The organism is Stenotrophomonas sp. AGC87 (assembly GCF_057333975.1).
In genome coordinates this window covers 209753-254074 of sequence record NZ_JBHFHW010000010.1, presented here as the reverse complement: position 1 = coordinate 254074, position 44322 = coordinate 209753, and the positions used below count along the sequence as shown (strand labels likewise).

General features: G+C 65.8%; 58 protein-coding genes and 1 other RNA gene. 27 read left to right on the top strand and 32 right to left on the bottom strand.

All coding sequences use genetic code 11. The features are described from left to right. Positions 1 to 18: 18 nt before the first annotated feature. Positions 19 to 534, bottom strand: a complete 516-nt coding sequence (gene grpE, locus ACE026_RS05595; protein WP_121042061.1) for a nucleotide exchange factor GrpE — start codon at positions 532 to 534, stop codon at positions 19 to 21. Positions 535 to 616: 82 nt separating this feature from the next. Next, positions 617 to 1684, bottom strand: a complete 1068-nt coding sequence (gene hrcA, locus ACE026_RS05590; protein ID WP_486038279.1) for a heat-inducible transcriptional repressor HrcA — start codon at positions 1682 to 1684, stop codon at positions 617 to 619. 125 nt (positions 1685 to 1809) lie between these two features. On the opposite strand from hrcA, the gene recN reads away from it, so the two are divergent. Next, positions 1810 to 3471 (top strand): DNA repair protein RecN, encoded by a 1662-nt coding sequence (recN, locus tag ACE026_RS05585; protein ID WP_486038278.1) that lies wholly within the window; start codon positions 1810 to 1812, stop codon positions 3469 to 3471. A 143-nt stretch (positions 3472 to 3614) separates the two neighbouring features. Here recN and fur read toward each other — a convergent pair whose 3' ends face one another. Then, entirely contained in the window at positions 3615 to 4022 is a 408-nt protein-coding gene (gene fur, locus ACE026_RS05580) for a ferric iron uptake transcriptional regulator (protein WP_070470227.1), read from the bottom strand. 104 nt (positions 4023 to 4126) lie between these two features. On the opposite strand from fur, the gene ACE026_RS05575 reads away from it, so the two are divergent. After that, positions 4127 to 4519 (top strand): outer membrane protein assembly factor BamE, encoded by a 393-nt coding sequence (locus ACE026_RS05575; RefSeq protein ID WP_019183163.1) that lies wholly within the window; start codon positions 4127 to 4129, stop codon positions 4517 to 4519. 16 nt (positions 4520 to 4535) lie between these two features. Here the strand turns inward: ACE026_RS05575 and ACE026_RS05570 are convergent, their stop codons facing one another. Together ACE026_RS05570 and ACE026_RS05565 are read right to left on the bottom strand one after the other, a co-directional pair. Further along, entirely contained in the window at positions 4536 to 4796 is a 261-nt protein-coding gene (locus tag ACE026_RS05570; RefSeq protein WP_313211557.1) for an RnfH family protein, read from the bottom strand. Between the two features lie 3 nt (positions 4797 to 4799). Continuing rightward, positions 4800 to 5228, bottom strand: coding sequence for a type II toxin-antitoxin system RatA family toxin (locus ACE026_RS05565; RefSeq protein ID WP_486038277.1), 429 nt, complete (start codon positions 5226 to 5228; stop codon positions 4800 to 4802). Between the two features lie 57 nt (positions 5229 to 5285). Between ACE026_RS05565 and smpB the strand changes: the two genes are divergently transcribed. Further along, the gene (smpB, locus tag ACE026_RS05560) at positions 5286 to 5789 is read left to right on the top strand and encodes an SsrA-binding protein SmpB (RefSeq protein WP_088433158.1); all 504 of its coding nucleotides are present in this window, start codon (positions 5286 to 5288) and stop codon (positions 5787 to 5789) included. Next, complete coding sequence (locus ACE026_RS05555) at positions 5789 to 6217, top strand: GNAT family N-acetyltransferase (protein ID WP_486038276.1); 429 nt, start codon at positions 5789 to 5791, stop codon at positions 6215 to 6217. The genes smpB and ACE026_RS05555 overlap by 1 nt, the downstream gene beginning before the upstream one ends. A 9-nt stretch (positions 6218 to 6226) precedes the next feature. Here the strand turns inward: ACE026_RS05555 and ACE026_RS05550 are convergent, their stop codons facing one another. Next, on the bottom strand, positions 6227 to 6526 hold the full coding sequence (locus ACE026_RS05550) for an ArsR/SmtB family transcription factor (protein WP_486038275.1): 300 nt from the start codon (positions 6524 to 6526) through the stop codon (positions 6227 to 6229). 155 nt (positions 6527 to 6681) lie between these two features. Here ACE026_RS05550 and ACE026_RS05545 point away from each other — a divergent pair, with 155 nt between their 5' ends. Both ACE026_RS05545 and ACE026_RS05540 read left to right on the top strand, forming a co-directional pair. After that, positions 6682 to 7107 (top strand): YeeE/YedE family protein, encoded by a 426-nt coding sequence (locus ACE026_RS05545; RefSeq protein WP_486038274.1) that lies wholly within the window; start codon positions 6682 to 6684, stop codon positions 7105 to 7107. Further along, positions 7104 to 7541, top strand: a complete 438-nt coding sequence (locus ACE026_RS05540; RefSeq protein ID WP_486038273.1) for a DUF6691 family protein — start codon at positions 7104 to 7106, stop codon at positions 7539 to 7541. Before ACE026_RS05545 ends, ACE026_RS05540 begins: the two co-directional genes overlap by 4 nt. Here ACE026_RS05540 and ACE026_RS05535 read toward each other — a convergent pair. Next, a complete protein-coding gene (locus ACE026_RS05535) occupies positions 7520 to 8260 on the bottom strand; it encodes a hypothetical protein (RefSeq protein WP_486038272.1) in 741 nt (246 codons plus the stop codon). The two genes, ACE026_RS05540 and ACE026_RS05535, sit on opposite strands and share 22 nt — an antisense overlap. Positions 8261 to 8427: 167 nt before the next feature. Between ACE026_RS05535 and ACE026_RS05530 the strand changes: the two genes are divergently transcribed. Both ACE026_RS05530 and ssrA read left to right on the top strand, forming a co-directional pair. Further along, a complete protein-coding gene (locus ACE026_RS05530; protein ID WP_123729003.1) occupies positions 8428 to 8781 on the top strand; it encodes a hypothetical protein in 354 nt (117 codons plus the stop codon). Positions 8782 to 8888: 107 nt separating this feature from the next. Further along, positions 8889 to 9291: a transfer-messenger RNA gene (gene ssrA, locus ACE026_RS05525) on the top strand. A 761-nt stretch (positions 9292 to 10052) separates the two neighbouring features. Here the strand turns inward: ssrA and ACE026_RS05520 are convergent. The 3 genes from ACE026_RS05520 to ACE026_RS05510 all read right to left on the bottom strand — a co-directional run bounded on the left by ACE026_RS05520 (position 10053) and on the right by ACE026_RS05510 (position 11500). Then, the gene (locus ACE026_RS05520) at positions 10053 to 10586 is read right to left on the bottom strand and encodes a hypothetical protein (RefSeq protein WP_486038271.1); all 534 of its coding nucleotides are present in this window, start codon (positions 10584 to 10586) and stop codon (positions 10053 to 10055) included. A 159-nt stretch (positions 10587 to 10745) separates the two neighbouring features. Next, positions 10746 to 11162, bottom strand: coding sequence for a hypothetical protein (locus ACE026_RS05515; RefSeq protein WP_486038270.1), 417 nt, complete (start codon positions 11160 to 11162; stop codon positions 10746 to 10748). Between the two features lie 50 nt (positions 11163 to 11212). After that, positions 11213 to 11500, bottom strand: coding sequence for a DUF968 domain-containing protein (locus ACE026_RS05510; protein ID WP_486038269.1), 288 nt, complete (start codon positions 11498 to 11500; stop codon positions 11213 to 11215). Positions 11501 to 11532: 32 nt separating this feature from the next. On the opposite strand from ACE026_RS05510, the gene ACE026_RS05505 reads away from it, so the two are divergent. Then, the gene (locus ACE026_RS05505) at positions 11533 to 12135 is read left to right on the top strand and encodes a hypothetical protein (RefSeq protein WP_486038268.1); all 603 of its coding nucleotides are present in this window, start codon (positions 11533 to 11535) and stop codon (positions 12133 to 12135) included. Positions 12136 to 12146: 11 nt separating this feature from the next. Here the strand turns inward: ACE026_RS05505 and ACE026_RS05500 are convergent, their stop codons facing one another. Beyond that, positions 12147 to 12311 (bottom strand): hypothetical protein, encoded by a 165-nt coding sequence (locus tag ACE026_RS05500; protein ID WP_486038267.1) that lies wholly within the window; start codon positions 12309 to 12311, stop codon positions 12147 to 12149. Between the two features lie 47 nt (positions 12312 to 12358). Between ACE026_RS05500 and ACE026_RS05495 the strand changes: the two genes are divergently transcribed. Next, a complete protein-coding gene (locus ACE026_RS05495) occupies positions 12359 to 13033 on the top strand; it encodes a hypothetical protein (RefSeq protein ID WP_486038266.1) in 675 nt (224 codons plus the stop codon). Here the strand turns inward: ACE026_RS05495 and ACE026_RS05490 are convergent. Then, on the bottom strand, positions 13020 to 13601 hold the full coding sequence (locus tag ACE026_RS05490) for a hypothetical protein (protein WP_486038265.1): 582 nt from the start codon (positions 13599 to 13601) through the stop codon (positions 13020 to 13022). The two genes, ACE026_RS05495 and ACE026_RS05490, sit on opposite strands and share 14 nt — an antisense overlap. Further along, on the bottom strand, positions 13598 to 14236 hold the full coding sequence (locus tag ACE026_RS05485) for a DnaB-like helicase C-terminal domain-containing protein (protein ID WP_486038264.1): 639 nt from the start codon (positions 14234 to 14236) through the stop codon (positions 13598 to 13600). Before ACE026_RS05485 ends, ACE026_RS05490 begins: the two co-directional genes overlap by 4 nt. Before the next feature lie 11 nt (positions 14237 to 14247). Between ACE026_RS05485 and ACE026_RS05480 the strand changes: the two genes are divergently transcribed. Next, positions 14248 to 14475, top strand: a complete 228-nt coding sequence (locus tag ACE026_RS05480) for a hypothetical protein (RefSeq protein WP_486038263.1) — start codon at positions 14248 to 14250, stop codon at positions 14473 to 14475. A 43-nt stretch (positions 14476 to 14518) separates the two neighbouring features. Here ACE026_RS05480 and ACE026_RS05475 read toward each other — a convergent pair whose 3' ends face one another. Then, positions 14519 to 15043, bottom strand: a complete 525-nt coding sequence (locus ACE026_RS05475; protein WP_486038262.1) for a hypothetical protein — start codon at positions 15041 to 15043, stop codon at positions 14519 to 14521. A 35-nt stretch (positions 15044 to 15078) separates the two neighbouring features. Between ACE026_RS05475 and ACE026_RS05470 the strand changes: the two genes are divergently transcribed. From ACE026_RS05470 to ACE026_RS05455, 4 genes are all read left to right on the top strand, one after another. After that, the gene (locus tag ACE026_RS05470; RefSeq protein ID WP_486038261.1) at positions 15079 to 15216 is read left to right on the top strand and encodes a hypothetical protein; all 138 of its coding nucleotides are present in this window, start codon (positions 15079 to 15081) and stop codon (positions 15214 to 15216) included. Between the two features lie 86 nt (positions 15217 to 15302). Then, the gene (locus ACE026_RS05465) at positions 15303 to 15533 is read left to right on the top strand and encodes a hypothetical protein (RefSeq protein WP_486038260.1); all 231 of its coding nucleotides are present in this window, start codon (positions 15303 to 15305) and stop codon (positions 15531 to 15533) included. Then, entirely contained in the window at positions 15526 to 15909 is a 384-nt protein-coding gene (locus ACE026_RS05460) for a hypothetical protein (RefSeq protein ID WP_486038259.1), read from the top strand. Before ACE026_RS05465 ends, ACE026_RS05460 begins: the two co-directional genes overlap by 8 nt. Beyond that, positions 15909 to 16157: a hypothetical protein gene (locus ACE026_RS05455; RefSeq protein WP_486038258.1), complete on the top strand. Its 249-nt coding sequence runs from the start codon at positions 15909 to 15911 to the stop codon at positions 16155 to 16157. Before ACE026_RS05460 ends, ACE026_RS05455 begins: the two co-directional genes overlap by 1 nt. A gap of 10 nt (positions 16158 to 16167) precedes the next feature. Here the strand turns inward: ACE026_RS05455 and ACE026_RS05450 are convergent, their stop codons facing one another. Next, positions 16168 to 16824, bottom strand: a complete 657-nt coding sequence (locus ACE026_RS05450; protein WP_486038257.1) for a hypothetical protein — start codon at positions 16822 to 16824, stop codon at positions 16168 to 16170. 49 nt (positions 16825 to 16873) lie between these two features. Between ACE026_RS05450 and ACE026_RS05445 the strand changes: the two genes are divergently transcribed. Together ACE026_RS05445 and ACE026_RS05440 are read left to right on the top strand one after the other, a co-directional pair. Next, positions 16874 to 17137: a hypothetical protein gene (locus tag ACE026_RS05445; RefSeq protein WP_486038256.1), complete on the top strand. Its 264-nt coding sequence runs from the start codon at positions 16874 to 16876 to the stop codon at positions 17135 to 17137. Further along, positions 17134 to 17487, top strand: coding sequence for a helix-turn-helix transcriptional regulator (locus tag ACE026_RS05440; RefSeq protein ID WP_486038255.1), 354 nt, complete (start codon positions 17134 to 17136; stop codon positions 17485 to 17487). The genes ACE026_RS05445 and ACE026_RS05440 overlap by 4 nt, the downstream gene beginning before the upstream one ends. Positions 17488 to 17551: 64 nt before the next feature. Here the strand turns inward: ACE026_RS05440 and ACE026_RS05435 are convergent, their stop codons facing one another. The 3 genes from ACE026_RS05435 to ACE026_RS05425 are packed head-to-tail and all read right to left on the bottom strand — an operon-like array spanning position 17552 to position 19979. After that, positions 17552 to 17863 (bottom strand): hypothetical protein, encoded by a 312-nt coding sequence (locus ACE026_RS05435; protein WP_486038254.1) that lies wholly within the window; start codon positions 17861 to 17863, stop codon positions 17552 to 17554. Positions 17864 to 17918: 55 nt separating this feature from the next. Beyond that, positions 17919 to 18470 (bottom strand): TetR/AcrR family transcriptional regulator, encoded by a 552-nt coding sequence (locus ACE026_RS05430; protein WP_486038253.1) that lies wholly within the window; start codon positions 18468 to 18470, stop codon positions 17919 to 17921. A 3-nt stretch (positions 18471 to 18473) separates the two neighbouring features. Next, positions 18474 to 19979, bottom strand: coding sequence for an MFS transporter (locus ACE026_RS05425; protein WP_486038252.1), 1506 nt, complete (start codon positions 19977 to 19979; stop codon positions 18474 to 18476). Positions 19980 to 20258: 279 nt separating this feature from the next. On the opposite strand from ACE026_RS05425, the gene ACE026_RS05420 reads away from it, so the two are divergent. Continuing rightward, a complete protein-coding gene (locus ACE026_RS05420) occupies positions 20259 to 20462 on the top strand; it encodes a hypothetical protein (RefSeq protein WP_486038251.1) in 204 nt (67 codons plus the stop codon). Between the two features lie 4 nt (positions 20463 to 20466). Here the strand turns inward: ACE026_RS05420 and ACE026_RS05415 are convergent, their stop codons facing one another. Then, positions 20467 to 20802 carry a hypothetical protein gene (locus ACE026_RS05415; RefSeq protein WP_486038250.1) on the bottom strand — a complete coding sequence of 112 codons (336 nt, stop codon included), beginning with the start codon at positions 20800 to 20802 and terminating at the stop codon, positions 20467 to 20469. Between the two features lie 237 nt (positions 20803 to 21039). Between ACE026_RS05415 and ACE026_RS05410 the strand changes: the two genes are divergently transcribed. The 3 genes from ACE026_RS05410 to ACE026_RS05400 all read left to right on the top strand — a co-directional run bounded on the left by ACE026_RS05410 (position 21040) and on the right by ACE026_RS05400 (position 23145). Further along, positions 21040 to 21450 carry a g-type lysozyme inhibitor gene (locus ACE026_RS05410; protein WP_259260376.1) on the top strand — a complete coding sequence of 137 codons (411 nt, stop codon included), beginning with the start codon at positions 21040 to 21042 and terminating at the stop codon, positions 21448 to 21450. Between the two features lie 55 nt (positions 21451 to 21505). Next, positions 21506 to 22174, top strand: coding sequence for a hypothetical protein (locus ACE026_RS05405; RefSeq protein ID WP_486038249.1), 669 nt, complete (start codon positions 21506 to 21508; stop codon positions 22172 to 22174). Between the two features lie 98 nt (positions 22175 to 22272). Further along, positions 22273 to 23145, top strand: coding sequence for an endonuclease/exonuclease/phosphatase family protein (locus tag ACE026_RS05400; protein WP_486038248.1), 873 nt, complete (start codon positions 22273 to 22275; stop codon positions 23143 to 23145). An 82-nt stretch (positions 23146 to 23227) separates the two neighbouring features. Here the strand turns inward: ACE026_RS05400 and ACE026_RS05395 are convergent, their stop codons facing one another. The 6 genes from ACE026_RS05395 to ACE026_RS05370 form a co-directional block, all read right to left on the bottom strand. Then, positions 23228 to 23500 carry a hypothetical protein gene (locus tag ACE026_RS05395; RefSeq protein ID WP_486038293.1) on the bottom strand — a complete coding sequence of 91 codons (273 nt, stop codon included), beginning with the start codon at positions 23498 to 23500 and terminating at the stop codon, positions 23228 to 23230. Positions 23501 to 23660: 160 nt separating this feature from the next. Beyond that, on the bottom strand, positions 23661 to 25091 hold the full coding sequence (locus ACE026_RS05390; protein ID WP_486038247.1) for an efflux transporter outer membrane subunit: 1431 nt from the start codon (positions 25089 to 25091) through the stop codon (positions 23661 to 23663). Continuing rightward, positions 25085 to 25822, bottom strand: coding sequence for an SDR family oxidoreductase (locus tag ACE026_RS05385; protein ID WP_486038246.1), 738 nt, complete (start codon positions 25820 to 25822; stop codon positions 25085 to 25087). The genes ACE026_RS05390 and ACE026_RS05385 overlap by 7 nt, the downstream gene beginning before the upstream one ends. Before the next feature lie 25 nt (positions 25823 to 25847). Continuing rightward, complete coding sequence (locus tag ACE026_RS05380) at positions 25848 to 29018, bottom strand: efflux RND transporter permease subunit (RefSeq protein WP_486038245.1); 3171 nt, start codon at positions 29016 to 29018, stop codon at positions 25848 to 25850. 160 nt (positions 29019 to 29178) lie between these two features. Then, positions 29179 to 30390, bottom strand: a complete 1212-nt coding sequence (locus ACE026_RS05375; protein ID WP_486038244.1) for an efflux RND transporter periplasmic adaptor subunit — start codon at positions 30388 to 30390, stop codon at positions 29179 to 29181. 90 nt (positions 30391 to 30480) lie between these two features. Beyond that, positions 30481 to 31254: an SDR family NAD(P)-dependent oxidoreductase gene (locus ACE026_RS05370; protein WP_486038243.1), complete on the bottom strand. Its 774-nt coding sequence runs from the start codon at positions 31252 to 31254 to the stop codon at positions 30481 to 30483. 367 nt (positions 31255 to 31621) lie between these two features. On the opposite strand from ACE026_RS05370, the gene ACE026_RS05365 reads away from it, so the two are divergent. Beyond that, on the top strand, positions 31622 to 32644 hold the full coding sequence (locus tag ACE026_RS05365) for a LysR family transcriptional regulator (protein WP_121041912.1): 1023 nt from the start codon (positions 31622 to 31624) through the stop codon (positions 32642 to 32644). Positions 32645 to 32857: 213 nt separating this feature from the next. On the opposite strand, the gene ACE026_RS05360 is transcribed toward ACE026_RS05365, so the two are convergent. Together ACE026_RS05360 and ACE026_RS05355 are read right to left on the bottom strand one after the other, a co-directional pair. Beyond that, a complete protein-coding gene (locus ACE026_RS05360) occupies positions 32858 to 33553 on the bottom strand; it encodes a YiaD family glycine zipper/OmpA-like lipoprotein (protein WP_123728987.1) in 696 nt (231 codons plus the stop codon). A gap of 151 nt (positions 33554 to 33704) precedes the next feature. After that, positions 33705 to 35120, bottom strand: coding sequence for a cryptochrome/photolyase family protein (locus tag ACE026_RS05355; RefSeq protein WP_486038242.1), 1416 nt, complete (start codon positions 35118 to 35120; stop codon positions 33705 to 33707). A gap of 186 nt (positions 35121 to 35306) precedes the next feature. Here ACE026_RS05355 and ACE026_RS05350 point away from each other — a divergent pair, with 186 nt between their 5' ends. The 3 genes from ACE026_RS05350 to ACE026_RS05340 are packed head-to-tail and all read left to right on the top strand — an operon-like array spanning position 35307 to position 36828. Next, a complete protein-coding gene (locus ACE026_RS05350; RefSeq protein WP_486038241.1) occupies positions 35307 to 35936 on the top strand; it encodes a superoxide dismutase in 630 nt (209 codons plus the stop codon). After that, entirely contained in the window at positions 35936 to 36490 is a 555-nt protein-coding gene (locus tag ACE026_RS05345; RefSeq protein WP_486038240.1) for a flavin reductase family protein, read from the top strand. The genes ACE026_RS05350 and ACE026_RS05345 overlap by 1 nt, the downstream gene beginning before the upstream one ends. Before the next feature lie 11 nt (positions 36491 to 36501). After that, positions 36502 to 36828 (top strand): tetratricopeptide repeat protein, encoded by a 327-nt coding sequence (locus ACE026_RS05340; protein ID WP_486038239.1) that lies wholly within the window; start codon positions 36502 to 36504, stop codon positions 36826 to 36828. Positions 36829 to 36841: 13 nt separating this feature from the next. On the opposite strand, the gene ACE026_RS05335 is transcribed toward ACE026_RS05340, so the two are convergent. From ACE026_RS05335 to ACE026_RS05315, 5 genes are all read right to left on the bottom strand, one after another. Then, positions 36842 to 37081 (bottom strand): hypothetical protein, encoded by a 240-nt coding sequence (locus tag ACE026_RS05335; protein WP_486038238.1) that lies wholly within the window; start codon positions 37079 to 37081, stop codon positions 36842 to 36844. Positions 37082 to 37208: 127 nt separating this feature from the next. Further along, positions 37209 to 37844, bottom strand: a complete 636-nt coding sequence (locus tag ACE026_RS05330) for an inorganic diphosphatase (protein ID WP_486038237.1) — start codon at positions 37842 to 37844, stop codon at positions 37209 to 37211. Positions 37845 to 37893: 49 nt separating this feature from the next. Then, positions 37894 to 39243 (bottom strand): purple acid phosphatase family protein, encoded by a 1350-nt coding sequence (locus ACE026_RS05325; protein WP_486038292.1) that lies wholly within the window; start codon positions 39241 to 39243, stop codon positions 37894 to 37896. A 32-nt stretch (positions 39244 to 39275) separates the two neighbouring features. Next, positions 39276 to 40403, bottom strand: a complete 1128-nt coding sequence (locus tag ACE026_RS05320; RefSeq protein WP_486038236.1) for a phytase — start codon at positions 40401 to 40403, stop codon at positions 39276 to 39278. Next, complete coding sequence (locus ACE026_RS05315) at positions 40403 to 42973, bottom strand: TonB-dependent receptor (protein WP_486038235.1); 2571 nt, start codon at positions 42971 to 42973, stop codon at positions 40403 to 40405. Before ACE026_RS05315 ends, ACE026_RS05320 begins: the two co-directional genes overlap by 1 nt. A 272-nt stretch (positions 42974 to 43245) precedes the next feature. Here ACE026_RS05315 and upp point away from each other — a divergent pair, with 272 nt between their 5' ends. Then, the gene (gene upp, locus ACE026_RS05310) at positions 43246 to 43881 is read left to right on the top strand and encodes a uracil phosphoribosyltransferase (RefSeq protein WP_313217937.1); all 636 of its coding nucleotides are present in this window, start codon (positions 43246 to 43248) and stop codon (positions 43879 to 43881) included. A gap of 108 nt (positions 43882 to 43989) precedes the next feature. Continuing rightward, on the top strand, positions 43990 to 44274 hold the full coding sequence (locus ACE026_RS05305) for a PsiF family protein (RefSeq protein WP_486038234.1): 285 nt from the start codon (positions 43990 to 43992) through the stop codon (positions 44272 to 44274). The last annotated feature ends 48 nt before the right edge of the window (positions 44275 to 44322 follow it).

Below are 44322 nucleotides of genomic sequence, written 5' to 3'. Positions count from 1 at the left end.
GGGGCACCGACCCGTGGGTCAGTCGCGGGCCACCACGACCAGCGCCGGCCGCAGCAGGCGGTCGTTGAGCAGGTAGCCCTTCTGGAACACCTGCACCACGCTGCCCGGCGCCGCGCCGGGCGCGTCCACCTGGCTGATGGCCTGGTGGTGGTCCGGGTTGAAGGTCTGGCCGGTCGGGTCGAGCAGGGTCAGGCCATTGTCGGCGGCGACCTTGAGCAGCTGCTTGTAGGTCAGTTCGAGACCTTCGCGCAGCGGGCTCGGCTCGCTGCCGGCGGCATTGAGGCCGGCATCGAGGCTGTCGAACACCGGCAGCAGCTCGCCGAGCAGCTTTTCATTGGCGAAGCGGCGCGCCTGTTCCACGTCGCGGGCAACGCGCTTGCGCTGGTTGTCCAGGTCGGCGCGTTCGCGCAGCGACTCCGAACGCAGCAGGGCCAGCTCGTTGTGCAGGCTGTCCAGCTGCTGCTGCAGGGACGGCTCAGCGCCCGGCTCGCCGGCGGGATTCTGGGATGCGATATCTGACTGATCTTGGTTCATTTCCGGATCCTTGGCGGTGACTCTCCGCCTCCACCCACCCCTATGTGGGCGCGGCTACGGGATTCAAGAGTCCAGGGCTGCTTTATGCGCGATCGCGGGACAATACACCGCCAGCCGGCGAGCCCAGCGCGGCCCCCAGCACCTGGGCGGTGGCTTCCACCAGCGGGATCATGCGGTCGTAGGCCATCCGCTTCGGGCCGATGACCCCCAGCACGCCCAGCACCTGGCCATCGGCCGAGTACGGGGCGGTGACCAGCGAGACGCTCTCCAGCGGCATCACCCCGGTCTCCTCGCCGATGAAGATGCGCACGCCCGGGGCCTGGATGGTGCGCTCGAGCAGCTGCAGGATCTCGCGCTTGCTGGCAAACACATCGAACAGCTCGCGCAGGCGCTCCAGGTCTGAAAGGTCCTGCACGCCCATCAGGCGGGTCTGCCCAGCCAGCACCATGTCATCGGCCGGCGGCACCATCGCCTGCTCGGCCAGCTCGATGCTGTGCGCCAGCAACTGCTCCATTTCCGACTGCGCATCGCGCAGCTCCAGCAGCAGCCGGGCCCGGATATCGGCCAGCGGCCGCCCGGCGCAGTTCGCATTGAGGTAGTTGGCGACCTGCTCCAGCTCGCCGGGGTTGAAGCCGCGGCGTGGCTCGATCACCCGGTTCTGCACCTCGTTGTCGGCGAACACCAGGATCGCCAGCACCCGGCGCGCGTCCAGCGCCACGAAATCGATATGCCGGAACGCGAACTGCTCCCGGCGCGGGGCACTGACCACCCCCACGAAATGGCTCATCGCCGAGAGCAGCTCCGAGGCACTGCCGAGCAGGGCCTGGGTGCCGGTGCCGGTGGCCAGCTCGGTGCGCAGGCGGCTGAGCTCGCCCTCGCCCGGCGGCTGCATCTTGACCAGGCTGTCCACGAACACCCGGTAGCCGTGCGCGGTCGGCACCCGGCCGGCCGAGGTGTGCGGCGAGCTGAGCAGCCCCAGGTCTTCCAGGTCGCCCAGGATGTTGCGGATCGTGGCCGGGCTGACATCCAGGCCGGCATGCCGGGCAAGCGTCTGCGAGCCGACCGGTTCGCCATCCTGGATGTGACGCGCGATCAGCGTCCGCAGCAGATGGCGGGCGCGTGGGGCGAGATGGGACGCGGAAGGATGCATGGAATCAGCCTGTGAGACGCCCACTTAGATAATGGCTGCACGGGGCGTTGGCAAGTCATTGGAGACGCCCCCCGCCCATGCTAGCGTGCGCGGCTTGGAGACGCCCCTCGTGTACAACGTAGACCATGCTTAGACATCTATCGATCAAGGATTTCGCGGTCGTCCGCGCCACCGAGCTGGAATTCGGCGCCGGCATGACCGTGGTCTCAGGTGAAACCGGCGCGGGCAAGTCGCTGATGGTGGACGCGCTGGGCTTTTTGTCCGGGCTGCGCGCCGACAGCGGCGTGGTCCGCCACGGCGCCGCGCGCGCCGAGCTCTCGGCCGAATTCGCGCCATTGGCCGACGCCCCGGCCCGCCAGTGGCTGCGCGACAACGAGCTGGACGACGAAGAACAGTGCCAGTTGCGACGGGTTATCCGCGCCGACGGTGGCTCGCGCGCTTTCATCAACGGCCGCCCGGTGACACTGACCCAGCTGACCGAGCTGGCCAGCATGCTGGTCGAAATCCACGGCCAGCACGAACAGCAGGCCCTGCTCGCGCGCCCCTCGCAGCTCTCGCTGCTGGATGCCTTCGCCCGCAACGACGCCGAGCGCGCCCAGGTCCGCCAGACCGCCGCACGCTGGCAGACGCTGGTGGACGAAGCCGAGGCGCTGTCGCGCCAGGGCGACGTGAGCGACCGGATCGGCTACCTGGAGCACCAGCTCAGCGAGCTCAAGCGCGAAGACCTGGACCCGGCCTCGATCGCCACCCTGGGCAGCAGCCACCGCCGCCAGGCCCATGCCAGCGCGCTGATCGGCGCCTGCGACGTGGCCGTCAGCCGCCTCAATGGCGATGATGAGGTCTCGGTGCTGCAGCTGCTGCAGCAGACCCGCCATGACCTGGCCCGCGTGGCCGAACACGACAGCCGGCTCGGCGAGGTCGATGCCCTGCTCGACAGCGCCGCCATCCAGCTGGACGAAGCGCTGTCGTTGCTCGACCGCGTCCATGACGATCTGGATGCCGACCCGGAGCAGTTCGAGGATATCGAGCGCCGTCTCGGCCGCCTGCACGACCTCGCCCGTAAGCACCGCGTACCGATGGAAGCACTCGGCGAGCACCGCGACGCCATGGAGGCCGAAGTCGAGCAGCTGCGCGGTGCCGACGAGCGCCTGCAGGCCCTGGCCGGCGAGATCGACCGTACCGCTGGCCAGTGGAAAGCCGTGGCCGAGGTGCTCAGCGCCAGCCGCCGGAAGGCCGCCCAAGCCCTGTCGGACACCACCACCACCCTGATCGGCGAGCTGGGCATGGGCGGCGGTCAGTTCCTGATCGATATCGAGCCGCAGACGGTGGTCAAGCCGGATCCGAACGGCGCCGAGCGGGTCGAGTTCCTGGTCGCCGCCAACGCCGGCCAGCCGCCGCGCGCCCTGCGCAAGGTCGCCTCGGGCGGTGAACTGTCCCGTATCTCGCTGGCGATCGAAGTCGCCGCGCTGGGCCTGGATGCGGTGCCGACCATGGTCTTCGACGAAGTCGATTCGGGCATCGGCGGCGCCGTGGCCGACATCGTCGGGCAGAAGCTGCGCGCCTTGGGCGAGAAGCGTCAGGTGCTGTGCGTCACCCATCTGCCGCAGGTCGCCTCCAAGGGCCACGCCCACTACCGGGTCAGCAAGGCGCCGGTGGACGGCATGACCCAGAGCGCGGTCGAAAAGCTGGATACCAAGGCCCGCGAGGAAGAGCTGGCCCGGATGCTGGGCGGCGTGGAAGTCAGCAAGGAAGCCCGGGCGGCCGCGCGCAAGCTGCTGCAGGTCTGAGCCCCCCGTGATCGGGTAGTGCCGGCCGCTGGCCGGCGCCCCGCCGGAACCGGCGCCCCGCCGGAACCGGCGCCTCATCCTGAAAACGAAAACCCCGGGCATGCCCGGGGTTTTTTGATCGCATCCGGACGGCCAGCGAGCCGTTACCGACGCTTCTTGCGGACGTAGAGCACCAGCGAGTGCTCTTCCAGCTCGTAGCCATGGTCGGCCGCGATCTTGCGCTGCAGCTCCTCGATCTCGTGGCTTTCGAATTCGATGATCTTGCCGCTGTCCACATCGACCATGTGGTCGTGGTGGCCGCCGCGGTCCAGCTCGTAGACGGCCTGGCCGCCTTCGAAGTTGTGCTTCAGCACCAGGCCAGCGGCCTCGAACTGGGTCAGCACCCGGTACACCGTGGCCAGGCCGATCTCATCCCCGTGCTCCAGGAGCTGGCGGTAGATGTCTTCGGCGGTCATGTGGTGGCTGGCATTGCGCTGCTCGAGCAGCGCCAGGATCCGCATACGCGGGTGGGTCACCTTGAGGCCGACTTTGCGCAGGTCGTGGGTTTCCATAGTTCTCCGTTCATTGGCGATTTAGCGCCAGCTGCCTCGGATTGGGTCGCGGCGACACGTCGGGAGTGTATCATCGACTCGATTTCCCCAAACGCCATTCCCCGATGCGCAATCTCCTGCTGGTCGCCGCCGTTGCCCTGTCCACCACGGGCTGCGGCATCATTTACAAGCAACCCATCTATCAGGGCAACCTGATCCGGGAGCAGGCCGTCGGTCAGCTGCAGGTGGGCCAGAGCAAGCAGCAGGTCAACGCCCTGCTTGGCACGCCCTCCATCCCGGACCCGTTCCATGCCCAGCGCTGGGATTACACCGCCAGCCAGCGCGTGAACCGCGTGGGCAAGACGGAAGTGAAGAACTTCACCGTCTACTTCGAGAACGATGCGGTTACCCGCTGGGACGGCGAGTACTTCGCCAGCGACGACGCCCAGCTGGCCCGCAGCACGCTGCGCCAGTTCGGCCGCAACCTGCCCAAGGACAAGAAGAAGCGCGGCCGCTGAGGCCTGACTTCTTCACTCAGCTGCCGGCGCGTGCGCGCCGGCGGCGGTTGTCTTTCGGGTCGGCCAGCAGCGGACGCAGCAGCTCGACCCGGTCGCCCTCGCGCAGCACCTGATCCGGCTTGGCCAGCAGGCCGTGCACGGCCACGGCCGGGCATTGGGCGCTGCCGTCGATGGCGGCCACCGCGATGGCCTCGGCGATCGTGGCGCCTTCGGGCAGCGACAGCACCCGTGACGCGGCCCGATCGGGCCAGGCCAATACCACCTCGACCGTGATCACGGCTCAGTCCTGGGCGTCGGCGACGCGGACGAAATCATTCACCATGCGGTCGGCCAGGCCCTGGAAACCCAGCGCCAGGGCCGGACCGAGCAGGCGTGAGGTCGGTTCGAACTCCAGCGTCAGCGTGACCTTGCAGGCGTCCTCGGCCAGCGCGTGGAACTCCCAGCGCCCGTGCAGGCGCTTGAACGGCCCGTCCTTGAGCTGCATATCAATGCTCTGCGGGCGCTGCAGCGTGTTCTCGGTCATGAACCAGGTCGAGAACGAACCGAAGCCCAGATCCAGGCGCGCGACCAGGCGGTCCGGGCCGGACTCCAGGATCTGCGAGGCCGAACACCAGCGGAAGCGGCGCGGATAGGCGTCAATATCATTGACCAGGTCGAACATGCGGGCAGCCGAATGTTCGACCAGGGCACTACGGCGGATAGTTGGCATGCGATACAGATGTCTGATGAATCGACCGGGCGTGCCCGAATCGGAGACAATAGGGAAATGAGCAAGAACAGCGGCAAGGATAAAGCAAAGGACGCGACGGCCAACAAAACCATCGCGCTCAACAAGCGTGCCCGTCACGAGTACCACATCGAAGATCGCTTCGAAGCCGGCCTGGCCCTGCAGGGCTGGGAAGTGAAGTCGATCCGCGCCGGGCGCGGCAACATCATCGATGCCTACGCCTATGTGCGTGATGGCGAGATCTACCTGATCGGTGCGCAGATCACCCCGTTGATCCAGGCCTCCTCCCACATGGTGGCCAACGACCGTCGCGAGCGGAAGCTGCTTCTGCATCGCAGTGAGATCGACAAGCTGATCGGCAAGGTGCAGCGCGATGGCTACACGATCGTGCCCACCGCGATGTACTGGAGCAAGAACAAGATCAAGCTCGAGATCGCGCTGGCCAAGGGCAAGCAGACCCACGACAAGCGCGATGCCGAGAAGGACCGCGACTGGGCGCGCGAGAAGTCACGCACGATGCGCCGGCACAACCGCGACGCCTGATGGCGCCGGCGTCGCCCGCCCCGGTGATCCAGCCCGCCAGCGCCGAGGACACCCGCGCGGTGTTCGCCGGCCTGCTGGCCTTCAACCAGGCCGCTTGTGGTGATGCGCTGGACGATCACCCGGTCAACCGGGTGATCCACGACGACGCCGGCCAGGTCGTGGCCGGGATCGCCGCCGATGTCTGTGGCGGCTGGCTGATGGTGCATGCGCTCTGGGTCGACGATACCCGCCGTGGCCAAGGACTGGGCCGGGCCCTGCTGGCCGAGGCCGAGCAGCAGGCCCGCGCGCTCGGCGCGCACGCCGTGACGCTGGATACCTTCTCCTGGCAGGCCGAGGGCTTCTATCTCAAGCAGGACTATGAAGTGTTCGGCCGGCTGCAGGATTTTCCGCCTGGTCATCAGCGCCTGTACCTGCGCAAGTCGCTCTGACTCTCCGGGTCAGACCGCGTCGGTGTGCCCGCCCGCGCAATAGGCATCATGCAGCGCCGCCAGCACACCCAGGGCCGGGGAGTCGGCCAACGCATAGAAAATCGCCTGCGCCTCGCGCCGCGTGGTCACCAACGCCATCCCACGCAGGACCGCCAGGTGCTGGGACAGCGCCGACAGGCCCAGTCCACTGAGCGGCTGCAGCTCCCCTACCGACGCCTCGCCCTCCACAAGGCGACACAGCACCCGCAGCCGCGCGGGGTGCGCCAGCGCCTTGAGCAGCGCGGCGGCTTGGTCCGCCTGGGCGGCCATTTCTGCAGCACGGGAGGCTGAAGGCGGGTGTCTGGTCGGATTCGAGTCACGCATGTCTTGCACTTTACCTGAGACAACTCTAATTTAGATTTATCTAAATTACAGGACGCACCCATGTCGCATCCAGACATTTCTACCGCTGCCGTTGATCGCCCATGATGCCGGGCTGGGTGACCGCCCTGGCGGGCGGTGCTTTGATTGGCCTTGCCGCCACCGCCCTGCTCTGGCTCAACGGCCGCATCGCCGGCATCAGCGGCATCACCGCCGGCGCCTTGTTCCCGAAACGTGGCGAGACGGCGTGGCGCTATGCCTTTCTGCTGGGGTTGATCGCGGCCGGTGCACTTGCGCTGCACTGGCTGCCCTCCGCCGCGCCCTCACGCACCGGCTTTCCGCCGGCACTGCTGATCGCAGGCGGCCTGCTGGTGGGCTTCGGCACCCGGCTGGGCGGCGGCTGCACCAGCGGCCATGGCGTGTGCGGGCTGGGCCGGCTGTCGTTGCGCTCGCTGGTCGCCGTGGGGGTGTTCATGACCACCGCGATACTGACCACCTTCATCGTCCGCCATCTCGCGGGGATCGCATGAGCCGACAGATCCTCGTCGCGCTCGCTGCGGGCGCTCTGTTCGGTCTCGGCCTGGCAGTCTCGGGCATGACCGATCCGCTGCGCATCCTCGGTTTCCTGGATGTCACCGGCGCGTTCGACCCGTCCCTGCTGTTCGTGCTCGGCGGCGCCGTCGCCACCACCGCGCTGCTGTTCCGGTTCGTACTGCGCGCGCCGCGGCCGCGCCTGGCCGATCAGTTCCATCTCAGCGACAGCCAACGGATCGACACCCGCCTGCTCGGCGGCGCAGCGTTGTTCGGCATTGGCTGGGGCTTGACGGGCTATTGCCCCGGGCCGGCCCTGGTCGGTTTCGGCTATGGGGCCCACGAAGCCCTGTGGTTCGTGCCGGCGATGCTCGTTGGCATGGCAGTGCACCGGGGGTGGGAACGTCAAGCTCAGCGGGCGTCCTCCACCTGATACGGTCGCATATCCACCGGTGGCGGGTCCACGCCGTGCTTCTGGCGGTACAACGCATTGAGATGCAGATTCAGGTGCAGCGCCTCGGCTTCGGCCAACAGGCGCTGCTCGCTGGTCAGTCGCCCACCCAGCATCATTTCCCGGTGCAGCGCTGCGGTGAGGTCTCCCCGCATTTCCCCCACGCGCGCTATCGCGTAGGCCTCGGGAATCCCTGCCGCATTGGCGCCCGCCTTCCAGGACGACAGCAGGCTCAACGCGAACAGATCGCCTTCCGCGCCCGCGGCCAGCAGACGGCTTTCGGCCGTCGGATCGGCGCCCAGCCGTCGCGCATCGAGCATCGTGGCCGCCACCGCGTCTCCCGCCCGCGCCGCCTGGTCCAGTTCGGCATCGGACGCCTGTTGATAGCGGGTCCACTGCGCGCCATTGGGGAAGCCGTGCTGGTCGAGCCAGCGCCGCTCCTCCGGATGACCACTGCTGAAGGGGTCCTGGGCGATATCCAGGCCCTCCCGTGAGCGGGGGAGCTCGGGGAAGGGATGCGGCGGTCTCGCCGAGGGGGTCGGCGGCGCGTCAACAGCAGGGCTGGCCACCTCGCCGGTCGTTTTCGACGCCTGCCCTGCCCCGCCTGGCGCCTGCGCACCCGCCATCGACAGCCAAACGCTGGCTACCCCGATCATTGCCGCCACCAGCACCGCCACTGCGATCCACACCTGCTTCTTCAACGCGCCGTCCTTGTCTGCCACCCCTCACCCGGGGCCGGATTGTAGTCGCCCGGCGCCCCTCCCCACAGGCCCCTCCTGACGCTGCGGCCCCGGCGGGATAACGATCTTTCCCCGCCAACCCCGCACAGCTGTCAGAATCCCCGCATTGATACGGAAAGGATCCGCGCGTGACTCTTGAAACTACCCCGGCACCCGCACAGGCGGCGGACGAACTGACCACCCTGCGCGCCGACGTGGCGGCGCTGGAGTTCATCTTTGACGAACTCGCCCGCGCCATGGACCCGGCCGCGCTGCTCAAGGTGCTGACCTACCTGATCCGCAACGCCAAGCGCGTCGCCTCGGAAACCCAGAGCTACGACAGCCTGGAGCACCGCCGCCTGGTGGCCCAGGTGGAATCGCTGATGGCCCGGGTTGAACCGCAGGCCAAAAAGCAGGCGATGACCGTGCGTAACGAGCACAACCGCCTGAAGAAGGAAAAGGCCCGCCACAAGGCCGACAGCCGCCGCCAGCTGCAGAAGTAAGGCGCAGACGGCCAAGGTGACTGTTCAGCTGGATTGGAGTAGCATCCACTCCGTCAAGTAGAGCTCCGGTGCTGTTTTCCGGATGAAGTGCGGTTCTTGAAGAAACCGGGGGTGCATTGGTTTCGACGGGGGTTGTGAAGTTACTTGGTGCATGCCGAGGGGGCAGCTTTCCTCGTTAATCCAGCAGCAAACTTTTAGTTGCCAACGACGACAACTACGGTTCGAACGACTTCGCAATCGCTGCCTAAAAACAGCTTTAGCGTTTAGTTCTACAGCCGCCTTAGGCGAACCCCCGAACCTACTTGTGCCCGTGCTCGTAGATGTAGGGTCATTATCACGGAACCGGTTGTGATGGCTGCCTGTCAGTCACGACTTAACTAAAGCAGGCTGGTCCTGGGGTGCGCTTTGCACACCGTGCTGCCACAGGATGAGATTCAACGGTGAGCTAAGCATGTAGTACCGGGGATGGAGTGCCTTCGGACGGCGGTTCAATTCCGCCCACCTCCACCATTAGACGGTCCCACAAGGACCACAGAAAGCCGGAACCTCCCGTCAAACAGGGGGTTCCGGCTTTTTTGTTGTCCGGGGTTGTCCGGCCTGTTCCGTTGCAGCCCATGAGACGGCGGGGGTATATCTAGGGGGTACAAGTCCGCCCTGAAAACCTTGTACCCCCATGCCCCTGCCCGCCACCGCAGCCCGGCTGGCTCTGCGAATGGGTCCGGTAAGAGTGCGCGGGCGTGGAAGGCCGATCACCACCGCTGGATAGGCACATTGGCCGGGGTCATGGGCCCAGCCCAGTTTCCGCCCAGGAATGGATGTGCCGGCCCCTGTCGCCTCATGGCGAGGATCGAGGGCCTGGTCGCACGGTGGTCGATCGGTGTAGGGGTCCCGGAAACGCAGAAGCCCCAGCGCAGGGCCGAGGCTTCAAGTACAATTCTTTACAGTTACAGAACTATGGCAATTGAGTGTGCAACTTGTCAACCCCCAATAGCGGTATCGTCCGGCAACGCGTGACCAGTGTCCCACTGCCCGCAGACAATCCATGCAAGTTGGCGTCCGTCATTGGAATTTGGGCCCCAGAACTGCTGGTACTGCCGCGGCTGTTCCTGACCCCAAGCGTCGAACTCATCACGCCACGTATCCGGGCTGGCGGAGCTGAGAATCAAGAACTTGTTTAGCTCGATTGATTTGATGAACCCGTTCCCGTGTGGGTTCCAGTTCGCGTCTGCGATTCGATTCAACCAGCTGAAATCTGCCATCCCTTACCCCTGTTAAGCGGCGATCCTGCCGCCCTTGAAGTCTACCCCTCGCTGCAGCTCACGGCGGTGCTGCCAAATGGACAGCTCCCCACCGTACTGCTCGGCCACCATCCGGGCTTTGTCCGCCTGGCTGGCAGACACCGTGAACTCGGTGCGCAAGATCAGTGCCCGCAGCGGATATTGCCGGTGCATCGACGCCATCGCGCGATCGACCCAGCGCAGCTCGTCGGGCGTGCCGGTGTCCACCGCGATCTCGGGATTGTCGTGGGGGTGATCAGCGTCGTTGGCCGAACGGATTGGGCTGACGGCCCACATCGGCAGCATGCTCATTCCCTGGACGCCGGACCGGGCGGCCATGAATCGCCTGCGTTCCGCCCCATCCCTGCCCACCAGTTCCCGTACTGCCCGCTCCCGGGTCAAAGGGGCATGGTCCCGGACTTTGCCCAGAACATGCACGCTGCGGTCGGCGCGGCTCAGAGCGAAGCGGTTCACCTGGGCGTGCCCCCAGCGGCGGAGTTGTTCGGTCAGCGGATCGTTACTGCGCATCGCGCAGGCCCTCCAGTAAAGCAGCGTCGAATCGGAACACGGGCAGGCGCCCGTCGGTGCCCCGTTGCCGGAACTAGCAGGCCCAGCACCGGCCATGCAGGCGCAGCTGCAGGCGGTAGCGCTTACGCAGCCGCAGGTTGCTGATCGCCTCGCTGCCGCTCATGCAGCTCGCTTCCCATCCCAGTCGATCATGTCGTGATGGCGGGCAATGACAAGCGCGTCGGCCCGGCCGTCATCCTTTTTTCGCTTCAGTAGCGGCGCCGCCGAAGGGAATCGGCGCAGTGCGAGCTGCCGGGCGGCATCCTTGTCCTGCTTCAGCAGGCCATAGGCGCGCTTCCACACCGCCGGGATGACGCGCGAGGCCGGGATGCCCAGCACCCTAGGGATCGCCTGCAGCTTCCCGGCGCTCTGGCCGAAGCGAAGAGCACTGGTTCCCCCATCAGTCGGCCGCGCACCAACCCTCTCGATGCAGGCCAACACGTAGGCGCCTGGATGTGCAGCTCGCTGCTCGCGGATGCAGACTACCACCGCGCGCGAGTCGATCTCCCCCCAACCGTCAACCTCACCGGCGGGCATGTCGAGAATTCGGCCAGGCTCGCCGTTGGCCAGAGTAGCTACCGCCCCGGTCAGGCCGGGGTCGATACCAGAGTCAAGCGGCTGGTCGCCATAGGGTTCTCTCCAGATATTTTTCGATCAGGTTGTTTTGCAGATCCAGCAGGTAGTCGTCCAGGCCGATGGTGAAGACGTTCCCGAGCCGCTTCTGGCAGGGCTTGCCCCACGGTCAGGTGATGGATCTCACAAGGGATGAAGCCCGAGCCGAGCGCCTGCGCGACGACGCAGCCGATGTCCTTAATGGAATCCATACGTTGCTGTTGGGCGACCGTGGGGTTGCTGGTGGAGCGACAGCGCTTCATGCTTTCACCCCTGACAAGGACTGGATCTCTGCATGGAAGACCCCCTGTACTGCATTTGGATTGTTGAATCGCCATGCCTGAAGCCAGAGGTATGGGCAGCCTGGGCTCAGGCGATCCTCTCAGTAGCTGCCATCCGATTTGCCGCCCGCCTTGCCTTCGAGCAAGAGCGTCGAGCGCGGAAAAGACGACTTGATTCCTTGATGGAACTGTTCATCCTCGCTCTTGATAAGGCTCAGCTTGCCTACGACCGCGCCATTCACCGTCTTGAGGAGCCATTTATAGGAGACACGTTGGGTTTCGCTCGCCTTACATCGGCTTTCAAGGCAGTTCCTTTTCACGATCTTCCTGACAGTAAATTACTCCCACTGATCGACATGGGAGTAAGTGCCTGCGAGGACCTTGACCAGCACTTCGACCAACTCAAAAGCATCAACGGGAAACACTCGATTAGTTCGATCGACACCTTGGCTATAGCCATGGACACGCTGGACAACTGCGTCGAAGAAGCCATGAAGGCCGCAAATGATGCTCTTCCTCCCACTAAGCTGTGGTGGTTCGTCAGACGCACGTGGCGACGACTCAGAAAGGGCAAGTCTCGCCTCCACATGCCCACCTACAACGACACCTTTGACTGAGGTTGGAAAGTTCATGCGGCCCTCCGGTTCTCCCCGGCCGTGTCCCAGAACTTCGCGCGCACGCCATTAAGCATCGCAAAGGTGCGAAGAAGAGCAGTACCGCCGCGCTCGGCGATGGCGTCAATTCCCTGGCGCTGGGCGATGTTCGGGTTTCCGGTTGAGCGTCCGCGCTTCATGCCCCGCGTCCTGACGTTAGAATCGGCGGCACAGGAAGGGAGCACTTATGAAGCAAGGACGTAACGACAGAGATTGGACCGTTGTAGCCATCATGGCATTTGCCGCCGGCGCGTTTCTTGTGTGGGCATTGTTGAGCGGCCATCCACCAAGCAAGATCAAGCCTCCCGGCGACCTGCCGGCTTGGGTCCAGGCGATCGGCAGCATATTGGCGATTGTCGTCGCCATAGTTGTGCCGTGGCGGCTTGCTGTCCAAGCCCGAGCTGACCTCCGTGAGCGAGATTTGCGCGACAGGACCGAGCGGATGGAGGATCGAGGCGCGAGAGCACAGAGCTACGCTTTCGTTATGCTGCCGCAGGTCGATCAGATCCGAGGACAAATCCTTGCTGCGCAACGGCGCTGGATACGAAATCCTTTCGGCGAAGAGGACATCATTGAGCTCCTCACGATCCCTGATGGCATTACCGAGATGCTCCTGCAGATGCACGAGGTATCCCGTGCCGGCAATGAGATTCGATCTGTGATCGTTGCTGTAAACGACCTGAGAAGAGAGGTCTCGTACTTCAGTGACTATTACCGAAACGGCGGCGAGTACCGAGACCATGAGAATGTATTCCAGGAAGAAATGAAGGAACCCGACGATGTTTCGAAGAGCTTTGGGCAAGCATTGGCCAAAGTTGCAAAAGCCCGGATAGCACTCACAGCGATTCTCAGCAGCCGTTGAATGCAGAAGCGCCATTAATGACTTCCGTGTTTTGAATGATGGATTCCACAGCCTCACGCCTCTCTGCGGCCAGGCCACCGAACTCCTCCCGGCGCAGCCAGCCGATCCAGCCGCCGTCGCCGGTATCGCCGTCCCACAGCTCGTTCCAGCGGTCCTCGTCCATGTCGGCAAAGTTCAGCGACTCGGCCTCGGTGCGCGTCAGCTTGCCAACGCCCGGCAGGTCGTACTGGACGGCCTCGTAGCCGATTCCGGACTCTTCCTGCAGCTTCTTCAGCGCGTCGCACTGGGACAGGCCGGTGAACAGCTCGACGTTGTCCGCCAGCCAGCCGGAGAGAACGTGCGCTTTGCGGTAGAACATCGGGTTCCGGTCCTGGCGCACCGTGGCGCGCAGCAGCCGACCGGTGCCGAACTTGCGTTCGCGTAGCGACCGCTGGTCCAGCGGGTGCGCCGGCACCAAGGCGCCGATCAACTCGCCGGTATCGGGATTCACCAGCATCCGCACCTCCAGGTTCACGTCCCGGGTGCGCAGCTTCTTCTTGGCCTTCGCCAAGCCGGTCAGTGCAGTCATGTGCCACCTGCCTGAGGTAGGTGCGCGGCCAGGCCGGCACGCTTCTTGCGCGATGCTGATCCGGAGCCATCATCATTCGCGGCCCGCTGCTTCGACTGCCACCACTCCGGCAGCGTTGCGAACCGGAAGTACTCTGGCTGGAACTGCATTCTGGCCATGCCCGGCGCGCCATCGCGCTGGATCGCCACGATCAGTGCTGCGGTTCGCTCCCAGCGGCTGTCCTTTTGGTAGATCTCGTCACGGTAGATGAAGATCACCGCGTCGGCCTCCTGCTCGATGGAGCCGAAGTCACCCAGGTCCGCGACGATGGGGCGCTTCTCCACGTCGCGGTTGAGCTGTCTCAGCAGCAGCACCACGATGTCCAGCTCGCTGGCCAGCAGCTTCAGTGCACGGGTGGGTGAGTATGCAGACATGATGATCGACGGCGACGTGTGCGTCGGCTGCGGAGTGTGCTTGCCAGGCCAAGGCAAGGGGCGCACGCTACTGCCGCAACTGCCAGCCCACCAATGCTGAGCGCGAAGTCGAGAACATCGCGCGCCATATCGCCGCAGGCGCGCAAGAAGAAGGCGCCCTGCCCCACCTGCGGCCGACGCGTGCGCAACATCGGCATGGCTGACCATCAGCGCGACGCGCATAGCGGTACGCCATGAGCCGCTACCTCAACCGCCGCGTGCCAGCCAGGAATGGTGGCTTCAGCTGGGGCCGCGTCCCGATGGGCGACACCGGCGTGGTCGCCTACCGACTGTTTCGCCGCGACCACCGCGGCGCGTTGCACACCTCGATCCTGCACTTGCACCCGCGCGACCAGCGCCGCGAAGCCACACTGGCACTGCGCCTGCCTGCCACCGCCTGCGCGACCGAGTGGAAGAGATAGACCTGGCCTCAATGGAGGTGGCAGCGTGAAGCGGTCTTGGCAATCAATCTCCAAGCAGACGCTTCGCCTCTTCATCCCCGGCCGGACCAGCGAGTTGGCTCACTCGTCGCAGCGCGAGGCCGGTGTGCTTGCGAAGGACCCCAAGTCGCTTTCGGTAGAGGGCAATGATCTCGTCAGCCTGCTCCTGATCGTAGTCACCCCTCAAGGCTGGCTCCATCTCCATATTGCTGAGCTGCCGCGCGACCCAGATGGCATCGGCTAGAGGGGCGATGTCATCACCCAGCTCGTGGAGGGACGGCCGAAGCTCCTCGATCTCCTGCGGGATATCAGTCGGATCCGTATACGTATCGGACAGATGAAACGGAAGCTCGGAGTCGTCAGCGTGGAGGGCCCGTTCCACCGTTCGATTCCACACAGCAATGGATTTGCGCAACTCGAGCGCCACCCAGCGCGCGCGCGATCTCTGTGCGCGCTTTTCCTTGTACCCCTGGTACAGCGCCAGACCCAACGAAACGACTACAGCGCCAACCGTGCCGATGGCGGACCAAGCCTCCCAGTTCACGTCCATACCGATCCCCTACGCCTGTTGGAGCCGATTCTGCCATGAACTGCATCCACCCCAATGACCGGGTCTACGCGCTGGAGCGAGCCGTCGCCGCAGCTACCGCACAGGGCGAAGACCTCAAGGTGCTGGAAGACCTGCGCGAGATCCTGGCCGAAGGCCCGCGGGACGCTCGCTGATGAGCGCCCTCGTCCTGCAGCCGGCCGAAGGCAAGGCGCCGGGCCGCATGAAGCAGCCGACCAAGGACGTGCTGCGCCACTGACTGGTGCTGGCGGTCGAGCGGAACGAGCAGCTGCAGGGCGAAAACCTGGTGCTGCGCCGGGCCGGCCTGCTGACGCCCGAGGAATGCGAGCCGCTGCTGGCCGAGCTGATCGAAGCGGCCGCCAGCCTGGGCCACCACGAAACGCTGCGCACCAGTAGCGACGAAACCATCGAATTCTGGCGCGCGGAGGTCCAACACCTTCGCGCCGCCCTCAACGGAGAACACCATGGCTGACGGATCCCGCTCGCCTGGAATTCTCATCAAACCGAAGACGCGAGCCCGCTCCATGCTCATTGGCGACCTGTTCTGCGGTGCCGACGGCCTGTCCAACGGCGCGAAGCGCGCCATGCGGCAGCTGGACCTGCCGGTGAAGCTGATCGGCGTGAACCACTGGCCGGTCGGGATCGAGACGAGCCGCCCCAACCGCCGGGAGGATGCCGACCGTATCCACTGCGCCGACCTCGAATCAGCGCTGCCGCTGACGCTGGTGCCCGAGGGCCGACTGGACCTGCTCATCGCCGCGCCGTCCTGCGTGTTCCACAGCCGCGCGCGCGGCGGCCGCCCGGTCCACGACCAGCAGCGCATGGATCCGTGGCACGTGGTGCGGTGATGCACCGAGCTGCGTGTCACCCGCGCGCCACCCGCGCCGACCACGAGGCCAAAGCCCTGAAGGTCGGCGGCGTGGCCGTCTACTCGATCCTGCGCGATTGGGTGAAGGGCCAAGTCACCGCGATCGAGATCGGCATGCTGACGTTCGAGGCTGCCTTCCTGCCGCACATACTGCTGCCCAATGGCCAGACCGTGATCGACCACGTTCAGCAGCAGAAGCTGCTGCCTCAGGAGGTGGACCGTGGCTAAGCCGAATTCGCTAAACGACGGGGGACGCCTTTTTTTGGGCGTTCACCCAAGCTTGTCGGTCCTGACCCGCAGTCAACCGAAGTATCTCGGCAAGCCGTATGCCGCCTTGCGACTCATCTTCCACCTTAAGGTTCAGCCATTTGCAGAGTTCTTTGCGCAGTCCAAGCAAGCTCTCGCATACCTCTTCGTACCAAGCAACATCGCCAGCAAGGTTGTATATAACGCCCGCCTCAGGAACCAGAAGAAAGCTTCGCCGTTGCTCCGCAGCTGCGACACTGGACACAGCCTGAGCAATCGCAGTCCGGACCTTTGGCGGAACAAATTCACTGAATGCAATCAATTCCACCGCGGATCGTGGATTGAGCATCTGAACGCACTTATTGACCTGCTCGTATTCCCAAGAGGTCACAACTTTGTTCGCCGTGGTTGGCACTCGAACAGCTGCCCGGAGATGAAGCTCCTGCACAAGGAGGTCATCGACGGCAACCATACCCAGCAATTTGGCTTGCGCTCTCCGCGAATGGTAGTTCAACGCCACAGGAAGAATGCCCACCAACAACGCGACCACGACAGCGATGAAGGTCGCGACCGCGGAGAGTGCTGCCCAGTCAAGGCGACAGCTCGGTACCCAGGAAATGCAAGGAACCATCACTTCTGCAGCGATCATCGGACCATCTCCATATGGGTGCGGCGGCATTGTGCCATGGAGGTTACCAATGGCTGACGGTCCTCAGATCACCTTCGGCGATGCGCTCAAGCGAGCCGCCCATTACCTTGCCGGTATGTCCGGCGTGGATCTGGCCAAAGCAGGGCCTGAGACCGTTCGCCTATGGCAGGCGCGGGGCCTGGCCCTGCACCACCTTGCCGCCGGCGACATGGCCGAGGCGCTGAAGGTCATGGAGGCTGCCCGACCGGCCGGCCGCCGTTCCCCTACACCTGCGACGAATCAGCCGCGCACCGCGGCGAAGGAGACAAGATGACCAGCAACGCGCAACCGCTCACCCCGCGCCGCCTGCTCCGCAGGAGCGAGGTCCAGGACCGGGGCGGCCTGTCGAAATCGACCCTCTATTCGCGCATTTCGGTCGGATCCTTCCCGAAACCGGTCACCTTGGGGACTCGGTTCGGTGGGTGGAATCCGAGGTCGAGGCGTGGATTTCGGAACGTGTTTCGGAGCGCGATCATACCAACGAAACTGGGGGTACAGCTGGGGGTACAGACCCAACTGCCGGCGCCCCGCCCCTTGCCGCATAAAGCTCAACGGCGGAAGTTAGGTAGAGCCCACCTCCACCAATTAGCCGTTCCGACGGTGCATCAAAGGCTGGAACCCTAAAGAAATCGAAGGTCCCGGCCTTTTTTGTGCCCGTCTTCCGCCAGCAAGGCAGGCGCCCAGCCCCTCACGGCAACGTGAACTTCCGCGCCATCCGCAGCGGCCACACCGAGGTGAACTGCGCACCACCCACCAGCCGGTACGCCGCGGATACGCTGTGCAGCACGCCCATCCCCTCCAGCACATCCTTGGTCTTTCGGAACGTCGGGCGTGGATCCGCCGTGAACATGAAAAGATTGATCTCTTTCGCGCTGACGTCGTAGCCGTCCAGCGTCGCGGCCTTGCCAAGTGCCGTGGTCAGTTCGGCCTCCAGCGTGGCCAGGAAGGCCTCATCATCCAGCGACTTGCGCCAGAACTTGATCACAAGCTGGTAATCCATCAGGCGTTCCCGTCGTTCAAGAAGTGAACCGCCAAGGGTACCCGCATGGCGGACATCACGCTGTCTTCGAGGCGGCCGCGATCGTCTGTGCCAGCCGGTCGGCGATGGCCTGCCGCACCTCCGGCGCCAACCGCGAACGCGATAGCGCTTCAAACACCCACATGCCGTCGGCGGCGAGCTTGGCGATGAACAGGTCCAGCGCAGCCGGATCGCTCAGGTCCTGCGGCGTGGGCGGCGACCAGCGCTCGACCACTGCGGTCCACGGCTGCATGTTCTCGTCGGTGGCGGCTGCATCGAACATCAGCTGCAGTTCGGCCCGGGTGGCCGTCTGCGCGCAGGTGAGTGCGTAGGCCTGGTAGCGCTCGGGGGTCTCTGCCGCGTTGGCAGGTTTGCCCGCGGCCTCGATCATGCTCGCCTCCCACACGCCGGCCAGATGCTGGTGGATGCCCTGCAGCAGCGCATCGCGCGACGGGAAGTGGTACAGCAACCCGCCCCGGGCGATGCCGGATTCGGTGGCGACCGCTTCAAAGGTCAGTGCGGTGATGCCGTCGCGTTCGATCACGCGGACGGCGGCATCCAGGATGTTGGTTCGGTTGCTCGGGCGCATGGCTCAGTGGGCGTGGGAGACGGTGGTGGCCGTGCCGGGGCCATGGCGGCGCAGCAGTACGCCGGTGGTGACGGTGCCGACCAGCAGCACCCCGGCAATCACATACAGTACCCAAACGTAGCTGGCGTCGTAGGCGGCGCTGGCTGCTGCCAGCCACCCGGCGTCGCCGCCCGGTTGTGCGGCCAGTGCAAGCGCCTGCTGGATGCTCTGGCCCGCACCGGCGTCCACGCCGTCCGGCAGCCTCACGGTGGCCGAGTACAGCGCGGCGATCAGGCTGCCCAGCAGGGAGACCGCGAACAGGCTGCCGAACTCATAGGACACTTCCTCCACCGAGGAGGCCATGCCAGCACGGTGCGGGGGCACGTTGCCGATGATCGCGGTGGAGGCGACGGAGATGGTGGCGCCCATGCCCAGCCCGGTCAGTAGCAGGCCGGCGAGGGTCCAGCCGAGGTGGCCGCCGAAGGTGGCCGCGACCAGCACCACACCGGCGGTGCCCACGCCCAGCCCACCGGTGATCAACGGCAACAGCCCGACGCGGTGAAGGAACATGCCGCCAAAAATGGCGCTGGGCAGGCACCCGATCGCCACCACGGACACCAGCAGGCCCGCCTGCAAGGGGGTGTAGTCGGCGACCAGCTGGAAGCGCTGGGTGGTCAGCAGCTGCAGGCCGGCGATGGCGAACATCGCAAACGCCGCAGAGAGCACGCCGGCCAGGAACGGCGCATTGCGGAAGATCGCCACGTCGAGCATGGGATACGGCAGACGACGCTGGCGGCGCAGGAACAGCACCAGCCCCACGACGAAGATCAGCGCCGCACCGGCGGCCAGCACCCCGTTCGGCGGCGCATGCGCGACCTCCTTGATCGCCACCACCAGCCCGGACAAGGCGACCAGGCTGAGCAGCGAGGAGATCAGGTCCCACGGCTTGCCTGCATCGGGCGTGCCGTGCGGCGCGAACAGCACCGCCCCGACCATGGCCAGCAGCACGATCGGCACATTGATCAGGAACACCGCGCCCCACCAGAAGTGCGCCAGCAGCACGCCGCCGACGATCGGGCCGATGGCGCTGCCGATGATGGAGATACAGCCCCACACCGCGATCGCCAGGTTGCGCTCGCGCTCGTCTTCGAAGGTCAGGCTGATGAGCGCCAGGGTGGCGGGCATCATCGCCGCCGCGCCCACGGCCAACAGCGCGCGGGCGGCGATCAGCAGATTGGCATCCGGCGCGAACGCGGCCAGCAGCGAGGCGATGCCAAAAATCACCAGGCCGATCAGGAACATGCGGCGGTGCCCCAGGCGATCGCCGAGCGTACCGGCCCCCAACAGCAGGCCTGCCATCACCAAGGGATAGGCGTTGATGATCCACAGGCCCTGCAGCGGGGTCGCGCCCAGTTCCTTGGTCAAGGTGGGCAAGGCGGTATAGAGCACCGAGTTGTCGAGGGTGATCAGCAACAGGCCGGCGGCAACGGTGAGCAGCAGACTCCAGCGCTGGGTCTTGGTCGGGGTCATGGGGCGTCAAGGGGGGGGCAACGGGATCGTAACTATACAGGACGTCCTGTTTTGTTTGACCCGAGTGCTGCCGACGCGTTCAGCCTGCGGCGGCCCACCGTGTGCGCACTGCGCGCTGGCCGCTGCGCCGGCCCAACTGCGTTTACTTCATTGCAGGGGGCTCACCCGGGCAGGCAGGCGCCTGCCCGGTATGGACTGTGTCGGGGGAACGCTATGGACGGACAGAAAGAGGCTTTTCGGCTCGCGCATGCCGAATTGGCGCAGTGCTGGACAGGCGGGATGTCGGCCGCCGAGCGCTGGGCGGTGTATGACGCGATCCATGATCGGCTGGTCGCACAGTGGCCCAACGAAGCCCATCGCATCGTCGGCATGATGGTGATGTGGGTGACCGAGATCCGCGGCACCTGCCCTGCTCCGTATCGCACGGCAGATGCGGGCCTGAGTGACGGCGCGCTGCTGCGCGCGTGCCGTATCGATTCGTGAGGAGCTACGGCGCCGTCGGCTGGAACGGATCGGCGTGGCCGGCCACTTCCATGTTGATGGCATTGATCAGGGCCGACACGGCGGTCGCCAGGCGGCGGCTGTCCGCGATGGAGCCGAAGAACAGAATCGAGGTGCCGTCCAGTTCGACCCCGGCCAGGCCGAGTTCGCCCTTGAGCGCGGCCACGCGTTCGTCGAACAGCTTCAACCAGTGGGCATCGGGCACAACATCGAGCATGGCCACAATGGCCTCATCCGCGCCGTGATCGACAATGGTCTGCAATGTCGGGACGTCAAAACCCAGCAGGCGCGGCACGCTGCTGTCCGGTACGGGGATGCTCATGCGCGCATGGTAGCCGGTCAGCCGGGCGGGTGCCCGAAGACGTTCAGGAACACGCGAAGTTTTCTCGCTGGCCGCCACACAAACGGCCCGGCCAACCCGGCCGGGCCACGGTGCGTATGGACCCGTCTTAGTTCATCGCACTACGGCGGTAAGCGGCGGCGCATCGACAATCCCTTGATGGGGTCGCGCTCATGCTCGGGACGAAACGCCCTTGCCGGGCGCCACCAAGGACATGCCATGACGCCGCTCCGCTCACTGCTGTTGACCACCCTGCTCGCGCTGACGCCGATGCTCGCCACCGCGGCGGACAAGGTAACTACCACCCCCGTGCACTTCACCAAGGGCGCCAGCAGTGCCACCCTGCGCGGCACGTTGTCCGGCTATGACACCGTTCGGTACACGATCGCCGCACGGGCCGGCCAGACCATGGCGGTGACGATCGACGGCAGCCCGAATGCCAATTTCAATGTGTTCGCCCCCGGCGTGACGCCCGGCCAGGGGGAGGCACTGGGCAGCAACGACGAGAAGCGACGCTGGAGCGGCACGCTGCCGACCACCGGCACCTATGTCGTGCAGGTCTACCAGATGCGTGCCCAGGCGCGTCGCAATGAAAAGGCACCGCACAGCCTGACGGTCGCGATCCGCTGAGCCCTGCCCCGGGTATCCTCGGCGGTGCTGGCTTCCCCCTCGCAAGGACCCCGGGATGGACTTCCTCAAACTGCTGCGGTCGCTGGAAGAGTTCCTCTACGAGCTGTGCACCTGGTTCCTGTTTTTCCCACGCACGCTGTACCGCGTGATCGTATATCCGCGTCGGATGGCCCAGTACGTGGATACCGAGCTGAAGGAAAAGCTGGAGCGCCAGTTCGACGATGCGATCAGCCCGCCGATGTTCCTGATGCTGGCGGTGCTGGTCGCGCACGGGGTGGAGCTGATGCTGCACCAGCAGGTGGTCGGCACCGGGGCGTTGTCGCGCTCGATCTTCGGCAATGAAGAGAGCCTGCTGCTGTACCGCTCGATCACCTTCGCGATCTGGCCCCTGGTGACCACCACGCACCTGTTGCGGCGCAAGCACGTGCCGATGACCCGCGAGTCGCTGCGACGCCCCTTCTTCATGCAGTGCTACCTGACCGCACCGTTCGCGGTGGCGCTGTCCACCAGCATGGTGTTCGTGCGGCTGCCGGGCCAGCTGTCGACCACGCTGGGCATCGCGGTCGGTGTGCTTGCCGCGCTGTGGTATGCGGTGGTCCAGGCCGGGTGGCTGAAGGTCGCGCTGCAACGCTCATGGCTCAACACGATCCTCTCGACCCTGTGGGTACTGGTACTCGGCGCTGCGATCAACATGGCCATCGGAGTGATCCTGCTCTCGAGCTGAGGGCGCCACTGCCGACCAACCGCCATGTCCTGCATATCCTTCCCCTGCCCTTCCATGCGACCCTTTGGGAACGTTTTCATGGAATGGAGGGATTCCACATGCTGTCTCGTTTCCATCGGCCCGCGCTGCTGGCCCTGATGATGTTCGCCGCCCCGCTGGGCAGCGCCTGGGCGCAGGCACCGGATGCGTTGAAGGTGATGTCGTTCAACGTACGCACGCCGGCTGATACCGACCCGGGCAAGCGCTGGGAAGACCGCCGCGATGCGATGGTCACCCTGATCCGTGAGCAGAAGCCCGAGGTGATCGGCACCCAGGAACTGGTCAAAAAACAGGGCGAGTACCTGGTCGCGCACCTGCCCGGCTACACCCTGTTCGGCAGAGATCGCCGCGGCGGCAACGGCGACGAACACATGGGCGTGCTGTACGACAGTTCGCGGCTGAAGGTGCTCGAATCGGGTGACTTCTGGCTGTCCGATACACCGGACGTGCCGGGCAGCATCACCTGGGGCAACCTGTTCCCGCGCATGGTGACCTGGGCGCTGTTCCAGCGTCAGGCCGACGGCCAGCGCTTCTATCTGTTCAACACCCACCTGCCCTATCGTGATGAAGATGAGCCGCGCCGCGTCCTCGGCGCGAAGCTGATCGTCTCGCGGCTGGCCACACTGCCGAAGGACATCCCGGTGGTGGTCACCGGCGATTTCAACAGTGAGCCCGGCAGTGAGACCTACAAGGCATTTACCGCCGCGTTGGGCGATGCTCGAAAACTCGCCGGCAAGGTCGATGGCCCGCGCCTGACCTTCCATGACTTCACCGGCAAGCCGACGGTGGAACTGGACTGGATCCTGGTGCGCGGTTTCAGCGTGGACCGCTTCAGCACGCTGGACCAGAAACCCGGTGGCGTGCTGCCCTCGGATCATTATCCGGTGCAGGCGGAACTGCGGTTCCCCGTGCCAACACCGGCGGGCAAGTAAGCAGACGCGCGATGGGCGGTCAGAGCACCGTCCATCGGCTTCAGCATGGCCGCGCAGCGGCCCTGCGCTTACAGCCCCCGGATCACGGCTGCCTGTCGTCGATCTGCTGCAGCAACCGATACAGGGCCTGATGCTGCTCACGTGCCTGGCAGATCCGCGCGCCGATGGCGATGAACACACCGGTGGCGATCAAGCCTATCTCGAACAAGCCTTCGGTCAGGCAACAGAATCCCATGACCACCGCAACGATCGCCACCACCAACAGCGCGATCACGCCACGGGAAAGCCCCGCGCCGGATCCAGGGCCCGGGTCGTGCAGATGCGCGCGGACAGGGCGCCAGTGATTGGGTTGCATGCGGGCCACTCCAGAAAACGACCCACGCTTTTAGCACCGTGTGCGGATACCGTGCAGAGGCAAAGCCGTCAACCGCGACGCACTGCGCAACGGAAATGACGGCTGTTGCTCATTCTTCCTTCGGGACGGCGCCCTCGCCGTCCCGTGCCCAACGGTACGGTCAGCGCTGCGTGACCGCCACCGGGGTGTTGGCCGCATCCTGCTGCTGGCCCCAACCACCCAAAGCCTTGTAGACACCGACCACGCTGACGTTGACTGTGGATTCGGCCTCGGCAAGCGCGTCATCCGCCGCGAGCTGGGTGCGCTGTGCATCCAACAGGGTCAGGAAGTCTTCCGAGCCCTCGCGGAAGCGGATCTGCGCCAGCTCCTCGGCGCGCCCTGCCGCCTGGGCCTGCTCGGCGACGATCGCCAGGCGGGCCTGCTGCTTGGCGTAACGCGTCAGCGCGTTCTCGGTGTCTTCCAGTGCCAGCAGCACGGCCTTTTCGTACTCGGCCGCGGCACCGTCGGCCTGTGCCTTGCTCGCGCGCAGACGTGCCTTCACTGTGCCGAAATCGAACGCGGCCCAGCTGATCGACGGGGTCACCGACCACGCCTTGTTGCTGCCGTTGACCAGGCCACTGGCATCGCCGGACAGGAAGCCGACGAAACCGCTCAGACTGATCCGCGGGAACAGGTCGGCGGTGGCCACGCCAACGCGCGCGGTCGCCGCCGCCAGCCGACGCTCGGCCACGCGCACATCGGCGCGCTGACGCAGCAGATCGGTGGTGTCACCCAGTGGCAGGGCCTTTGCGTACGGCCGCATCTCGCGCGGCTGCAGCAGGCTGTCCAGTGCATCCGGGCGCTGGCCCAGCAGCACTGCAAGACGGTGACGGGACTGCACTTCGGCCACTTCCAGCAGCGGGATGTCGGCCTCGATCGCCTTCAGCCGCGCGCGGCTGCTCTGCACATCCAGCTCACTGCCGGCACCCAGTTCCCAGCGGGTTTCGGTGAGTTTCTGCGTGTCGCGCAGGTTGACCAGCGTGCGTTTTGCCACCGCGATGCGCTTCTGGGTACCACGCAGTTCGAAGTAGTTGCGGGCCACTTCGGCGGCGACGGTGACCTGTGCATCGGCGAGGTTGTCCTGCTCGGCGCCCAGGTCAGCGCGCGCTGCTTCGGCGGCACGGCGCTGGCGTCCGAACAGATCCAGCTCCCAGCCGGCATCGAAGCCGAGCTGGTAGCTTTCGCTGAAGACACGCTCGCCACCGACGGTGGCATCCGGCTGCTTGCGACGGTCGTAGCTGCCACCACTGGTGACATGCGGCAACTGGTCCAGGCGCTGCTCGACGAACACCGCGCGGGCCTCACGCACGCGCGACATCGCGATGCGCAGGTCCAGGTTGGTGCCCAGTGCTTCATGCACCAGCTGCTCCAGCACCGGGTCGTCGAACTGGGCCCACCAGCTCGCCACCGGCGAGGTGGTGGTGAACACCGGCGCGGCGGCGCCCTGCAGGGTCACCGGCTCGGCCGGCGGCGCCTGGTAGTTGGGGCCGACGCTGACGCAGCCGGCCAGCAGCGCGCTGGTCACGGCCACGGTCAACAGGCGGATCACCATGGCAGCACCTCGCCGAGGTAGGTGAAGCTGCCGTTCGGGCCATCGGCATCGATCAGTGCCATGCCGACGCTGGAACGCGCGCCTTCGCTGATCTCGATCTCACCTTCGCCACCGTTCATGTCGGTTTTGACGTAGCCCGGGTGCACGGTGTTGACCTTGGTGGTGCTCTCGCGCAGCTCATAGGCCAGCTGCACGGTCCAGGCATTCACCGCGCTCTTGGAGGCGTTGTAGGCCGGCACCGCGAAGCCGTAGATCGGCGAGCCCGGCTGGCTGTGCAGGGTCAGCGAGCCCAAGATGCTGGACACGTTGACGATGCGGCCGGCCGGCGAGGCGTTGAGCAGCGGCAGCAAGGCCTGGGTGACGGCGATCACTGCAAACACGTTGGTGTCGAAGGTATCGCGCCAGGTCTGCAGGGTCTGCGCCGAGGGGGCCAGCTTGATGTCATCGAGCAGGATGCCGGCGTTGTTGACCAGGATGTCCAGACGGCCGTGACGCTCGGTCACGGTCTGCACGGCGGCGGCGATGCTGGCGGCATCACCGACGTCGAGCTGGATCGCTTCCACCGGCAGGCCTTCGGCCTGCAGCTTCAGCGCCTCGGCCACGGCGACGTCGCGCTTGCGCCCGGCCAGCAGCGTATGCACGCCGGCCTGGGCCAGCTGACGGACGGTTTCCAAGCCGATGCCGCGGGTGGCACCGGTGACCAGGGCGATCTTTTGGGTAGCGGTATTCATGGGAAAAACCTCGCGGGGGAAGGAATCAGTGGTGGATGGTCGGTTCGCCGTGGGTCACCAGCTGCCCGCCGCCATTACGGCTGACGAACTTGCGCAGGGCCACGTAGAACACCGGGGTCAGGAACAGGCCGAACAGGGTGACGCCCAACATGCCGGCGAACACCGTGATACCGGTCACCGAGCGGACTTCCGCACCGGCGCCATGCGAGATCACCAGCGGGATGGTGCCGGCGATGAACGCGATGGAGGTCATCACGATCGGGCGCAGACGCAGGCGGCACGCTTCCAGTGCAGCCTCCACGATGCCCTTGCCGCCCATTTCCAGTTCTCGGGCGAACTCGACGATCAGGATGGCGTTCTTGCATGCCAGGCCCATCAGCACCACCAGGCCGACCTGCACGAACACGTTGTTGTCACCGCCCGTCATCCATACGCCGAACAACGCAGACAGCAGGGTCATGGGGACAATCAGGATCACCGCCAGCGGCAGCGACCAGCTTTCATACAGCGCAGCCAGCACCAGGAACGCCAGCAGGATCGCTACCGGGAACACGATGAAGGCGGCCTTGCCCTGGGTGGCCTGCTGGTAGCTCAGGTCGGTCCACTCGGTCTGCATGCCCACCGGCAGCACCTGCCCGGCAATCTCGGTCAGCTTGGCCATGGCCTCGGCCGAGGACAGCATGCGCGGATCGGCTTCGCCGGCCAGATCGGCCGCCGGGTAACCGTTGAAGCGCAGCACTGGATCCGGACCGTAGGTTTCCTTCACGGTGACCATCGAGCCGATCGGCACCATCTCGCCACGGTTGTTGCGGGTACGCAGGCGACCGATGTCTTCCACGCTGTCACGGAACTGGCCGTCGGCCTGGGCGATCACCTGCCAGGTACGACCGAACTGGTTGAAGTCATTCACGTACGCCGAGCCCAGGTAGGTCTGCAGCGTGTCGAACAACTCGGTCAGCTCCACGCCCTGGGCCTTGGCCTTGACGCGGTCCACTTCGGCATCCAGCTGCGGCACGTTGGCCTGGTAACTGGTGATGGGGAACGCCATGCCCGGCGTCTGCGCGACCGCACCCTGCATCGTGCTCACCGCGGTCTGCAGTGCACCGTAACCGAGGTTGCCACGGTCCTGGATGAACATCTGGTAGCCGTTGCCGTTACCCAGGCCGAGGATCGGCGGCGGCATCATGGAGAACGCGAAGCCCTCCTGCAGCCCGGCGATCTTGGCATTGATCTCGGCATTGATCTGCGCGGCGGTGCGGCCCTTGCGCTCACTGAACGGCTTGAGCGGAACGAACGCCACGCCGGTGTTGGGCGTGTTGGTGAACTGCAGCGCGTTCAGACCCGGGAACTGGATCGTGTGCGCCACGCCATCGGTGTTGCGCGCGATCTCGGCGACCTTGGCCAGCATGGCGTCGGTACGTGCGATCGAGGAGCCTTCCGGCAGCTTCACACCGGCGATCAGGTACAGCTTGTCCTGGGTCGGGATGAAGCCGGCCGGCACCGCCTTGAACATCAGGCCGGTGGCCAGCAGCAGGCCGGCGTAGACCACGAACACCAGGCCACGACGGCCCAGCAGGCGGCCGACCGAACCGTGGTACTTCTCCGAGCTGGTCTTGAAGAAGCGGTTGAACGGACGGAAGATCCAGCCGAACAGACGATCGATCAGACGGGTCAGGCCATCCTTCGGTGCACCGTGCGGCTTGAGCAGGCGCGCGGCCAGGGCCGGCGACAGGGTCAGCGAGTTGATCGCCGAGATCACGGTCGAGATCGCGATGGTGACGGCGAACTGCTTGTAGAACGCACCGGTCACGCCCGACAGGAACGCCATCGGCACGAACACCGCACACAGCACCAGCGCGATCGCCACGATCGGCCCGGAAACCTCACGCATCGCCTGGTGTGCCGCAGCCAGCGGGGTCAGGCCTTCTTCGATGTTGCGCTCGACGTTCTCCACCACCACGATCGCGTCATCGACCACGATGCCGATCGCCAGCACCAGCCCGAACAGGGTCAGGGTGTTGATCGAGAAGCCCAGCACGTACAGCGCCGCGAACGTACCCACGATCGACACCGGCACGGCGATCAACGGAATGATCGAGGCGCGCCAGGTCTGCAGGAACAGGATCACCACCAGCACCACCAGCGCGATCGCTTCGAGCAGCGTGGAGACCACGGCCTTGACCGAGTCACGCACGAAGATGGTGGTGTCATACACCGCTTCGTACTTCACGCCGGCCGGGAACTGCTTGGTCAGCTCGTCCATCGTGTGGATGACAGAGTCACGGATCTCCAGCGCGTTGGCACCCGGGGCCTGGAAGATACCGATGCCGACCGCGTTCTTGCCGTCCAGCTGCGAGCGCAGCGTGTAGTCGCCGGCGCCCAGTTCCAGGCGGGCGACATCGGACAGGCGCACCACTTCACCGTCGTCACCGGCCTTGAGCACGATGTCGCGGAACTCCTGCTCGCTGCGCAGGCGACCCTGGGCGTTGATCAGGGTCAGGAAGTCGCTGCTCGGCATCGGTTCGGCGCCGAGCTGGCCGGCCGAGACCTGCACGTTCTGCTCGCGCATCGCACGCACCACATCGCTGGCGGTCAGGCCACGGGCGGCGATCTTGTCCGGGTCCAGCCACGCACGCATCGCGTAGTCACCGCCGCCGAACATCTGCGCATCGCCGACGCCCTGCAGGCGTGCCAGCGAATCCTTGACGTGCAGGCGCGCGTAGTTGCGCAGGTACAGCGAGTCGTACTTGCCGTCCGGCGAGGTCAGGTGGACCACCATCAGGAAGGTCGGCGACTGCTTCTGGGTGGAGACACCCTGGCGGCACACGTCCTCGGGCAGGCGCGCCTGCGCCTGGGCGACGCGGTTCTGCACCTTGACCGCGGCTTCGTCCGGGTCGGTGCCCGGGCGGAAGGTCACGGTCATCTGCAGCACGCCGTCGGAGCCGGCGACGGACTTGATGTACATCATGTCCTCCACGCCGTTGATCGCTTCTTCCAGTGGCGTGGCCACGGTTTCAGCAATCACCTTGGGGTTGGCGCCCGGGTACACCGTGCGCACCACCACCGAGGGCGGCACCACTTCGGGGTACTCGCTGATCGGCAGCATGGGAATCGCGATCAGGCCGGCGGCGAAGATCACGATCGACAGCACCGCCGCGAAGATCGGCCTGTCAATGAAAAAACGGGAAAAGTCCATGGGTGGATTCCTGGGGTTTCACCAGCGCCGGCGTGCACGACCCCGGCCGCTGTCGCAGGCGACAGCGGTGGCGGGTTCCCCTGCACGGGGCGATGGCAGTCACGGTAGAGCCGACCGTTGGTCGGCTGCTATGTAGAACCGACGGTCAGTCGGCAGCCCTTCAATTCTTTGCAACAGCCGGCGCGGCTACCGGTGCGGCAACCGGCTGCATCGCAACCGCCTTGGCCTGGACCGGCATGCCGGGCATGAAGACTTTCTGCACGCCGTCGATGATCACGCGGTCACCAGCCTTCAGGCCCTGCTCGACGATGCGCAGGCCGTCGGCATTGCGGCCGAGCTGGATATCGCGACGCTGTGCCTTGTTGTCTTTGTCGACCACGTAGACGAACTTGCGGTCCTGGTCGGTCAGCACGGCCTTGTCATCGATCAGCATGGCCTGGAACTGGCCGCTGCCCAGCAACTGCACGCGGGCGAACAGGCCCGGGGTGAAGGCGCGGTCTGCATTGTCCAGCAGCGCGCGGACCCGGATGGTGCCGGTGCTGCGGGTCACCTGGTTGTCCAGGAAATCGACCTTGCCTTCGTGCGGGTAGCCGTCCTCACCGGACAGGCCGACCTTCACCGGCAGCTCGCTGTCGCGCTCGCTCGGGCGTTCACCCTTGCGGGCCATCTGGGCGTAACGCAGGAAGGTACCCTCATCGGCATCGAAGTAGACGTGCGCCTTGTCCAGCGAGACCAGCGTGGTCAGCACGCTCGCACTGTCGCCGGCGGTGACCAGGTTGCCGGCGGTGACCATCGCGCGGCCAGCACGGCCGTTGATCGGGGCGCGCACCTGGGTGAACTCCATGTTCAAGCGCGCTGCATCAACCGCCGCCTGCGCGGCCTGCACCTGCGCCAAGGCCTGCTCGGACACGGCACGGCGCTGTTCCCAGGTCTCGGTGGAGATCGCCTGCTGGTCGGACAGGCGGCGGGCACGGTCGGCTTCGCTGCGGCTCACCTGGGCCTGGGTGCGCGCGCGGTTGAGCTCGGCGGTGGCGCGGTCCAGCTCGGCGCGGTAACTGCGTGCGTCGATGGTGAACAGCACATCGCCCTTCTTGACCTCCTGGCCTTCGACATAGTTGACCTTGTCGATATAACCGGAGACGCGCGGACGCAGCTCAACACTTTCGACCGCTTCGACGCGGCCACTGAAGTCGTCCCACTGGCTGACCTGCTTGACCAGCACCGGGGCGGCACTGACCGAGGGCGGTGGCGGCATGCCGGCTTCTTCAGCGTGGCTGCCACTGCAGGCGGTCAGCACCGCGGCGGCAAGGATGGAAACGCCGGCCATGGCCAGCCGTCGGGTGAAACGTTTCGGGGAGGAGTTGGAAGTCATGACATGCATCCGTACGTAGGGGTGGTGATACAGAATCGATAACGTGGGGCGACGTGGGGGCGCAGCCTGGGACCTGAACCTTGGTAGAGGTCAAGCCGTGCCGGCCGTGTTGCGCGACATCGGTGGAGGGCGGTCGAGGTGCAGCAGCCCGCGCGGCAGTTCGGCATCGCGCGCATCGCAGCGCACGATGGCGCGGTTGTCGGTGCAGTTGTCGAGCAGCGAGACCACACGCCGGCCGACCAGCAGTGCGCTCGGCCATTCGATGCAGGCCTTGGCGGCATTGGCCGGGGTGCACACCGGATCGCACACTTCCAGCATCTGCGCACGCACGCCCAGTGCCTGGGCTTCCTGGTGCAGCACCTGCGCGTACATGCGCGTGGCGGACATGGTGATGGAGGACTCACCGTGCCCGGCCCACGGCTTGAAGCCGGCCGGCCCGCCAACCAGCACGTAGCGCCGCACCTGGGCGCCACCGCGCACCAGCGGCAGCAGATGGCGGCCGGCATGCACGTGCGGCATCACGTCGGCCTGCAGCGCCTGCAACAGCGCATCGCCGCTGCGGTCGGTCACCCGCCCACGGTTGTACGGCCCGCCCATCGCATCCACTACCGCGGCGAGCGCACGGGCACGTCCGCCGCCGCGCTCGGCCACGGTGCGCGCCGAGCCGTCGTCGCCCAGCGAACCGAGCAGGACTTCCAGCCCCGGCTCATCGGCGAACTGCTCCTGCAGCGCGGCCAGCCGGCCGGGGTCGCGGCCGACCACCAACACGGGGCTGCCAGCCTCCAGCAAGGCCGCCACGATGCCCTGGCCCACGCTGCCGGTGCCACCGAGCACCAACACCTCGGGGGCCAATGTCCCATTCATGGGACTTTCACTCCCGTCGCCGGGATAATCCCAATTCGGCCCAGTCGGCCGCCATTGCGGGCGCCCAGCTGCAAACTCCCGCCGCGCTGCATGTTGGCAGGCGGGGTGAACTCCCGAAAAGCCTTACGGGACAAGGAACCCGGACGGACTTCCACGGTCATCGCGAGGTCCAGCGGGGCGTTGGGGCCGCTACGCAGGCGGCCAAGAATGTTCCGCAACCACATGGTTGTCGTCCTTCATATCTGGAATGGCGCCAGATTAGTCCTCAAACTCCCCCTTGATTAGTCCGGATTTAGGGGAATAATCATCCCGTGCTCGGCACAATCATTTGCGGCACTCTCTCCCTCTCCCGACTTTGGATCCCGTCATGGCCCACGATCTCAACGACACGCTGATCTTCGTCAAAGTGGTCGAGCAAGGCAGTTTCATCGCCGCCGCCACTGCACTGGGGCTGCCCAAGACGACGGTCAGCCGCAAGGTGCAGGAACTGGAAACGCGCCTCGGCGCGCGTCTGCTGCACCGGACCACCCGCCGCCTCGGCCTCACCGAAGCGGGCTCGGTCTATCACGAGCATTGCCAGCGCATCGCACGCGAGCTGGAAGAAGCCGAAGGCGCGGTCAACCAGCTGCAGTCCGGCCCGCGCGGCTGGCTGCGCTTCACCGTGCCCTACTCGATCGGCATCACCTGGATCGCGCCGCTGCTCGGCCAGTTCCACGCGCAGTACCCGGAAATCCAGCTGGACATGCATCTGGGCAACGAGAAGCTCGACCTGATCGCCGGTGAAGCGGATCTGGCGCTGCGCGTGGGCACCCTGCCCGACTCCAACCTGGTGGCGCGCAAGCTCGGCAGCCTGCGCACGCAGGTATTTGCCAGCCCCGCCTACATCGAACGCTACGGCGAGCCGCTGCACCCGGATGAGCTGCAGTTCCACCGCATCCTGGCGATGCGCAAGGCCCGCAACCTCAACAACAACCGTTTCTTCTGGCAGTTGGGCGAGAACGGCGGCGAGCTGCTGGATTTCCCGGTGAATCCGCTGCTGGTGGCCAATGATCCATCCGCGTTGAACGGTGCACTGGTGTGCGGCGAAGGGTTGCTGTTGACCGGTGACGTGATGGCCAAGCCGTTCGTCGAATCGGGCATGGTGCGCCGCGTCCTGGCCGGCTGGACCGGGCCGGAAGTGGACTTCAACGCGGTGTTCGCCGGCGGCCGGCTGGTCTCACCGAAGGTGCGCGCCTTCGTTGATTTCCTGGTCGAGAAGATGAACTTCGATGCCAACTACATGCTCGCTCAGTGCCCGGCGGCGAAACTGGCCAAGCAGCAGCAGACGCAGGTGGAAACCGAGCTGCAGGCGGCCGGGAAGCGGATTCTGGAGACGGTGACGGCGGGTTGATTCTGACGATGCTTCATCAGCGTAGCGCCGTATGAACTACAACGCCGCCCATGGGCGGCGTTGTGGTTTGGGCGTTGCGGGAATGCAGGTGTGCGAGCGGACGGAATTATTCCGCGCGTACCGGCCAACGGCCGGTACCCACAAGAATGCCGCCTGCAAGGGCGGCATTCTGTTCACGCCTACGGCGCGAACGTTGCAACAAAACGCGTCGCGTTATTGTTGCAAAGGAATCACACGGATCTCGACGCGGCGGTTCTGCGCGCGGCCGGCATCGGTGTTGTTGTCGGCAATCGGGTAGGCCTTGCCGGCACCCAGGGTCTCAATGCGGGCGCGCTGCACACCCTGGCCGGCCAGGTAGGCAGCGACGGAGTCGGCGCGTTCCTTGGAGAGGCGGTTGTTGACCGCGTCGCTGCCGATGCTGTCGGTGTGGCCGACCACTTCAATGATGGTCTGGTTGTACTCGGCCAGCGTGCTGGCCACGCCGTTGAGCGAACCGTAGAACTGCGGCTTCAGCGTGGACTTGCCGAAATCGAAGGTGATGCCGTCCGGCAGGTTCAGGACCAGGTTGTCGCCATTACGGGAGACGTCGATACCGGTGTTGGCCGTACGTTCGCGCAGGGCGCGTTCCTGGCGGTCCTGGTACTGGCCCACGGCCGCGCCGCTGAGTGCGCCGATACCGGCACCGATCATGGCGTGCTGGCGGCGCTCGGTGGCGCTGTTGCCGCTGAGCAGGCCGGCGGCCACGCCGACGGCGGTACCGATCAGGGCATTGCGGCCGGTGCGGTTCTGCTGTTCAACGGGGTTGCCGTACTGGTCGCTCTGCACGTAGGAGCCACCGGTGGCGCAGGCCGTCAGGGCAGCAGCGGTCATCAGGGCCAGAGCCACGTTGCGGGTTGCGGGTCGAATCATGAGGTTTCTCCTTGGTTACCGGACGGCGCCGGCGTGCGGGCCGTGAAGAGCATAAACAGCCCAACGCGATGCCGGCATGATGAATGGCACGCTCGGCAGCTCCCTGTTCAGGTAAACGGTTACGGCGGAGGCGACCTGTTCGGGAGGCCGGTCACGCCCCGCCGGTATGCCGATACGCTGCCAACGCGGCATCCCGACCCTCGCTCAGATCCACCAGTGGCAATGCCGGGTAGCCCGGCGCGAGCTCGGCCAGCAGCTGCGGCGATTGCCACGGTGCGAAGCGTGCCTTCAACGGAAGCGCTTCCAGTTCCGGCACCCAGCGCGTGATGTAACGCGCCTGCGGGTCGAACTTCTGCGACTGCGTCACCGGGTTGAAAACCCGGAAGTACGGGGCCGCGTCCGCACCCGTGCCGGCGACCCATTGCCAGCCCATGGTGTTGTTGGCCAGGTCTGCATCGACCAGCGTGTCCCAGAACCAGCGCGCACCTTCGCGCCAATGCTGGCGCATGTGCTTGCACAGGTAGCTGGCAACGATCATGCGCACGCGGTTGTGCATGTAACCGGTGGCCCACAGCTCACGCATCCCCGCATCCACGATCGGGATGCCGGTACGGCCATGCTGCCACGCCTGCAATGCCGCCGGGTTCGGCTTCGCCCACTGGAACTGATCGAAGCGCGGGTTGAGGTTGTGGTCCGGGGTCTGCGGGAAGTGATGCAGCAGGTGGTAGGAGAACTCGCGCCAGCCCAACTCGCGGATGTAGCCATCGATATCGGCATCGCGGCTGGCACTGCGCTCGCCCTGCAGCCGGCGCGCGATCTGCCACGGGGCGATCTCGCCAAAATGCAGGTGCGGCGACAGCAGCGAGGTGCCGACGCGGTCCGGCAGATCACGCTGCTCGCGATAGCCGTTGAGCGCCCCATCGATGAAGACGGTCAGCGCCTCGTGCGCGCCCGCCTCGCCCGGTTGCCAATGGTCCCAGAACTGTCGATCCCACGGAATCGACGGTGCCAGGCCAAGCGTGTCGAGACTCTCGCCGCTGGCGCTGTGCGCGGGCAGCCGCTCGGGCAAGCAGGTCGGGGCCGGCAACTGCAGACGGGTCAGCGCATTGCGCCAGAATGGAGTGAACACCTTGTACGGCCCGCCCTGCTGGGTCGCTACGTCCCACGGTTCGAACATCAGGCTGCCGTTGTGGCTTTCGGCCTCGATGCCCTGCTCGCGCAGCGCCCGTTTGATCTTCGCATCGCGCGGCTGCGTGGCCGGCTCGTACTTGCGGTTCCAGTACACCGCGACCGCACCGGTCTGCTCGATCAGCTGCTGCAGCTGTGCCTGACTGTCGCCCTGGCGCAGCACCAGCGACGAGCCGCGCGCACGGAGGTCCGTGTCGAGCGCGGCCAACGAGCGATGCAGCCAGGTGTTCGACGCGCCACCGGGCGCCCAGTCGCCTTCTTCGTGTGGCGCGTGGATGTAGACCGGCACCGGCACATGGCCGGCATCCAGAGCGGCCTGCAGGGCCGGGTTGTCCTGCAACCGCAGGTCACGGCGAAACCACACCAACGCTACCGACACGAGACTACCCCGGAAGATTCGACGGGCAATGATAGCCAGTGCAGGTGAAGGAGAGGCAGCGATCGCGCGTGAATGGCCCGCACTGTTCCATATCGCCGCGCTTGACCTCAATCACGCTTGAGGTTCTATCGTGGCATCACCGTGCTGCGTGCCGGCACCGCCCCACCTGCTCTTCCGGAGATATCCATGGCCTACACCCTCCCCGCCCTGCCCTACGCCTACGACGCACTCGAACCGCACTTCGATGCACGCACGATGGAAATCCATCATGCCAAGCACCACCAGACCTACATCACCAACCTCAATGCCACGCTTGCCGATGCCGGGATCGAGAGCACCGACATCGATGCGCTGATCGCCGATATCGGGTCCCTGCCCGAGGGGGTGCGCAACGCCGTCCGTAACAACGGCGGCGGACATGCCAACCACAGCCTGTTCTGGACGGTGCTGACCCCCAACAGCGGCCAGCCGGACAGCACCGTTGCTGCCGCCATCGAGCGCGATCTCGGCGGCTACGCCGCGTTCAAGGAGGCCTTCACGAAGGCCGCGCAGACCCGCTTCGGCAGCGGCTGGGCGTGGTTGACGCTGACCCGCGACGGCACGCTTCTGGTGGAGAGCAGCCCGAACCAGGACAACCCGTTGATGGGCGAGTTCGCGGGTCTCTCGGGCGGTACCCCGATCCTCGGGCTGGATGTGTGGGAACACGCGTACTACCTGAACTACCAGAACCGCCGCCCGGACTATATCGCCGCCTTCTTCGAATTGATCGACTGGACGGAGGTCGCGCGGCGTTACCAGGCCGCCGGCGGCCGTTGATGGACACGGGTCCTGCACTGGGCCTCGGCACGCAGCCCTCCGCCACGCCGTCCGAGGCTGCAGTGCTGGACCCGCCGCTTTCGGCGGCCGCGCTGCGCCATGCTTTTGGCCAGTACCCGACCGGGGTCGCCATCGTCGCCGCTCGCAGCGACGACGATGCTCTGTTCGCGATGACGATCAACTCCTTTGCTTCGTTGTCGCTGGACCCACCGCTGATGCTGTGGAGCCTGTCGAACCGCTCGCCCGATGTGGCCGTGTATCGCATCGGCAGGCCGTTCTCGATCAGTATCCTGGCCGCCCGGCAGCTGGCCTTGGCGCGGCATTTCGCCGATGGGAAACGGCGGCGCGTGCCGGTGCCCGGTACGATGATTGCGCACCCCAGTGGCGTGCCCCTGGTCCGCGATGCAGTTGCACAGCTCGTCTGCACGGTCGAACAAACGCTGCCCGCCGGTGATCATGTGCTGGTCATCGGCCAGGTGGTGCAGCTGGATACCGCCCCCGCCGACACCCTTGCCTTCCACCGTGGGCGCTACGCCCGCGTCACCGCTGCCTGAGTCCGCATCGAATGGATATCCCCGCACTGCAACGTCTTCTCGAACAGGGTCGCGACAGCGCCCTGCTGCGCTTCGGGCTGGGCAAGGCCCTGCTCGACGCGGGTGACACCGCGGAGGCGGTCATCCATCTGCAGCGCTGTGTCGCACAGGATCCACAGTACTCGGCAGGCTGGAAATGGCTGGGTAAAGCCCATCTGGCGGCCGGCGATCCGGACGCGGCGGCACAGGCATGGCACCAAGGCCGTTCTGTCGCCGAGACCAACGGCGACAAGCAGGCGGTGAAGGAGATGGCCGTGTTCCTGCGGCGGCTGCAGAAGGCGAGCGCCGGCCCGGCCTGATGGCCTGCGATGGCTACCAGAGCAGACCGTTGTTGTAGAACGCGATCAGGGTCCACACCAAGGCGATCACTACGAAGCCAGTGAAATAGCTCCAGTTCTGATGCGCGGCCGTCCAATCGTCCTTCCCGAAGCGGCCCCCACTGAAGGCGAACAACGTCAGGCGACCAATGCCGAACACCAGAATCTGTACGATGAAAACGACCACGATCCAGTGGATCACGGTCAGTACGCCGCGCTTGATCTCCTCTTCCATGTGCCGTCGCCCCGTCCCTTGAAAGGCCGGTCATCGGCGATGCGCAGACGACCGATCCCGAGCATAGCGGACGTCACCGGCCGCACGGAAGCTGTTGGATCACCGCCTGGTCCGACAACCCCAACGATCAATCGCCCTTCGCGCGCCGCTGCTGCGTATCGAAACGCTGCATCGAAGCACGAATCTGCGCCTTGGCCTCGGCGGCATTGCCCCAGCCATTGAGCTGGACCGGATTGCGGCCGGCCGGCAGGTCTTTGTACACCCGGAAGAAGGCTTCGATGCGCTGCCGTTCGATCAGCGGCAGGTCATCCAGATCGCGGATGTTGGCGTAGGTCGGGTCGATCTTGTCGGTCGGCACGCCGATGACCTTTTCATCCTGCTCGCCGTCATCGACCATCTTCAGGTAGCCGATGGGGCGGAACCGCACGATCACGCCGGGATGCAGCGGCTCGCGGGTCAACACGAGTGCGTCCAGCGGATCGTTGTCACCGGCCAGGGTGCGCGGCATCGAGCCGTAGTTGGCCGGGTATGCCACCGGCATCGACTGGAAACGGTCCACATGGACCAGACCGTCCTCCTTGATCTCGTACTTGGTGAAGCTGCCGGCCGGGATCTCCACGGCCAGATGCACTTCGTCCGGCGCGTTCTTCGGCTGCGCAGCGAGGAAGGGGTGCAGGACGGCATTGCCGGCCACGCTGGCACCGGCGAGCAGCAGCAGCGAGGTGGCCAAGGCGGCCCGCGCGATGGAACGGCGATGGATCATCTCGATCTCCACGGAAGGGCGGGCGCGCCGCAGCGGCCCGGCCGGTCGGTCATTCCCAGCAGCGGTCGGCGCGGCCCTTCAGCGTCTGGGCGCGCGTGCAGTCACGGGGGGCGATGCGTCCCTGCGTCAGTTCGGCTTTCTGTTTGCGGCCATCGGTGCCGCGTGTCAACTCGAAGCCGTCGTACAGGCGGCCGGTGACGGTGCGCGCCTCGTAACGCAGGTGACTCGGATCGATCTTCAACACCTGGAACAGCTGCGTGTCCTCGCCCACCGGTGCCATGGTGGCACGGGCTTCATCCGAAAGCCGGTACTGCTTCGGCCCGGCGACGGTCACCACGAACTGTGGCGTCGCGCCCTTCCCTTCGCCGCGGCGGCCGTAGGTGTGGTCGTGGCCCTGCAGGACCAGATCGACCTGGTGGCGACGCACCACGGGCAGCAGCACATCGCGCAGTTCGGTGTTCTCCCGGCCTTCGCGCGGGGAATAGAACGGCTGGTGCAGCAGCACGATGCTCCACGGGTGCGGATTGTCGGCCAGCACCGTGTCCAGCCAGGCGGCCTGCGCCCTCGCGGTGCCCAGATCGAGCGCGGAGGTGCCGTCGAGCACGGCGATGCGCACGCCCTGGTAGTCGAACCAGTAGGTACTGGTGTCGGCGGCGTCCACGCCATTGCGTGGCAACGCGAACGTCACCGGCCAGTGACGGCCGAGCACGCGGCGCTCCTGCGGCGTGTCTTCGAATTCCTCGAAGTACTCATGGTTGCCGATTGCCGGGGCGACCGCGGTTTCCTGCGGCAGCCAGCCGGCGGCGGCGAACCACTCGCCCCACTCGCTGTCATCCTGCCCGTCGCCACCGCTGACCAGGTCACCGGCGAACAGGCTCAGGCGTGCATCCGGGGCGGCCTTGATGCCGGCTCGCATGACGCGCGAAACGTGGCTGAGGTTCTTGTTCTGGGTGTCACCAAAATACAACAGGGTGAGCGGCTGGTCGGCGCGGCCGGCGGTACGCAGCTGGTTCCAGGCACTCCAGGTGTTCTGACCCTGCACGCGCCACAGGTACAACGTGTCCGGCTGCAGGCCGGTCACATCGGCACGGTGATGATGGGACGCGCCCAGTTCGGTGGTCAGCGCCTGCGTGGTGGCGGTGATCCGGGTGGGCGCGCCGACATCCGGCGAGTCGCCGGCCACGACCCATTCCAGCACCGGCGCCTTGACCGAGGTATCGGTCCGCCACGCAACCGAGAAGCCACGCGCCGCGTCCTGCGCCGGTGAGGCGACCAATCGATCCGGGAAGCCGGTCGCCGCGTAGTGACGGTTGCCGGCCGGCACCTGGGTGTTGGGCTCGGCACCGGTCTCGGCGTCCTTCTTGGCCAGGGCGCTGCCACTGCACAGCAGCAGCGCCATCGCCAGCGCGGTCAGCGCGGAAGGAACGCGGCTCACGCGCCACACTCCAGCGGCAGCGACAACTGCTTGGCGATGCTCGCCCAGTCGAAGGCCACCACACCCTGGTCATCGTGCACGGCATACAGCGCGCCATGCGGGAAACGCGCGGACGGTGCCTGCATCGACCAGATGCCGTCGGTATTGGCCACGGTGTTGCCCTGGAATGCACCGACATGTTTCAGGCTGTGCCGGTCGAACAGATGGAACACGCTGCGCTGCTTGCCCTGCTCGGTGGTGATCCACCAGCCGTCCTTGCCACAGGTGCGCAGCATCACGCCTTCGGCCTGGGCCTGGAAGGCATCGCGGCCGAACGTGGTGCCGCTGAAGCGGCCTTCCAGCGTATAGACCTTGAACTCGCTGGCGTAGGTTTCGTCCTCTTCAGCGATCAGCAGGCGGTCGTTGGCCGGGTCGCCCCAGATCGATTCGACCACCCGCAGCGCGCCGGCTTCGGTGGTGTCACCGATGCTGGCGGTGAGCGTCGCTTGCGCCTTGCCGCCCTGCACGGTGAGCGCGTAACGACGCACGCGCTTGTCCAGTTCGGCCAGCGGCGGCAGCACGTCGTTGCCCTGCGCGTCTTCGCCCGCATCGTAGGAATCGGTGACGTACACGTCGTAGCCGTTGCCCTGCTTGTTCACCCACAGCCCGTACGGCTTGCGCAGATCATCGGCTGCAAACACACCCAACGGCATGAAGTCCGGCAGCTGCAGTACCTGCACGCGGTGGTTGTCGCGCTCCACGATCAGCACCAGGTCATCGACCACGGCGATGCCGTTGGGGCGATCGAACTGCCCCGGGGCAGTGCCGAGGCGGCCGACGTCACGCAGCTTCGCGCCGGTCTGGCCGTCGTAGACCACCAGCTTGTCGGTGGCCTTGGCCGTCGCGATCAACCAGACCTGGCCGTCGGGCGTGGTCCAGCTTGCCGGCGAGTCGATGTTGTCGTCCGGGGTCATCGGGGTCAGGAACGCCTCGGCCACAGTGGCGACATTGCGTGCGGCGGCGGAGGCGGAGGCGTCGGCGGCCAGCGGGACCGCAGCGGGTGCTGCAGCCTCCGGCGTAGCCGCCGGCGTGCAGCCGGCCAACAGCGCCAGTGCGAGCAGGCTCAGGCCATGGGACGCGCGCATCACAGGGCCACCTTCAGGCCGAGGGCGTAGGTGCGGCCATATTCCTCGTTCTGCAGGGTGCGCGAGCGCACGCCCTGGTACAGCTCCAGCGGCTTGTCGAGCAGGTTCTGCGCTTCGAAGTAGACGCTGACGTTCGAGGTGATCTTGTAGTCCATGCTGAAATCGAGCTGGGTGTTGGGCGCCACATAGATGTCATAGGCGCGGCTGTCGCCCAGTGAATCCAGGTACTCGCTGCGGTAGACCGCGGCCACGCGGGTGCTGAAGCCGGCCTTTTCATAGCCGATGTGCGCGCTGTACACGTGTTTGGAGGCGCGCGGCAGCATGAAGTCGTCGCGCTCGCGGCCCGCCACGCCGGGGTCGAAATCGGTATCCAGCCAGGTACCGCTGGCACCCACCAGCAGGCCATCCCAGCCGGCCGGCAGGAAGGCGAGCTGCTGCTGCCAGTTGAACTCGGCACCCTTGACCGTGGCCTTGTTGCCGTTGATCACCCGGGTGACCTCGAAGTCCGGATACGCCGGATCGTTGTTGCTCACCGTGTTGACGATGTAGCCGTCGATCGACTTGTGGAACACGCCGAGCGAGACGATGCCGGTGCTGCCGATGTACTTCTCGATCGACAGGTCGATGTTTCTGGACTCATACGGATCCAGCTGCGGATTGCCGATCCGGACTTCCTCGTCACCCCGGCTCAGGCCGACGCGCGGTGCCACATCGCCGAAGGACGGGCGCGAGACAGTCTTGTTGGCGGCCGCGCGCAGCACCCAGTCGTCCCCCGCGTCGTAACGCAGGTGCAGGCCGGGCAGCACGTTGGTGTAGCTGCGGCTCACGCTCAACGGAGTGACCGTGAAGCTGCGGCCATTGGGCGCCACGTCCACGCTGTTGCCGGTGGCACTGAACTGGGTGTTCTCAACGCGGACACCGCCGATGATGCGCAGCGCGCCGACATCCCAGGTGCCCATCGCATAGCTGGCGAAGATGTCTTCGCTGGCGGTGTAGTCCTCTTCCAGCGAGGTCAGCGCATTGCCGCCGGCATCCTGCGGGCGGGCGCTGTACTGGCCACCGGACCGTGCCCAGTAGCGACGCATGGCATCCGAGCTCATGCCCTGGCCGAGGTTGCCGCCGCGGTGATCGGGGGTGGAGGTGGTCCAGTCCGACAGCGCCACGTCCGGGCCGACGCGCAGTTCGCGCTCATCGACATTGACGTCGCGATCGCGCCAGCGGCCGAGCAGGCCAAGCTTGATGCTGGAGGAATCGCCATCGAAGCGCACGTTGATCTGCGCGCTGCGCTCGCTGTCGTTGACCTGCTTGGGCGACACCACGAAACGATCGAAATCGTAGTTGCCGTTGTCCATCCACTGCGCGCTGGTCAGGGTGTAGCGCGGGATGCCACTGTTCTGATCGACATTGGCGCCAAGGTCATCACCGTTGTACTCGAAGCGCGCCTCCATCTCATCATTGACGCGCTCTTCGGTACGCGTGTAACCGACCTTGTAATCGACCACCGCATTGGTCAGGCGGTTCTCGCCGCCGGCGCTGGTGGTGAAGGTGTTTTCTTTCTTGGTGCGGTAACGCATACGCTTCTGGATCGCATCGGCCGGCAGGTCATCGACGCGGTACTGGTTGCCGCCCAGCGCGGTGACGTCGCCATCACCGAAATTGAAGATCGTGCGCTGGCGCGTCTCGGCATCATCGAACTGGCTGTACAGCGTGCGTAGGTAGTAGCGGTTGTCGTCATCCGGGCGCCAATCCAGGTTGAGGTTCGCACCGATACGCTTGCGCTCGATCTCGTACTTGCGCTGCTGCAGGCTGGTGGCGAACAGGTCGTCCTCGGCGCCGCCGTCGAACTCGCCGTACTCCACTTCGGTGTTGTCCGATTCAAACTTGCGGTTCTGGTAGTTCACCCCCAGCGCTACGCCGAAGGTATCGGCGAACACTTCGCTGTAGTTGATCGCGGCCTTGGGGCTGGTGTTGCCGGAGAGCTGCTGGTGGCTGGCTTCGATCTTGCCGCGCAGGTTGCGGCCTTCGCGGTCGAACGCCGAGGCCGACTCGACCAGGATCGCGCCGCCGATGGCGTCGCCCGGCATATCCGGGGTGGGCGACTTGACCACGCGCAGGCGCTCGGTCGAGTCGGAGGGAATCACATCCAGCGGGGCCGCGCGGCTGGAATCTTCCGGGGTGCCAATCGCGATGCCATCCACGCTGACGCTGTTGAGATTGGCATCCAGGCCACGAATGACCACGAAGCGCCCCTCGCCCTGGTCACGGGTGACACTGACGCCAGGCAGGCGCTGCAGCGATTCGGCCACGTTCTTGTCCGGGTAGACGCCCATGGCATCGGAGGACACCGCATCTTCGATCGCATCGCTGCTGCGCTTGAGGTCGACCGCGCGGGTCTGCGACTCCAGCTGCGGGCGGACTTCGACCCGGTCCAGATCGATGGCGGCCGCACCGGCGGCGGCGCTGCCGGCCACCGTGCCGCCATCGGGCGTATCGGCGGCATGGGCGGACGGGGTGATCACCGCCAGCAATGAAAGGCTGATCGCCAGGCCCAACGGACGCTTCTTCTGCACTGCATTCCCCAATCTGTGTAAAGAATGGGTCAGCACGGTATGTCCGGGAGGTTGCATGGGGATGACACCGGGAACATCGAGGGGGGAATCGGGGGCTGGGTAGCCGAGCCATGCTCGGCTGCTTCGGGTTGGCTGGTGCACCGGTGATCGGCTTCGGCATTGGCGGACCTGCCGAGCATGGCTCGGCACTACCGGGCATGGCGGCTTCGGCTTTTGGCTTCGGTTGGGTGTTGCGGCACACTAACGGTCTCTTCTCTCGCCTGATTCCCCCCATGAAAATCGTCGAAGTGCGCCATCCGCTGGTGCAGCACAAGATCGGCCTGATGCGCGATGCGTCCCTGAGCACGAAGGACTTCCGCGAGCTGGCCAATGAGCTCGGTGGGCTGCTGGCCTATGAGGCCACCGCCGATCTGGACACCGAAGCCCACACCATGGCCGGCTGGGCGGGCCCGGTGACGGTGCAGCGCATCGCCGGGGCCAAGATCACCGTGGTGCCGATCCTGCGCGCCGGCCTGGGCATGCTCAGTGGCGTGCTGTCGCTGATTCCCGCCGCGCGCGTGAGCGTGGTCGGCCTCCAGCGCGACGAGGAAACCCTGCAGCCGGTGCCTTACTTCGAGCGCTTGACCGGCCGCCTGGAAGAGCGCGACGCGCTGATCCTGGACCCGATGCTGGCCACCGGCGGCACCCTGATCGCCACGATCGACATGCTCAAGCGCGCCGGCGCACGCCGGATCAAGGGCATCTTCCTGGTCGCCGCACCGGAAGGCATCGCCGCCGTGCAGGCCGTGCATCCAGATGTGGAGATCTTCACTGCCGCCATCGATGCCCAGCTCAACGAGAAGGGCTACATCCTGCCGGGCCTGGGCGATGCCGGCGACCGCATTTTCGGGACCCGCGTGGTCGCTTGATTCCGACGTTCTGACCGGCGGCCATCACCAGCCGCCGGTGCTTCACACGGCCTAGCCATGCCCGGGCAGAAGCTGCGCGCATCCTCAACCCGTGCGTGGAGCTGCCTCATGAAGACCCTGTCCCTGCTGGCTTGTCTGCTGCTTCTGGGTGGCCCGGCCGTTGTCAGTGCGGCGACGCCGCAGCAACAGCGCATGGCCGATTGCTCGGCCAAGAACAAAGGCAAGACCGGCGAGGACTACAAGAGCGCGCAGAAGGCGTGTCTGAGTGGCCCCGCCCCGATGGCGAGCACGCCGCAGGAGCGCATGAAGACCTGCAACGCCGATGCGGCCGCGAAGAAGCTGGCCGGCGATGCGCGCAAGACGTTCATGAGTGGGTGTTTGAAGGCGCATTGACGCGCCGTACCGGGTTCATGCCCGGTGCCGTGGGGTGCCGTGGGGGCC

What these genes read in the sequence shown, in the direction of transcription:
- grpE (WP_121042061.1), bottom strand. Translation starts at nt 534, where the DNA reads ATGAACCAAGATCAGTCAGATATCGCATCCCAGAATCCCGCCGGCGAG.
- hrcA (WP_486038279.1), bottom strand. Translation starts at nt 1,684, where the DNA reads ATGCATCCTTCCGCGTCCCATCTCGCCCCACGCGCCCGCCATCTGCTG.
- recN (WP_486038278.1), top strand. Translation starts at nt 1,810, where the DNA reads ATGCTTAGACATCTATCGATCAAGGATTTCGCGGTCGTCCGCGCCACC.
- fur (WP_070470227.1), bottom strand. Translation starts at nt 4,022, where the DNA reads ATGGAAACCCACGACCTGCGCAAAGTCGGCCTCAAGGTGACCCACCCG.
- ACE026_RS05575 (WP_019183163.1), top strand. Translation starts at nt 4,127, where the DNA reads ATGCGCAATCTCCTGCTGGTCGCCGCCGTTGCCCTGTCCACCACGGGC.
- ACE026_RS05565 (WP_486038277.1), bottom strand. Translation starts at nt 5,228, where the DNA reads ATGCCAACTATCCGCCGTAGTGCCCTGGTCGAACATTCGGCTGCCCGC.
- smpB (WP_088433158.1), top strand. Translation starts at nt 5,286, where the DNA reads ATGAGCAAGAACAGCGGCAAGGATAAAGCAAAGGACGCGACGGCCAAC.
- ACE026_RS05555 (WP_486038276.1), top strand. Translation starts at nt 5,789, where the DNA reads ATGGCGCCGGCGTCGCCCGCCCCGGTGATCCAGCCCGCCAGCGCCGAG.
- ACE026_RS05550 (WP_486038275.1), bottom strand. Translation starts at nt 6,526, where the DNA reads ATGGCCGCCCAGGCGGACCAAGCCGCCGCGCTGCTCAAGGCGCTGGCG.
- ACE026_RS05545 (WP_486038274.1), top strand. Translation starts at nt 6,682, where the DNA reads ATGATGCCGGGCTGGGTGACCGCCCTGGCGGGCGGTGCTTTGATTGGC.
- ACE026_RS05540 (WP_486038273.1), top strand. Translation starts at nt 7,104, where the DNA reads ATGAGCCGACAGATCCTCGTCGCGCTCGCTGCGGGCGCTCTGTTCGGT.
- ACE026_RS05520 (WP_486038271.1), bottom strand. Translation starts at nt 10,586, where the DNA reads ATGCGCAGTAACGATCCGCTGACCGAACAACTCCGCCGCTGGGGGCAC.
- ACE026_RS05515 (WP_486038270.1), bottom strand. Translation starts at nt 11,162, where the DNA reads ATGCCCGCCGGTGAGGTTGACGGTTGGGGGGAGATCGACTCGCGCGCG.
- ACE026_RS05510 (WP_486038269.1), bottom strand. Translation starts at nt 11,500, where the DNA reads ATGAAGCGCTGTCGCTCCACCAGCAACCCCACGGTCGCCCAACAGCAA.
- ACE026_RS05505 (WP_486038268.1), top strand. Translation starts at nt 11,533, where the DNA reads ATGGAAGACCCCCTGTACTGCATTTGGATTGTTGAATCGCCATGCCTG.
- ACE026_RS05500 (WP_486038267.1), bottom strand. Translation starts at nt 12,311, where the DNA reads ATGAAGCGCGGACGCTCAACCGGAAACCCGAACATCGCCCAGCGCCAG.
- ACE026_RS05495 (WP_486038266.1), top strand. Translation starts at nt 12,359, where the DNA reads ATGAAGCAAGGACGTAACGACAGAGATTGGACCGTTGTAGCCATCATG.
- ACE026_RS05490 (WP_486038265.1), bottom strand. Translation starts at nt 13,601, where the DNA reads ATGACTGCACTGACCGGCTTGGCGAAGGCCAAGAAGAAGCTGCGCACC.
- ACE026_RS05485 (WP_486038264.1), bottom strand. Translation starts at nt 14,236, where the DNA reads ATGCGCGTCGCGCTGATGGTCAGCCATGCCGATGTTGCGCACGCGTCG.
- ACE026_RS05480 (WP_486038263.1), top strand. Translation starts at nt 14,248, where the DNA reads ATGAGCCGCTACCTCAACCGCCGCGTGCCAGCCAGGAATGGTGGCTTC.
- ACE026_RS05475 (WP_486038262.1), bottom strand. Translation starts at nt 15,043, where the DNA reads ATGGACGTGAACTGGGAGGCTTGGTCCGCCATCGGCACGGTTGGCGCT.
- ACE026_RS05470 (WP_486038261.1), top strand. Translation starts at nt 15,079, where the DNA reads ATGAACTGCATCCACCCCAATGACCGGGTCTACGCGCTGGAGCGAGCC.
- ACE026_RS05460 (WP_486038259.1), top strand. Translation starts at nt 15,526, where the DNA reads ATGGCTGACGGATCCCGCTCGCCTGGAATTCTCATCAAACCGAAGACG.
- ACE026_RS05455 (WP_486038258.1), top strand. Translation starts at nt 15,909, where the DNA reads ATGCACCGAGCTGCGTGTCACCCGCGCGCCACCCGCGCCGACCACGAG.
- ACE026_RS05450 (WP_486038257.1), bottom strand. Translation starts at nt 16,824, where the DNA reads ATGATCGCTGCAGAAGTGATGGTTCCTTGCATTTCCTGGGTACCGAGC.
- ACE026_RS05445 (WP_486038256.1), top strand. Translation starts at nt 16,874, where the DNA reads ATGGCTGACGGTCCTCAGATCACCTTCGGCGATGCGCTCAAGCGAGCC.
- ACE026_RS05440 (WP_486038255.1), top strand. Translation starts at nt 17,134, where the DNA reads ATGACCAGCAACGCGCAACCGCTCACCCCGCGCCGCCTGCTCCGCAGG.
- ACE026_RS05435 (WP_486038254.1), bottom strand. Translation starts at nt 17,863, where the DNA reads ATGGATTACCAGCTTGTGATCAAGTTCTGGCGCAAGTCGCTGGATGAT.
- ACE026_RS05430 (WP_486038253.1), bottom strand. Translation starts at nt 18,470, where the DNA reads ATGCGCCCGAGCAACCGAACCAACATCCTGGATGCCGCCGTCCGCGTG.
- ACE026_RS05425 (WP_486038252.1), bottom strand. Translation starts at nt 19,979, where the DNA reads ATGACCCCGACCAAGACCCAGCGCTGGAGTCTGCTGCTCACCGTTGCC.
- ACE026_RS05420 (WP_486038251.1), top strand. Translation starts at nt 20,259, where the DNA reads ATGTCGGCCGCCGAGCGCTGGGCGGTGTATGACGCGATCCATGATCGG.
- ACE026_RS05415 (WP_486038250.1), bottom strand. Translation starts at nt 20,802, where the DNA reads ATGAGCATCCCCGTACCGGACAGCAGCGTGCCGCGCCTGCTGGGTTTT.
- ACE026_RS05410 (WP_259260376.1), top strand. Translation starts at nt 21,040, where the DNA reads ATGACGCCGCTCCGCTCACTGCTGTTGACCACCCTGCTCGCGCTGACG.
- ACE026_RS05405 (WP_486038249.1), top strand. Translation starts at nt 21,506, where the DNA reads ATGGACTTCCTCAAACTGCTGCGGTCGCTGGAAGAGTTCCTCTACGAG.
- ACE026_RS05400 (WP_486038248.1), top strand. Translation starts at nt 22,273, where the DNA reads ATGCTGTCTCGTTTCCATCGGCCCGCGCTGCTGGCCCTGATGATGTTC.
- ACE026_RS05395 (WP_486038293.1), bottom strand. Translation starts at nt 23,500, where the DNA reads ATGCAACCCAATCACTGGCGCCCTGTCCGCGCGCATCTGCACGACCCG.
- ACE026_RS05390 (WP_486038247.1), bottom strand. Translation starts at nt 25,091, where the DNA reads ATGGTGATCCGCCTGTTGACCGTGGCCGTGACCAGCGCGCTGCTGGCC.
- ACE026_RS05385 (WP_486038246.1), bottom strand. Translation starts at nt 25,822, where the DNA reads ATGAATACCGCTACCCAAAAGATCGCCCTGGTCACCGGTGCCACCCGC.
- ACE026_RS05380 (WP_486038245.1), bottom strand. Translation starts at nt 29,018, where the DNA reads ATGGACTTTTCCCGTTTTTTCATTGACAGGCCGATCTTCGCGGCGGTG.
- ACE026_RS05375 (WP_486038244.1), bottom strand. Translation starts at nt 30,390, where the DNA reads ATGACTTCCAACTCCTCCCCGAAACGTTTCACCCGACGGCTGGCCATG.
- ACE026_RS05370 (WP_486038243.1), bottom strand. Translation starts at nt 31,254, where the DNA reads ATGAATGGGACATTGGCCCCCGAGGTGTTGGTGCTCGGTGGCACCGGC.
- ACE026_RS05365 (WP_121041912.1), top strand. Translation starts at nt 31,622, where the DNA reads ATGGCCCACGATCTCAACGACACGCTGATCTTCGTCAAAGTGGTCGAG.
- ACE026_RS05360 (WP_123728987.1), bottom strand. Translation starts at nt 33,553, where the DNA reads ATGATTCGACCCGCAACCCGCAACGTGGCTCTGGCCCTGATGACCGCT.
- ACE026_RS05350 (WP_486038241.1), top strand. Translation starts at nt 35,307, where the DNA reads ATGGCCTACACCCTCCCCGCCCTGCCCTACGCCTACGACGCACTCGAA.
- ACE026_RS05345 (WP_486038240.1), top strand. Translation starts at nt 35,936, where the DNA reads ATGGACACGGGTCCTGCACTGGGCCTCGGCACGCAGCCCTCCGCCACG.
- ACE026_RS05340 (WP_486038239.1), top strand. Translation starts at nt 36,502, where the DNA reads ATGGATATCCCCGCACTGCAACGTCTTCTCGAACAGGGTCGCGACAGC.
- ACE026_RS05335 (WP_486038238.1), bottom strand. Translation starts at nt 37,081, where the DNA reads ATGGAAGAGGAGATCAAGCGCGGCGTACTGACCGTGATCCACTGGATC.
- ACE026_RS05330 (WP_486038237.1), bottom strand. Translation starts at nt 37,844, where the DNA reads ATGATCCATCGCCGTTCCATCGCGCGGGCCGCCTTGGCCACCTCGCTG.
- ACE026_RS05325 (WP_486038292.1), bottom strand. Translation starts at nt 39,243, where the DNA reads ATGGCGCTGCTGCTGTGCAGTGGCAGCGCCCTGGCCAAGAAGGACGCC.
- ACE026_RS05320 (WP_486038236.1), bottom strand. Translation starts at nt 40,403, where the DNA reads ATGCGCGCGTCCCATGGCCTGAGCCTGCTCGCACTGGCGCTGTTGGCC.
- upp (WP_313217937.1), top strand. Translation starts at nt 43,246, where the DNA reads ATGAAAATCGTCGAAGTGCGCCATCCGCTGGTGCAGCACAAGATCGGC.
- ACE026_RS05305 (WP_486038234.1), top strand. Translation starts at nt 43,990, where the DNA reads ATGAAGACCCTGTCCCTGCTGGCTTGTCTGCTGCTTCTGGGTGGCCCG.